The 56,720-nt window shown below is 72.2% G+C and carries 52 protein-coding genes (1 of these 52 running past the window's edge); 26 read left to right on the top strand and 26 right to left on the bottom strand.

Annotated features, from left to right (window positions below; translation table 11 throughout):
- A protein-coding gene (locus AB4Z14_RS18670; protein WP_442276509.1) for a Fur family transcriptional regulator crosses the window boundary here: on the top strand, positions 1–345 show its 3' portion. It extends 156 nt beyond the left edge of the window; 345 of the gene's 501 nt are visible here — the last part of the coding sequence; its start codon lies off the left edge, out of view; its stop codon occupies positions 343–345.
- A 6-nt stretch (positions 346–351) separates the two neighbouring features.
- Here the strand turns inward: AB4Z14_RS18670 and AB4Z14_RS18665 are convergent, their stop codons facing one another.
- From AB4Z14_RS18665 to AB4Z14_RS18650, 4 genes are read right to left on the bottom strand one after another with little or no spacing between them, the layout of a single operon-like run.
- The gene (locus tag AB4Z14_RS18665; protein WP_442276508.1) at positions 352–2,553 is read right to left on the bottom strand and encodes an alpha-galactosidase; all 2,202 of its coding nucleotides are present in this window, start codon (positions 2,551–2,553) and stop codon (positions 352–354) included.
- Position 2,554: 1 nt separating this feature from the next.
- Positions 2,555–3,472 carry a carbohydrate ABC transporter permease gene (locus AB4Z14_RS18660; RefSeq protein ID WP_442276507.1) on the bottom strand — a complete coding sequence of 306 codons (918 nt, stop codon included), beginning with the start codon at positions 3,470–3,472 and terminating at the stop codon, positions 2,555–2,557.
- A 1-nt stretch (position 3,473) separates the two neighbouring features.
- The gene (locus AB4Z14_RS18655; protein ID WP_056775419.1) at positions 3,474–4,367 is read right to left on the bottom strand and encodes a carbohydrate ABC transporter permease; all 894 of its coding nucleotides are present in this window, start codon (positions 4,365–4,367) and stop codon (positions 3,474–3,476) included.
- A gap of 16 nt (positions 4,368–4,383) precedes the next feature.
- Entirely contained in the window at positions 4,384–5,736 is a 1,353-nt protein-coding gene (locus AB4Z14_RS18650; RefSeq protein ID WP_442276506.1) for an ABC transporter substrate-binding protein, read from the bottom strand.
- Positions 5,737–6,097: 361 nt separating this feature from the next.
- On the opposite strand from AB4Z14_RS18650, the gene AB4Z14_RS18645 reads away from it, so the two are divergent.
- From AB4Z14_RS18645 to AB4Z14_RS18620, 6 genes are read left to right on the top strand one after another with little or no spacing between them, the layout of a single operon-like run.
- Entirely contained in the window at positions 6,098–8,098 is a 2,001-nt protein-coding gene (locus tag AB4Z14_RS18645) for a beta-galactosidase (protein WP_442276505.1), read from the top strand.
- Between the two features lie 2 nt (positions 8,099–8,100).
- A complete protein-coding gene (locus AB4Z14_RS18640) occupies positions 8,101–8,877 on the top strand; it encodes a DeoR/GlpR family DNA-binding transcription regulator (protein WP_256795031.1) in 777 nt (258 codons plus the stop codon).
- Positions 8,877–10,004, top strand: a complete 1,128-nt coding sequence (galT, locus tag AB4Z14_RS18635) for a galactose-1-phosphate uridylyltransferase (RefSeq protein ID WP_442276504.1) — start codon at positions 8,877–8,879, stop codon at positions 10,002–10,004. Before AB4Z14_RS18640 ends, galT begins: the two co-directional genes overlap by 1 nt.
- Positions 10,001–11,185: a galactokinase gene (gene galK / locus AB4Z14_RS18630; RefSeq protein ID WP_442276503.1), complete on the top strand. Its 1,185-nt coding sequence runs from the start codon at positions 10,001–10,003 to the stop codon at positions 11,183–11,185. The genes galT and galK overlap by 4 nt, the downstream gene beginning before the upstream one ends.
- A gap of 26 nt (positions 11,186–11,211) precedes the next feature.
- Complete coding sequence (locus AB4Z14_RS18625) at positions 11,212–12,540, top strand: MFS transporter (protein WP_442276502.1); 1,329 nt, start codon at positions 11,212–11,214, stop codon at positions 12,538–12,540.
- Positions 12,537–13,976, top strand: coding sequence for a pyridoxal phosphate-dependent decarboxylase family protein (locus AB4Z14_RS18620; RefSeq protein WP_442276501.1), 1,440 nt, complete (start codon positions 12,537–12,539; stop codon positions 13,974–13,976). The genes AB4Z14_RS18625 and AB4Z14_RS18620 overlap by 4 nt, the downstream gene beginning before the upstream one ends.
- 71 nt (positions 13,977–14,047) lie before the next feature.
- On the opposite strand, the gene AB4Z14_RS18615 is transcribed toward AB4Z14_RS18620, so the two are convergent.
- From AB4Z14_RS18615 to AB4Z14_RS18600, 4 genes are all read right to left on the bottom strand, one after another.
- Positions 14,048–14,692, bottom strand: coding sequence for a superoxide dismutase (locus tag AB4Z14_RS18615; RefSeq protein WP_056775440.1), 645 nt, complete (start codon positions 14,690–14,692; stop codon positions 14,048–14,050).
- A gap of 128 nt (positions 14,693–14,820) precedes the next feature.
- On the bottom strand, positions 14,821–15,291 hold the full coding sequence (locus tag AB4Z14_RS18610; RefSeq protein WP_442276500.1) for a heme-degrading domain-containing protein: 471 nt from the start codon (positions 15,289–15,291) through the stop codon (positions 14,821–14,823).
- Positions 15,288–15,734 carry an aromatic ring-opening dioxygenase LigA gene (locus tag AB4Z14_RS18605; RefSeq protein ID WP_442276499.1) on the bottom strand — a complete coding sequence of 149 codons (447 nt, stop codon included), beginning with the start codon at positions 15,732–15,734 and terminating at the stop codon, positions 15,288–15,290. Before AB4Z14_RS18605 ends, AB4Z14_RS18610 begins: the two co-directional genes overlap by 4 nt.
- A 119-nt stretch (positions 15,735–15,853) precedes the next feature.
- A complete protein-coding gene (locus AB4Z14_RS18600) occupies positions 15,854–19,267 on the bottom strand; it encodes a DEAD/DEAH box helicase (RefSeq protein ID WP_442276498.1) in 3,414 nt (1,137 codons plus the stop codon).
- A 67-nt stretch (positions 19,268–19,334) separates the two neighbouring features.
- On the opposite strand from AB4Z14_RS18600, the gene AB4Z14_RS18595 reads away from it, so the two are divergent.
- From AB4Z14_RS18595 to AB4Z14_RS18585, 3 genes are all read left to right on the top strand, one after another.
- Positions 19,335–19,817, top strand: coding sequence for an acyl-CoA thioesterase (locus AB4Z14_RS18595; protein ID WP_442276497.1), 483 nt, complete (start codon positions 19,335–19,337; stop codon positions 19,815–19,817).
- Positions 19,814–20,284, top strand: coding sequence for a TY-Chap domain-containing protein (locus AB4Z14_RS18590; protein WP_442276496.1), 471 nt, complete (start codon positions 19,814–19,816; stop codon positions 20,282–20,284). Before AB4Z14_RS18595 ends, AB4Z14_RS18590 begins: the two co-directional genes overlap by 4 nt.
- A 94-nt stretch (positions 20,285–20,378) precedes the next feature.
- A complete protein-coding gene (locus tag AB4Z14_RS18585) occupies positions 20,379–20,906 on the top strand; it encodes a hypothetical protein (RefSeq protein ID WP_442276495.1) in 528 nt (175 codons plus the stop codon).
- A gap of 68 nt (positions 20,907–20,974) precedes the next feature.
- Here AB4Z14_RS18585 and AB4Z14_RS18580 read toward each other — a convergent pair whose 3' ends face one another.
- Positions 20,975–21,793 carry an SDR family NAD(P)-dependent oxidoreductase gene (locus AB4Z14_RS18580; protein ID WP_442276494.1) on the bottom strand — a complete coding sequence of 273 codons (819 nt, stop codon included), beginning with the start codon at positions 21,791–21,793 and terminating at the stop codon, positions 20,975–20,977.
- A 10-nt stretch (positions 21,794–21,803) separates the two neighbouring features.
- A complete protein-coding gene (locus AB4Z14_RS18575) occupies positions 21,804–22,775 on the bottom strand; it encodes an NADPH:quinone oxidoreductase family protein (RefSeq protein ID WP_442276493.1) in 972 nt (323 codons plus the stop codon).
- Positions 22,776–22,871: 96 nt separating this feature from the next.
- On the opposite strand from AB4Z14_RS18575, the gene AB4Z14_RS18570 reads away from it, so the two are divergent.
- Positions 22,872–23,321, top strand: coding sequence for a nitroreductase/quinone reductase family protein (locus AB4Z14_RS18570; protein ID WP_442276492.1), 450 nt, complete (start codon positions 22,872–22,874; stop codon positions 23,319–23,321).
- Here the strand turns inward: AB4Z14_RS18570 and AB4Z14_RS18565 are convergent.
- The gene (locus AB4Z14_RS18565; protein WP_442276491.1) at positions 23,269–25,596 is read right to left on the bottom strand and encodes a glycoside hydrolase family 3 N-terminal domain-containing protein; all 2,328 of its coding nucleotides are present in this window, start codon (positions 25,594–25,596) and stop codon (positions 23,269–23,271) included. The two genes, AB4Z14_RS18570 and AB4Z14_RS18565, sit on opposite strands and share 53 nt — an antisense overlap.
- Positions 25,597–25,635: 39 nt before the next feature.
- Here AB4Z14_RS18565 and AB4Z14_RS18560 point away from each other — a divergent pair, with 39 nt between their 5' ends.
- Complete coding sequence (locus tag AB4Z14_RS18560; RefSeq protein WP_442276490.1) at positions 25,636–26,901, top strand: DUF4921 family protein; 1,266 nt, start codon at positions 25,636–25,638, stop codon at positions 26,899–26,901.
- 15 nt (positions 26,902–26,916) lie between these two features.
- On the opposite strand, the gene AB4Z14_RS18555 is transcribed toward AB4Z14_RS18560, so the two are convergent.
- From AB4Z14_RS18555 to AB4Z14_RS18545, 3 genes are all read right to left on the bottom strand, one after another.
- Positions 26,917–27,210 carry a DUF3072 domain-containing protein gene (locus tag AB4Z14_RS18555; RefSeq protein ID WP_442276489.1) on the bottom strand — a complete coding sequence of 98 codons (294 nt, stop codon included), beginning with the start codon at positions 27,208–27,210 and terminating at the stop codon, positions 26,917–26,919.
- 52 nt (positions 27,211–27,262) lie between these two features.
- A complete protein-coding gene (locus tag AB4Z14_RS18550) occupies positions 27,263–27,769 on the bottom strand; it encodes a sigma factor (protein ID WP_442276488.1) in 507 nt (168 codons plus the stop codon).
- Between the two features lie 153 nt (positions 27,770–27,922).
- The gene (locus tag AB4Z14_RS18545) at positions 27,923–29,371 is read right to left on the bottom strand and encodes a flavin-containing monooxygenase (protein WP_442276487.1); all 1,449 of its coding nucleotides are present in this window, start codon (positions 29,369–29,371) and stop codon (positions 27,923–27,925) included.
- Between the two features lie 76 nt (positions 29,372–29,447).
- On the opposite strand from AB4Z14_RS18545, the gene AB4Z14_RS18540 reads away from it, so the two are divergent.
- A complete protein-coding gene (locus AB4Z14_RS18540) occupies positions 29,448–31,469 on the top strand; it encodes an FAD-dependent oxidoreductase (protein WP_442276486.1) in 2,022 nt (673 codons plus the stop codon).
- Between the two features lie 37 nt (positions 31,470–31,506).
- Positions 31,507–32,796, top strand: coding sequence for an adenylate/guanylate cyclase domain-containing protein (locus tag AB4Z14_RS18535; protein ID WP_442276485.1), 1,290 nt, complete (start codon positions 31,507–31,509; stop codon positions 32,794–32,796).
- A gap of 47 nt (positions 32,797–32,843) precedes the next feature.
- Here AB4Z14_RS18535 and AB4Z14_RS18530 read toward each other — a convergent pair whose 3' ends face one another.
- The 5 genes from AB4Z14_RS18530 to AB4Z14_RS18510 all read right to left on the bottom strand — a co-directional run bounded on the left by AB4Z14_RS18530 (position 32,844) and on the right by AB4Z14_RS18510 (position 36,951).
- The gene (locus AB4Z14_RS18530) at positions 32,844–34,130 is read right to left on the bottom strand and encodes a glycosyltransferase (protein ID WP_442276484.1); all 1,287 of its coding nucleotides are present in this window, start codon (positions 34,128–34,130) and stop codon (positions 32,844–32,846) included.
- Between the two features lie 26 nt (positions 34,131–34,156).
- Positions 34,157–35,191, bottom strand: a complete 1,035-nt coding sequence (locus AB4Z14_RS18525) for an LLM class flavin-dependent oxidoreductase (RefSeq protein WP_442276483.1) — start codon at positions 35,189–35,191, stop codon at positions 34,157–34,159.
- Positions 35,188–35,730 (bottom strand): 2'-5' RNA ligase family protein, encoded by a 543-nt coding sequence (locus AB4Z14_RS18520; RefSeq protein WP_442276482.1) that lies wholly within the window; start codon positions 35,728–35,730, stop codon positions 35,188–35,190. The genes AB4Z14_RS18525 and AB4Z14_RS18520 overlap by 4 nt, the downstream gene beginning before the upstream one ends.
- Positions 35,731–35,732: 2 nt before the next feature.
- Positions 35,733–36,443, bottom strand: a complete 711-nt coding sequence (locus tag AB4Z14_RS18515; RefSeq protein WP_442276481.1) for a hypothetical protein — start codon at positions 36,441–36,443, stop codon at positions 35,733–35,735.
- An 85-nt stretch (positions 36,444–36,528) separates the two neighbouring features.
- Positions 36,529–36,951, bottom strand: a complete 423-nt coding sequence (locus tag AB4Z14_RS18510; protein ID WP_235509594.1) for a MarR family winged helix-turn-helix transcriptional regulator — start codon at positions 36,949–36,951, stop codon at positions 36,529–36,531.
- Positions 36,952–37,041: 90 nt separating this feature from the next.
- Here AB4Z14_RS18510 and AB4Z14_RS18505 point away from each other — a divergent pair, with 90 nt between their 5' ends.
- The 4 genes from AB4Z14_RS18505 to AB4Z14_RS18490 all read left to right on the top strand — a co-directional run bounded on the left by AB4Z14_RS18505 (position 37,042) and on the right by AB4Z14_RS18490 (position 42,061).
- Positions 37,042–38,910, top strand: a complete 1,869-nt coding sequence (locus tag AB4Z14_RS18505) for an ABC transporter ATP-binding protein (RefSeq protein ID WP_442276480.1) — start codon at positions 37,042–37,044, stop codon at positions 38,908–38,910.
- Positions 38,911–39,003: 93 nt separating this feature from the next.
- Positions 39,004–39,522: a PH domain-containing protein gene (locus tag AB4Z14_RS18500; RefSeq protein ID WP_442276479.1), complete on the top strand. Its 519-nt coding sequence runs from the start codon at positions 39,004–39,006 to the stop codon at positions 39,520–39,522.
- Positions 39,519–41,009, top strand: a complete 1,491-nt coding sequence (locus AB4Z14_RS18495) for a PH domain-containing protein (RefSeq protein ID WP_442276478.1) — start codon at positions 39,519–39,521, stop codon at positions 41,007–41,009. The genes AB4Z14_RS18500 and AB4Z14_RS18495 overlap by 4 nt, the downstream gene beginning before the upstream one ends.
- A gap of 224 nt (positions 41,010–41,233) precedes the next feature.
- A complete protein-coding gene (locus AB4Z14_RS18490) occupies positions 41,234–42,061 on the top strand; it encodes a hypothetical protein (RefSeq protein WP_442276477.1) in 828 nt (275 codons plus the stop codon).
- A gap of 46 nt (positions 42,062–42,107) precedes the next feature.
- Here the strand turns inward: AB4Z14_RS18490 and AB4Z14_RS18485 are convergent, their stop codons facing one another.
- Together AB4Z14_RS18485 and AB4Z14_RS18480 are read right to left on the bottom strand one after the other, a co-directional pair.
- Complete coding sequence (locus AB4Z14_RS18485) at positions 42,108–42,518, bottom strand: VOC family protein (protein WP_442276476.1); 411 nt, start codon at positions 42,516–42,518, stop codon at positions 42,108–42,110.
- A gap of 50 nt (positions 42,519–42,568) precedes the next feature.
- Positions 42,569–42,937 carry a VOC family protein gene (locus AB4Z14_RS18480; RefSeq protein WP_442276475.1) on the bottom strand — a complete coding sequence of 123 codons (369 nt, stop codon included), beginning with the start codon at positions 42,935–42,937 and terminating at the stop codon, positions 42,569–42,571.
- Positions 42,938–43,000: 63 nt separating this feature from the next.
- Here AB4Z14_RS18480 and AB4Z14_RS18475 point away from each other — a divergent pair, with 63 nt between their 5' ends.
- The gene (locus AB4Z14_RS18475) at positions 43,001–43,468 is read left to right on the top strand and encodes a MarR family winged helix-turn-helix transcriptional regulator (RefSeq protein WP_442276474.1); all 468 of its coding nucleotides are present in this window, start codon (positions 43,001–43,003) and stop codon (positions 43,466–43,468) included.
- On the opposite strand, the gene AB4Z14_RS18470 is transcribed toward AB4Z14_RS18475, so the two are convergent.
- Positions 43,465–44,586: an ankyrin repeat domain-containing protein gene (locus AB4Z14_RS18470; RefSeq protein WP_442276473.1), complete on the bottom strand. Its 1,122-nt coding sequence runs from the start codon at positions 44,584–44,586 to the stop codon at positions 43,465–43,467. The genes AB4Z14_RS18475 and AB4Z14_RS18470 overlap by 4 nt on opposite strands.
- Positions 44,587–44,834: 248 nt before the next feature.
- Complete coding sequence (locus AB4Z14_RS18465; protein ID WP_442276472.1) at positions 44,835–45,794, bottom strand: SMP-30/gluconolactonase/LRE family protein; 960 nt, start codon at positions 45,792–45,794, stop codon at positions 44,835–44,837.
- 160 nt (positions 45,795–45,954) lie between these two features.
- On the opposite strand from AB4Z14_RS18465, the gene AB4Z14_RS18460 reads away from it, so the two are divergent.
- Positions 45,955–47,151: a sensor histidine kinase gene (locus tag AB4Z14_RS18460; RefSeq protein WP_442276471.1), complete on the top strand. Its 1,197-nt coding sequence runs from the start codon at positions 45,955–45,957 to the stop codon at positions 47,149–47,151.
- Positions 47,144–47,791, top strand: a complete 648-nt coding sequence (locus AB4Z14_RS18455; protein ID WP_056775538.1) for a response regulator — start codon at positions 47,144–47,146, stop codon at positions 47,789–47,791. The genes AB4Z14_RS18460 and AB4Z14_RS18455 overlap by 8 nt, the downstream gene beginning before the upstream one ends.
- Before the next feature lie 118 nt (positions 47,792–47,909).
- Here the strand turns inward: AB4Z14_RS18455 and AB4Z14_RS18450 are convergent, their stop codons facing one another.
- A complete protein-coding gene (locus tag AB4Z14_RS18450) occupies positions 47,910–49,730 on the bottom strand; it encodes a BCCT family transporter (protein ID WP_442276470.1) in 1,821 nt (606 codons plus the stop codon).
- Positions 49,731–49,996: 266 nt separating this feature from the next.
- On the bottom strand, positions 49,997–51,397 hold the full coding sequence (locus tag AB4Z14_RS18445; protein ID WP_442276469.1) for a cation:dicarboxylate symporter family transporter: 1,401 nt from the start codon (positions 51,395–51,397) through the stop codon (positions 49,997–49,999).
- 87 nt (positions 51,398–51,484) lie between these two features.
- Between AB4Z14_RS18445 and AB4Z14_RS18440 the strand changes: the two genes are divergently transcribed.
- Positions 51,485–53,146, top strand: a complete 1,662-nt coding sequence (locus AB4Z14_RS18440; RefSeq protein ID WP_442276468.1) for a sensor histidine kinase — start codon at positions 51,485–51,487, stop codon at positions 53,144–53,146.
- Positions 53,139–53,822: a response regulator gene (locus AB4Z14_RS18435; RefSeq protein WP_442276467.1), complete on the top strand. Its 684-nt coding sequence runs from the start codon at positions 53,139–53,141 to the stop codon at positions 53,820–53,822. The genes AB4Z14_RS18440 and AB4Z14_RS18435 overlap by 8 nt, the downstream gene beginning before the upstream one ends.
- Positions 53,823–53,826: 4 nt before the next feature.
- Here AB4Z14_RS18435 and AB4Z14_RS18430 read toward each other — a convergent pair whose 3' ends face one another.
- Positions 53,827–54,396 carry a TIGR03086 family metal-binding protein gene (locus tag AB4Z14_RS18430; RefSeq protein ID WP_442276466.1) on the bottom strand — a complete coding sequence of 190 codons (570 nt, stop codon included), beginning with the start codon at positions 54,394–54,396 and terminating at the stop codon, positions 53,827–53,829.
- Positions 54,397–54,447: 51 nt separating this feature from the next.
- Here AB4Z14_RS18430 and AB4Z14_RS18425 point away from each other — a divergent pair, with 51 nt between their 5' ends.
- The 3 genes from AB4Z14_RS18425 to AB4Z14_RS18415 form a co-directional block, all read left to right on the top strand.
- Positions 54,448–55,290, top strand: a complete 843-nt coding sequence (locus AB4Z14_RS18425) for a helix-turn-helix domain-containing protein (protein WP_442276465.1) — start codon at positions 54,448–54,450, stop codon at positions 55,288–55,290.
- An 84-nt stretch (positions 55,291–55,374) separates the two neighbouring features.
- Entirely contained in the window at positions 55,375–56,208 is an 834-nt protein-coding gene (locus tag AB4Z14_RS18420) for a DUF222 domain-containing protein (protein ID WP_442276464.1), read from the top strand.
- Between the two features lie 77 nt (positions 56,209–56,285).
- On the top strand, positions 56,286–56,720 hold a 435-nt coding region (locus AB4Z14_RS18415; protein ID WP_442276463.1), incomplete at its 3' end, for an HNH endonuclease.

Here is a 56,720-nt window from a genome sequence, read left to right as displayed (position 1 = left end):
CAGATCGGCACCCGCGTGGCCGACGTCGAGCCGAGCGTGCACCGGGCCACCGTCTACCGCACGCTGACCTCGCTCGTCGAGACCGGCGTCCTCTCGCACGTGCACCTCGGCGGCACGGCGACGGTGTACCACCTCACCGAGCCGTCGCCCACCGAGCAGCACGAGCACGCCGCCCACGACCACGGACACGCCCACGTCCAGTGCCACGTCTGCGGGCGTGTGCTCGACGTGGCACCGGACGTGTTCGACGAGGTGGCCGCGCGGCTGCGCGCCGACCTCGGCTTCACCCTCGACACCGGTCACGCGGCCCTGCTCGGCACCTGCGGCGACTGCGCGACGCCCTGACCGCGGTCAGCGGGCGCGGAGGTCGAGGAGGTAGCCCTGGGCCGGGCCCATGATCGGGACCGGCAGGCCGACCGTCGTCAGGATCGACCCCGGGACGACGACGCCGTCCTCGCCGAGGGCCGGCTCCCACCAGGCCGGCGGGGTGTTCTGCACGACGGCGGGCAGGCCGGCCTCGGGACGCACCCGGACGGCATACGACCTGCCCGGGTCGAGGCCCGGCAGCGGCAGCGCGCCGGTCGTGGCGTCGCGGCCGGTCACGAGACGGGCCACGGTGTAGGCCGCCCGGCTGCGGTCGCCCTCGACGGTGCCCGTGACGATGACCGTGCCGTCGGGGCTCTCGGAGCGGACGAGGTCGCCGGTGTGGAGCAACGGCCGCAGCTCGCGCGCGAGCGCGGTCCACCCCGTCAGCGCCTCGAGCTCCTCGTCGGAGCACTCGGTGATGTCCCACTCGAGACCGGCATGTCCTTGGAGCGCCATGAGCGTGCGGAAGCCGAGGTCGACGGCGCGGTGCGTCGTGTGCGCCGTGGCGGGTCCGACGTGCGTGCCCATGAGCTCGGCCGGCACGAGCAGGCTCGTCCAGCGCTGAATGCTGGCCCGCTCGAGCGCGTCGTTGCAGTCGCTCGTCCAGATGCGGTCGGTGCGGTCGAGCACGGCGAGGTCGACGCGCGCGCCACCACTGCTGCACGACTCGATCTCGAGCTGCGGGTGCCGCGCCCGCAGGTCGTCGAGCAGGCGGTAGAAGGCGAGGGTGTGGGCGTGCACGGCCGGGGCGTCGACGAGGCGCCCGGTAGGGCCGTCGACGGTGTGGACGGCCTCGAGCAGGTCGCGGTTGTGGTCCCACTTGATGTAGTCGATGCCGATGTCGGAGACGAGGCCGCTGATCCGCTCGAGCAGCTGCTCGCGCGCGGCGTCGACGGTGAGGTCGAGCAGCTGCTGCCAGCGCCACTCGCGTGGCGACCCGGCGGCCGGGCGCAGCACCCACTCGGGGTGCGCGCGCACGAGGTCGCTGTCCTCGTTGACCATCTCGGGCTCGAACCACAGCCCGAACTCGAGGCCGAGGCCCTTGACGTGGTCGACGAGCGGACCCATCCCCTCGGGCCACACGTCCGTCGAGACGACCCAGTCACCGAGCCCCGCGCGGTCGTGACGGCGCCCGCCGAACCAGCCGTCGTCGAGGACGAAGCGCTCGACGCCGATCCGGGATGCCGTGTCCGCCAGGGCTTTCAGGTGCTCGAGGTCAGTCTCGAAGTAGACGGCCTCCCACGTGTTGAGCACGACGGGACGCGGACGCGACGGGTGGCCCGCGCGGGCACGGAGGCTGCGGTGGAGGCGGCGCGAGAGGCCGTCCAGCCCCTCGGTCGAGTGGACGAAGACGACCGTCGGGGCCGCATACGACTCCCCCGGTGCGAGGCGCACCTCGCCGGGGGCGAGCAGCTCGCCGCCGCCGATGACGGCGTGGTGGCGACCCGCACCCTCGGGCATCGACTCGACGAGGTGCTCGTGGTTGCCGCTCCAGGCCGTGTGCACGGCCCAGACCTCGCCCGAGCGCCAGTCGAAGCCGGCCGTGCCGGCCATCATGAGCAGCGTCGCGTCGTGGCCGGTGCGACCGCGGCGGCTTGCCCGCAGGTGGGTGCCGTGGTCGAGGCGGCTGCGCTGCGGGGAACGCTCACGGCACCACCGACCGGTGAGGTCGAGCACCTCGTCCGCGCGCAGCGGCAGCGGCAGGATCGCGCGCAGCGCCGAGACGTCGAGCGGGGCGGTGTCCTCGCCCGTGTTGGTCACCGACGCGTCGACGCGGAGCACGCCGTGCTCGTCGAGCGCGTGCCGCAGCTCGAGGAGTATGCCGTCCGGCGAGCTCGCGCGGGTCACGAGAGTCGTGCCGTCGGGCTCGCAGGTCACGTCGTGCCAGCGCACGGCGCCCGCGGAGCCGGCGCGGTGGCCGGCCCAGCCGGGCGTGCCCGACCAGCCGTCGGCCTCTCCCGGCAGCACGGTGAGCGGCCAGGGCACGTCGAGCGCGCTGTGGCCGACGGGAGCGAGCGTCAGCGCGGGAAGGACGGCATACGTGCTCACCCCGCCCTCGAGCGCGGCACCCCAGTGGATGACCTCGGGCAAGCCCGAGCCGCCGGGGCGCGGCTCGAGCACGAGCGCGGTCCCGGCGGACTCCAGGTGGACGGTGGACGGGGTGGACTGGTCGGTCAGGTCGGTCACGTCATCCCTTGGTCGCGCCGAGCGTCAGGCCGGCCACGAAGTGTCGTTGGAGCACGAAGAAGATCACGAGGGTCGGGATCGCGACGATCATGGACCCGGCGGCCACGAGGTTGTTGTCCGTGAAGAACTGGCCCCGCAGGTTGTTGAGCGAGCTCGTCACCGGGAACTTGTCGCCCTGCTGGAGCAGCACGGTGGCCCAGAAGAACTCGTTGTAGATCCACGTCGTCTGGAGCACCGCGAGCGCGGCCAGGGCCGGCCGGCACAGCGGCAGCGTGATCTGGAAGAACTGCCGGGTCACGCTCGCACCGTCGATGACGGCGGACTCGTAGAGCTCCTTCGGCAGCGCCTTCATGTAGTTGCTGAGCACGAAGGCGCAGAAGCCGATCTGGAAGGCCATGTTGACGAGGATCAGGCCGACGAAGCTGTTGAGCAGGGTGCCCGAGTCGCTGATCCACAGGGGCACCTCGATGGCGCGGAACATCCGGTAGACCGGGATGAGCAGCGCCTGGGGCGGCAGCAGGTTGGCTGCGAGGAAGAAGCCGAGCAGCGCGAGGTTGAACTTGAACGAGAAGCGCGCGACGACGAAGGCCACGCAGCACGACAGGAACAGCGTGAGGATGACCGCAGGGATCGTGATGATCGCCGAGTTCATGAAGTGCAGGCCGAAGTCGGCCTGCTGCCACGCGTTCGTGTAGTTGTCGAGCGTGAACCCGCCCCACGAGACGTAGCCGTTCTTCGCCGTGAAGGCGTAGTCGCGAAAGGAGTTGACGAGCGCGAGGAGCAGCGGGAAGAGCCAGATGAGCGAGATCAGCGTGAGCATGACCGGCAGCAGCCAGCGACGGCCGGACTGCGGTCCCCCCTCGTGCGGCTTGAGCAGCGCCTCGCTGCGCTCCTTCACCGGGTCGGCGGCGAGTGACATGTCAGTCCTCCTTCATGGCGATGCGCAGGTAGATGAAGACGAGCACGCTCGAGATGAGCAGCATGATCGTCGCTAGCGCCGACCCGAAGCCGATGCGGCTCGCCTCGCCGACGACGTTCTGGGTCACGAGGGTCGAGATCAGCTCGAGGCCGTTGCGGCCCTTGTTGATGACCCACACGAGGTCGAAGGCACGCAGCGACTCGATGAAGGTGACGACGAGGACGATGATGTTGATCGGCCGCATCACCGGGAAGACGACCTTGAAGAACGTCTGCGACTCGCTCGCACCGTCGATCTTGGCCGCCTCGCGCAGCGACGGGTCGACGCCCTTGAGTCCGGCCAGGTAGAGCAGCATGATGTAGCCCGCGTGGCGCCAGCTCGCGGCCACGAGCGCGGCCCACAGGTTGACGTTCGGGTCGCCGTACCAGTCGGTCGTGCCACCCGTGATCGCGTTGATCAGTCCCTGGTCGCGCGAGTAGATGAGCTGCCAGATGAAGCCGATGAGGGCCAGCGACAGCACGACCGGCAGGTAGATGCTCGTCTGGTAGAACCGCGTGCCCGCCACGCCCCGGTCGACGAGCACGGCGAAGAGCATGCCGAGCGGCGTCGCGACGAGGAACATCACGGCGAGCCAGATCAGGTTGTGCTGGATGGCCGGCCAGAACGGCGGGTAGATCGTCGCGATGTCCCGGTAGTTCTGCAGCCCCACCGACTTGATGCCGGAGAGCGGCCCGATCCCGTCCCAGTTGGTGAAGGAGAGCAGGACCGAGCCGATCGCCGGCAGCCAGACGAGCCACAGGACGATGAGGGTCGGCACGATGACCATCAGCGACACGACGACCTTGTCGCGTGTCGACAGCTGGTCGATACCTCTGTACTTGCGCTTGCTCGCCATGGCGGCTCGCCTCCCGTCAGGAACCGAAGATGCTCTTCTTCTGGGCCTCGATGCTCGTGAGGAGACCGTCGATGTCCTTGGGGTTCTTGATGAAGCTCTGGATCGCCGGGATCATCACCGTCGAGGCGAAGTCGGGGCGCGTGTCGCGGTCCATGAACTGCGCGATCGACTTGGCCGACTTGACGTACTCCAGCGACTTCTTCTGCAGGGCCGTGTAGCCGCTCGTGTCAGCCGTCTGGTTGGTGGCGATGACGCTCGGGTCGGCCTTGAGCGCGAGCAGCTGCGCCTCGGGCTGGGAGATGTACTGGAGCAGCTTCTTGGCGCCGCCCTCGTTCTTCGGCTTGGCGCTCATCATGTAGCCGTCGATGGGTGCCTCGATGGCGTCGGTGCCGATCGTCGAGTCGATCTCCGGGAAGGTGAAGAAGTCGAGGTCGTCCTGCTCGGCACCCTTGGTGAACTGCTGGGCGAGGAACGAGCCGAGGACGTACATGCCGGACTTCTTCTGCTGGAGCGACTGTGCCGCCTCCTGCCACGTGCGACCGAGCGAGTCGGCCTGGTGGAGGGGGAGGATGCCGGCCCAGGTGTCGAAGACCTTCTTGACCTTGGGGTCGGTCCAGGCCTCCTTGCCGGCCATCAGGCTGACGTGGAAGTCGTAGCCGTTGACGCGCAGGTTGATCTGGTCGAACGTGCCCATCGCGGGCCAGCCGTCCTTGTCGCCGAAGGCGATCGGCGAAAGGCCGTCCTTCTTCATCTGGGCGCCGAGGGCGTTGAGGTCGTCGAGGGTCTTGGGGACCTCGTAGCCCTTCTCCTGGAAGACGCTCTTGCGGTAGAAGACCGCCCACGGGTAGTTCGTGATCGGCACGAAGTACTGCTTGCCGTCGGCGGCGGTCGAGGCCTTCTTGAGCGCGTCGGACATGCCCGTGATGTTCTTCCACACGTCGGAGATGTCGCCGACGAGGCCCTTCTCCGCGAAGAACTGCATGCGGTAGCCGGCGAACCACGTGAAGACGTCGTCGGGCGAGCCCTGCAGGTAGTTGTTGATGTTCTCCTGGAAGGAGTTGTGGTCGACGGTGTTGATCTTGACCGTCGTGCCGGGGTTGGCCTTGGCGAACGCGTCCATGTAGGACTGGACGGCGGCCTTCGGCACGGCGTCCGACTGGTTGGAGCCGACGGTGACGGTGCCGGTGACGGCCCCCGTCGGGACGCCGGTGCTGCCCGTGCTGCCGGAGCTGCACGCGGCGAGGCCGCCCGCTCCGATCAGGGCGCCGACGCCGAGGGCGCCGCGCAGCAGGGTCCGACGGTCGACGCCGCGGACGGAGGGGGGAACCATGCGGGCCAGGTACTCGGCCTCGCTCGAGGGGCGGGTCATTGCGGTCTCCTTTGACGCTGTGCCGGGTTCGTTGTCGACAGGAGGCGACAGAGTCGAACATCTGCCACCAGAAACCTTCAACAACAAACAGAGGATGTCGGCGCCCGGTGGCGCTGTCAAGGGATTCGTCGAGACCCACAGCCCTCCGCGACCGAACCGAGACCTTCACAGGGCGCTGACCTCCGGCTTTACACCGTTGTAACGCGACTCGCGCCGCACGGGGAGCCGCTCCGGCGACCCGTCCCGACAGCGCCGGCGGCGTCCCACGGGCCGAGACCGTCCGCGAACATCCGTACTTCGCCACGTCCGATGTGTTTGAAAATGTTGACATCGCGGCGAGCGAAGCGACACCCTGTGTCCCATGCGCTCATGGCCGACGAAGACCCTGGCACTCGGTGGCGACTACAACCCCGAGCAGTGGCCCCGCCCCGTCTGGGACGAGGACATCGAGCTGATGCGGCGCGCCAACGTGTCGTTCGTCAGCCTCGGCATCTTCTCGTGGAGCTGGCTCGAGCCGGCCAAGGGCGAGTACGAGTTCGAGTGGCTCGACACGATCCTCGACAAGCTCTACGCCGGCGGCATCGCCGTCGACCTCGCCACGGCCACCGCCACCCCGCCCCCGTGGCTCTCGGCCGCCCACCCCGAGATCCTCCCCGTCGACGTCGACGGCCACACGCTCTGGCCGGGCAGCCGCCAGACGTGGTGCCCGACGTCGCCCGTCTTCCGCGAGTACGCCGTCGCGCTCACCCGGCAGCTGGCGACGCGCTACCACGAGCACCCGGCCGTCGCGATGTGGCACGTCTCCAACGAGTACGCGTGCCACAACCTGCCCTGCTACTGCGACGAGTGCGCGCGGCACTTCCGCACCTGGCTGCAGCGCCGTTACACCGCCCTCGAGACGCTCAACGACGCGTGGGGCACCGCCTTCTGGAGCCAGCGCTACACGGACTGGGACCAGATCCTGCCGCCGCGCCGGTCGACGACGTTCAACAACCCGACCCACGTGCTCGACTACAAGCGGTTCAGCTCCGATGCGCTCCTCGACCACATGCGCGCCGAGCGCGCCGTCCTCGACGAGCTCTCCCCCGGCGTCCCCGTGACGACGAACTTCATGACCCTCGACCACTTCCGCCACCTCGACTACTCGCAGTGGACGCCCACCGTCGACGTCGTCAGCACCGACCACTACATCGTCGACACGCTCGCGCACCCACGCGCCGAGCTCGCCTACAGCGGCGACCTGACCCGCGGCCTCGCGGGCGGCGCGCCGTGGATGCTCATGGAGCACTCGACGAGCGCGGTCAACTGGCAGCCGACCAACCACGCCAAGGACTTCGGCCAGACGATCCGCGACGCCCTGGCCCACGTGGCCCGCGGCGCCGACACCATCGGGTGGTTCCAGTGGCGCCAGTCCCGCGCCGGCTCGGAGAAGTTCCACAGCGCCCTCGTGCCGCACGCCGGGGCGGACAGCGCGCGCTTCCGCGAGGTCGAGGAGCTCGGCCGGATCGCCGACCGCCTCGGCGAGCTCGTCGGCAGCCGCGTCGAGTCCCGGGTCGCGATCCTCCATGACTACCAAGCGATCTGGGCCGCCGAGGGTCCGTGCATGCCGAGCTCCGAGCTCGACGCCCTGACCGCCGCGCAGGCGATCCACCGTGCGCTCCACGGCCGCGGGGTCACCGCGGACGTCGTGCACCCCTCGGCCGACCTCACGGCATACGCCCTCGTCGTCGTGCCGCAGCTCTACCTCGTCACCGACGCGCACGCGGCCGCCGTCGCCGCGGCCGCCGAGGCGGGCGCCGAGGTGCTCGTCACGTACTTCTCCGGCATCAGTGACGAGAACGACCACGTGCGCCTCGGCGGCTACCCGGGTGCGTTCCGCGACCTGCTCGGCGTCCGCGTCGAGGAGTTCTTCCCGCTCGGCCCCGACGACACGGTCGCGCTCGCCGACGGCACCGGGACGTGGTGGAGCGAGGACGTGACCGCCCTGCCCGGCACCGAGGTGCTGTCGACGTATGCCGCCGGGCCGCTCACCGGGCGCCCCGCGGTCACGCGTCGGGCGGGCACCGACAGCGCCGGATCCGCTTGGTACGTCAGCACGCTCCCCGACGACACCACCCTCGGCGCGCTCCTCGACGACGTCCTCTCCGCCGCCGGCGTCGAGCCGACCGTCGCGGGCCTGCCCCGCGGCGTGGAGACGACGCGTCGGCGCAGCGACGGCGACGGCTCGTGGCTCTTCCTGCTCAACCACACCGATGCCGAGCAGACCATCGCCGCAACTGGGTACGACCTCGTCGCGGACGCCCCTGTCGACGGCAGCGTCCGCCTCGCCCCCGGTAGCGTGGCCGTGCTCAGGGAGGACTGACGATGCTCGCCAGCCAGCGGCGCTCCGTCATCCTCGAGCTCGTCGAGGAGTCCGGGGCCGTCAAGGTCTCGGACCTCGTCGAGCGGCTCGGCGTCTCCGACATGACGATCCGCCGCGACATCGAGCGCCTCTCGACCGACGGGCTGCTCGAGCGCGTGCACGGCGGCGCCCTGGCCCTCGGCGGCACCCGGAGCAGCGAGGAGCCCGGCTTCTCCGCCAAGTCGCTGCTCCAGCTCGCCCAGAAGCAGGCCATCGCCCGGGCCGCCGCACAGCGGGTCGAGGCGGGCAGCGCCATCGGCATCTCCGCGGGGACGACGACCTATGAGCTGGCCCGTGCCGTCAAGGACATCCCGCAGCTGACCGTCGTCACCAACTCGGTCCCGGTGGCCCAGCTGCTCCACGAGTCCGGGGCGCCCGGCCAGACGGTCGTGCTGACCGGCGGCGTCCGCACCCCGTCCGACGCCCTCGTCGGCCCGGTCGCCGTGTCGGCCCTGCGCTCGCTGCACGTCGACCTGCTCTTCCTCGGCGCGCACGGCGTCGACGGTCGCACGGGCCTCACGACGCCCAACCTCGTCGAGTCCGAGACGAACCGCGCGCTCGTCGCGTCGGCGCGCCACGTCTGCCTCCTCGCCGACTCGTCCAAGTGGGGCACCGTGGGCCTCAGCACCTTCGCCGACCTCGCCGACGTCGACCTGTTCGTCACCGACGACGCCTTCCCCGAGCGGGCCCGCGAGGCCGCCCGCGAGAGCGTCGGCTCCCTCGAGATCGTGGAGGCCTGATGCCCACCGAGAGCCGGACGGCCGCCCGTTTCACGACGAGGCACCTCGCCGACGGGCGCGAGATCATCTACGTCGACGAGCCGGGCACGCCCGAGCGCACCGCCGAGGACCCGCGGCCCGTCGAGCCGCGCGTGCAGTCGGGCGAGCTGCGCCACGACGCGCTCGTCGACGACTGGGTCGCCGTCGCCGCGCACCGCCAGCACCGCACGTTCATGCCGCCCAAGGACGAGTGCCCGCTCTGCCCCGCCGGCCACGGGTCGGTGCCGTCGGAGATCCCCGAGCGCGACTACCAGGTCGTCGTCTTCGAGAACCGCTTCCCGTCGTATGCCGTCACCTCCGTCGGTGCCGACGTCCCCGACCCGAGGGGGATCTTCGGCACCCGCCCGGCCGTCGGGCGCTGCGAGGTCGTGTGCTTCACGAGCAACCACGAGTCGTCGTTCACGGACCTCCCCGTCGAGCGGGTCCGCACCGTCATCGACACGTGGGCCCAGCGCACCGAGGCCCTCGGCGCCCTGCCCGAGGTCGAGCACGTCTTCGCCTTCGAGAACCGCGGCCGCGAGATCGGCGTGACGCTCCCACACCCGCACGGCCAGATCTACGCCTACCCGTACCTGCCCGACCGCACCAAGGCCCTGCTCGAGGCCGCGCGCCGCCACCACGAGCGCACCGGTCGGCTCCTCGGCGCCGACATCCTCGCCGCCGAGCGGGCCGACGGCTCGCGGGTCGTCGTGTCGGGGACGCACTGGACGGCATACGTCCCCTTCGCGGCACGTTGGCCGGTCGAGGTGCACCTCGCCCCGCACCGCGACGTGCCCGACCTCGCCGCCCTCGACGACGACGAGCGGGACGAGCTGGCCGTCGTCTACCGCGACCTGCTCGGGCGCCTCGACCGCTACTACGTCGACGCGGACGGGTCACCCGTCAAGCTGCCCTACATCGCGGCGTGGCAGCAGGCCCCGGCGAAGACCGGACGTGACGTCTCGCGGCTGCACCTGCAGGTCATGTCGGTCCTGCGCGGCCCGGGGCGCCTGAAGTACCTCGCCGGATCCGAGTCCGGGGTCGGCGGCTGGGTCAACGACGTCGCCCCGGAGAAGGCGGCGGCCCGTCTGCGCGAGGTCGCCCGGTGAGCGACCGCACCCCCGACGAGGTCGTCGAGTCGGTCTCGGACGCCTTCGCGCGCACGTTCGGCAGCGCCCCGGCGGGCGTGTGGTCGGCGCCGGGCCGGGTCAACCTCATCGGCGAGCACACCGACTACAACGGTGGCCTGTGCCTGCCGATCGCGCTGCCGCAGCGGACGTATGCCGCCGTGTCCCGTCGCGACGACGGTGTCCTCCGGATGGCGTCCGTCCAGCAGGACGGCGTCGTCGAGGTGGCCCTCGACGACATCTCGCCGGAGCGGCCGGGCGGCTGGGCCTCCTACGTCGCGGGAGTCCTCTGGGCCCTGCGCCGTGACGGCCTGGCCGTCGACGGCCTGGACGTGCTCGTCGACTCCACCGTGCCGCTCGGCGCCGGACTGTCGAGCTCGGCCGCCCTCGAGTGCGCCGTCGCCGCGGCCGCGAGCGACCTCTTAGACCTCGACCTGCTCGCCTCGCCCGAGGGGCGGACCCGACTGGCCGCGCGCTGCGTCGAGGCCGAGAACGTCATCGCCGGGGCCCCGACGGGCGGCATGGACCAGTCGGCCTCGCTGCTCTGCGACGACGCCGCGGCCCTGCTGCTCGACTGCCGGTCCGGCGAGACGCGGCAGGTGCCCTTCGACCTCGCCGCCGCCGGCTACGTCCTGCTCGTCACCGACACGAGAGCCGAGCACGCCCTCGTCGACGGTCAGTACGCCGCCCGACGGGACGCGTGCGAGGCGGCCGCCCGCGACCTCGGCGTCGAGACGCTCCGCGAGATCGAGCCCGCCGGGCTCGACGCCGCGCTCGGGCAGCTCTGCTCCGACGAGGTGCGGCGCCGGGTGCGCCACGTCGTCACCGAGATCGAGCGCGTGACGCTCGCGGTGACGGCGCTCGAGGCGGGTGACCTCGACGAGGTCGGCCGGCTCTTCGACGCCTCGCACGCCTCGCTGCGCGACGACTACGAGGTCTCCTGCGAGGAGCTCGACGTCGCGACGGCGACGGCTCGCTCGCACGGCGCCCTGGGCGCGCGGATGACCGGAGGCGGCTTCGGCGGCTCGTGCATCGCGATCGTCCGGGGGGCCGACGCGGAGGCGGTGGCCGACGCCATCGCGGCCGCCTTCGAGGCGGAGGGCTTCACGGCCCCGGTGTCGTTCACCGTGATCGCGTCCGGTCCGGCCGACCGCGACCGCTGACGCCCTGCGCTCACTAGGGTGCGTCCATGACCTCGGCGACGCCGCCCGCCCCCGGCACGACCCTTCCCGCTGCCGTGCGCCGGGGCTACGGCCTCGGGTCGGTCGCCACGGGGTCGTTCGGCACGGTGCCCGGCCTGCTCCTGCTGCCCTACCTCACCGACCGGCTCGGCGTGCCGGCCGCGGCTGCCGGCGTCATCGTCTTCGCGCCCAAGGCGTGGGACGTCGTGCTCAACCCGATCGCAGGCCGCATCAGCGACCGGTCGACGCACCCGGACGGCCGGCGGCGACCCTTCCTCATCCGAGCCGGACTGCTCCTCGCGGCAGCCTTCGCGCTCCTCTTCCTCGGCCCGACCGCGCCGCAGTGGCTCGCGGCCGGATGGGTGGCCGTGGCCTACCTCGCCTGCGCGACGGCCTACAGCTTCTTCCAGGTGCCCTACGTCGCGATGCCGGCCGAGATCACCGACGACTACGACGAGCGCACCCGGCTCATGACGTGGCGGGTCGCGATCCTCGCCCTTGCGATCCTCGTCAGCGGCGGCGCGTCACCGGCCATCCGGGACGCGTTCGGGCCCGTCTGGGGCTACCGCGTCGTCGGGTTCTTCGTCGCCGCCCTCATCGCCCTCGGGGCCTACGGTGCGTGGCGGGGCACCCGGTCGGCGCCGGTCCGGACCGGCGTCGCGACGAGCGCCACCTTCGGTGACCAGCTGCGGATCATCCGCTCCGACCGGCCGTTCCGGCTGCTGCTGACCACCTTCGTGCTCCAGGCTCTCGCGACCGGCGCGATGCTCGCGGGGGTCGACTACGTGTCCCGCTGGGTCATCGGGACCCCATTGTCGGCGACGTTGCTCTTCGTCTGCTTCGTCGCCCCGGCCCTCGTCGTCACGCCGCTGTGGCAGCGCTTCGGCACGGCCCGCGACAAGAAGGTCGGCTACCTCGTCGCGTCCCTCCTCCTCGGCGGTGGCGCGCTCGCCCTGGTGCTCGTGCGTTCGCTGCCCGACGGTGTCGTCTACGCCTGCGTCGCCGTCGTCGGCGTCGGCTACGCGGGGGCACAGATGTTCCCGCTCGCGATGCTCGCCGACGTCGCGAGCCGCACGGACGAGGCGCGCACCCGTGTCGGGCTCTACACCGGCGTGTGGACCGCGGGAGAGACGCTGGGCCTCTCGCTCGGGCCGGCCACGTATGCCGCCGTGCTGGCTCTCGGCGGCTACGTGTCCTCGACGGGATCGACCGTGCCACAGTCGGACTCGGCCCTGACAGCGATCGCGCTCGGCTTCTCGCTCGTGCCCGCCGCCCTCGTCGCGCTCTCGTTCTTCTCTCTGCGCGCCTTCCCGTCGACCCGAAATGACGCACCATGACGATGGACCACGACGAGATCCGTGAGGCGCTGACGGCGATGCGCGCCCGGGACCTGCCGACCCATGGTGGGCGCACCCTCGCCTACGTCTACGACTCCGGCCTGGCCTCGGCCGACGCCATCGGTCGGGAGGCCCTCGCGGCATTCGCGTCGACGAACGGGCTCGACCCCACGGCCTTCCCGTCCCTGCTCCAGATGGAGAACGACCTCGTCGGCATCGCGGGTCGGCTCGTCGACGCCCCAGCGGGATTCGCGGGTGCCGTCACGTCGGGTGGCACCGAGTCGATCCTGCTCGCCGTCCTGGCAGCCCGTGACGCGCGGCCCGAGATCGTGGCTCCCAGGATGATCCTCCCGACGACGGCACACGCGGCCTTCCACAAGGCCGCGCACTGGCTGCGCGTCGAGCCGGTCCTCGTCGACGTCGATCCCGTGACGAAGCGGGCCGATCCCGAGGCCATGGCCGCCGCCATCGACGACCGGACCGTCCTCGTCGTCGCCTCTGCCCCGTCCTACGCGCACGGCGTCATCGACCCCGTCGCGCCGATCGCCGCAGCCGCCGCGGCCGCCGGGGTGCGCTGCCACGTCGACGCGTGCATCGGCGGCTGGGTGCTGCCCCACCTGCGCGACTCCGAGCCCGGGCAGCCTCCGTGGACGTTCGCCGCCCCGGGCGTGACGAGCCTGTCGCTCGACCTGCACAAGTACGCCTACACCCCCAAGGGCGTGTCGGTGCTGCTCCACGCCTCGGCCGACCTGCGCCGCACGCACCTCTTCGCGTCGGCCCGCTGGCCGGGCTACACGATGCTCAACACGACGGCGCAGTCGACGAAGTCCGGCGGTCCGGTGGCCGCCGCCTGGGCCGTCGTGCACCACATCGGCGCCGAGCGCTACACGTCGCTCGCCCGGGACGCGCGCACGGCCACTCTCGACCTGGCGGCCGCGGTGGACGGCATACCCGGTCTGTCGGTGGCGCCTCCCCCGGACTCGACGCTGCTCTCCCTCGTCACCGACGACTCGTGCGACGTCTTCACGATCAGCGACGAGATGCTGGACCGCGGGTGGTTCGTCCAGCCGCAGATGCGCTTCCGCGACCTGCCGGCCACCCTGCACCTCACGTTCAGCGCAGCGACGGCTGCGTCGTCGGACCTCATCGCCACCGACCTCGCCGACGCGACGGCGGCGGCCCGCGTCTCCGGGCCTGCCACGGCCCCGGCCGAGCTCGTCGCGATGGCCTCGGCCCTCGACCCGGCCACCCTCGACGAGGCGACGTTCACCGGACTGCTCGCCGCGGCCGGGCTGGCCGGGGGCGACGGCGGGCTCGTGCTGCCCGAGCGGATGGCTCCGGTCAACGCCTTGCTCGACGAGCTGGCGCCGGCCCTGCGCGAGGTGCTGCTCCTCGGTGTCGTCGACCGCCTCGCCCGCCCGACCCCACCGGCCTGACCGACGGCGGCGACCGGGTACGCGAAAGGGCGGGCACCTTGCGGTGCCCGCCCTCGTCGTGTCGATGTCGCTCAGCCGGGGATGATGAGTCCCTTGGTGGCCTTGGCGCGCTCGAGGCGTGCGGCGACGTCCTCCCAGTTGACGAGGTTCCACCAGGCCTTGACGTAGTCGGCCTTGACGTTCTCGTACTGCAGGTAGAAGGCGTGTTCCCACATGTCGAGCTGGAGCAGCGGGATCTGGCCCACCGGGATGTTGCCCTGCTGGTCGAACAGCTGCATGATGTGCGGCCGCTCGGCGATGGTGTCCCACGCGAGGATCGACCAGCCGGAGCCCTGGATCGCGTTGGCGTTGGCGTTGAAGTGCGCCTGGAACTTCTCGAAGCCGCCGAAGTACTCGGTGATCGCGGCGGCGACCTCACCCTCGGGCTGGCCACCCCCGTCGGGGCTCATGTTCTTCCAGAACACGGAGTGGTTGGTGTGACCACCGAGGTGGAAGGCGAGGTTCTTCTCCACACCGTTGACCGAGGCGTAGTCACCCGACTCGCGCAGCTCCTCCAGCTTGGCGACGGCAGCGTTGGCGCCGTCGACGTAGGCCTTGTGGTGCTTGCTGTGGTGCAGCTCCATGATGCGAGCGCTGATGTGGGGCTCGAGGGCGGCGTAGTCGTAGTCGAGCTCGGGAAGCGTGTAAGCCACTTGTCGTTCCTTTCTGGAGACCATCCGGCTCCGACCACTCTATGCCGCACCGGATCGGCGTCGACAGGGTGTCCGTGAGCACGGGCTGTGGGTCACGTACCCACTTGACCACCCTCCGACGTCAACCTGACTTGAGGTCAAACCGTTGGGGCTCAGGGATGGTCGAGGAAGCCCTCGAGGGTCTCGACGACGAGCCGGTGGTCCTCCCGCTGAGGCAGGCCCGAGACGGCGATGGTGCCGACGCAGCCGACGCCACGGACGATGACGGGGAAGGCGCCACCGTGGGCGGCATACGATCCCGGATCGAGGCGTGAGCTGTCCTCGAACGTCTTGCCGGCGGAACGGAACTCCTCGCCGACGTAGAGGGACGAGTGGCCGTAGCGGTCGACGACGGCGCTCTTGCGCTCGAGCCAGCCGTCGTTGTCGGCCGTCGCCCCGGGCAGCGCGGCGTGGAAGAGCCGCTGCCCGTTGCGACGGATCGAGATCGCGACCGGGGCGCGCGCGGCCCTCGCGGCGTCACGCAGCGCGACGCCCAGCGCCCAGGCCGTGTCGTCGTCGAAGCGGTCGAAGACGAGCCGCGCCTCCTGGTCGGCCAGCTGCTCCAGCGTCGGCTGGTCGGTCACGCGCGCGCCACCCGCCGGAACGCGATGCCGACGAGGACGAGGACGATGCCGACGCCGAACGCCATGAAGGCGACGCCGAAGGCCACGACGGAGGTGAAGAGCGAGGCGCGCAGGAACGAGCCCGTCATGACGACCTGACGGTTCGGGTCGTCCTTGGGCAGCTCGGCGTAGGTCTTGCCGCCGCTCGCCGCGAGGGCGTGCTTCTCGATCGTCTGCGCCTCGGAGTAGGCGGTCCAGGGAGAGTTGACCGCCTGCCCGGCGAACATCGACGCGTCCTCCGAGACCGTGATCTTCTCGCTCGCGAGCTGGGACTGCACCTGGTACCAGGTGAATCCGCCGGCCAGGATCATGATGATGCCGAAGACGACGACGATGGTCCCGATGACCGAGACGGAGCGGAGCCGGTCGGACGTCGTGGAGATGCTGGGGGTGACGGTGCTCATGTGAGTCCTCCGAGGGGGTGAGTTGTCAGAGCCGTGCACGCGCCGCCATCCGAAGCGGCTCACCTCCACGCTAGGGCCTCACCTCCAGACGTGGGGCCGGATGCGAATCACGCTTCGAGTCAGGCGAGTCCGAGCAGGTCGCGCACGTCGTCGGCCGTGATCGCGCCGGAGAGCGAGCCGCCCTCGTCGACGACGCGCTGGAAGAGGTCGCGCTTGCGCTCCTGGAGGGCGACGACCTTCTCCTCGATGGTGCCGGCCGACACGAGCCGGTAGACGGTGACGGGACGGCTCTGCCCGATGCGGTGGGCGCGGTCGATCGCCTGCGCCTCGGCCGCGGGGTTCCACCACGGGTCGAGGACGTAGACGTAGTCGGCCTCGGTCAGCGTGAGCCCGAAACCGCCGGCCTTGAGGCTGATGAGGAAGGCGACGGCATCGCCCTCGCGGAAGCCCCGGACGACCGCCTGCCGGTCGGTCGTCGACCCGTCGAGGTATGCCGTCGCGAGCCCCGCACGCGTCAGCGCGTCCTCGACGCGGCGCAGGAAGCCGGTGAACTGGCTGAAGACGAGGGCCCGGTGGCCCTCGGCGGCGAGCTCGCGCAGCTGGTCGACGAGGAACTCGATCTTGGCGGCGGTCGCCTTGCCGGCGTGGACCTCGTCGACGAGGACCGGGTCGAGGGCGAGCTGTCGCAGCCGGGTCAGCGCGGCGAGGATCGCGACGCGGTTGGACTCCGGGTCGCCGAGCAGGCCGAGGACGCGCTGGCGTTCGCGCTGGAGGTGCTGGTCGTAGATGTGCCGGTGGACCGGGTGCGGGTCGAGCGCCATGACCTGGATCTGCTTGGGCGGCAGGTCGATCGCGACCTGCTCCTTGGTGCGACGCAGCATCAGGGGCCGGATGCGGCGGCGCAGCAGGTCGAGCAGCTCCGGGCGCTCACCGGACTCGATGGGCTTGCGATAGCTCTTCGTGAAGACGTCGGGTCGCGGGTAGAGCCCGGGGGCCGTGAGGGAGAGCAGCGACCAGAGGTCCATGAGGGAGTTCTCGAGCGGCGTGCCCGTGACGGCGACGGTGAAGGGCGCCCCCAGCCGGCGGACCGCGACGTGGGTCTTGGCCTGGCGGTTCTTGACGAACTGGGCCTCGTCGAGCACGACCCCACCCCACCGCACGCCGTGGAAGGCGGCGTCGTCGAGGCGCAGGACGGCATATGACGTGATGACGACCTCGGCGCCCGCGACGGTCTCGGCGAGAGTGACCCCGCGCTTGCGCTCGGTGGCCGTGACGGCGACGGCGGCGAGGTGCGGCGCGAAGGTCTCGAGCTCGCCCATCCACGTGCCGACGACGCTCGTCGGCGCGACGACGAGGACCGGCCCACGCGCCTCGGGACCCGTGTCCCCGAGCTCCCCGCGGTCGTGCGCGCGCACGAGGGCCGCGATGACCTGGAGCGTCTTGCCGAGCCCCATGTCGTCGGCGAGGATGCCGCCGATGCGGGCGTCCCAGAGACGCGCGAGCCAGCGGTAGCCGTCGAGCTGGTAGGGACGCAGGGTCGCCCGCAGGTCGGGTGGCACCTCGGCGAGCGGCCCGGACTCGAGGGAGCCGAGCGCCTCGACGTTGGCCGCCCAGCGCGCGCTCTGCTCGTCGACGACGCCGAGGGCGACGAGCTCGTCCCAGAGATCGGCGTGGTGGGCGCTGAGCCGCAGTCCGCCGGTCTCTGGATCGGCGATGTCGCGAGCCTCCTCGATGAGGTCGCGCAACCGGTGCAGCTCGGGCCGGTCGAGCCGGAAGAACGCGCCGGACTCGAGGAGCATGATCTCGTCGCCACGCGCGAGCGCCCCGAAGAGCGGCTCGAAGGGCACGTCCTCGCCGTCGACCTCGACGGAGACCCGAAGGTCGAACCAGTCGCCGGGCTCCGCCTGCTCACGCCGCTCGCCGGTGCCAAGCCGGACGACGGGGGCCGACGTGACCTCCTCGTAGGCCGGGACGTCGCCGTCGACCTCGACGGTGACGTGCTCGTCGGCCTCGAGCAGGGGCAGCGTGTCGACGACGAACCGCGCGGCCGCCATGCCGGTGAGGACGACGCGCGGCACGAGGTAGGCGTGACCGCCGAGGTCGGCACGCAGCGCGCCGGGGACCGAGCGGAGCGACGTCGCGGCCTGCACCGCGGCGGCCTCGGCGTCCCGGTCGCGGCCACCGACGGTGCCGAAGCGCGCCGTCGTGAAGGGCCGCGGCGTGCCGTCGTAGGCGTGGCTCAGGTCGAGGCGCAGCTCGCCGGGGACGTCGCTGACGACGCGGACGTGGACGGTGACGACCTCGGGCTGGACGTCCTCGGGCAGCTCGGGCGCCGGCAGGGGCACCTCGGAGCGGACCCGCAGCCGCTGGCGCAGGCCCGGGACGACGGAGCGCAGGAAGCGGCCCCGCTCGTCGGCCGGCACCCGCAGGCCGGCGAGCGCCGAGGCGAGGGCGTCGGGACCGAGGTCGAGGTCCTGGTCGAGGGGCACGAAGGTCAGCGAGTCGTCGTCACCCTCGACGGCGACGGCGTGCACCGGGTCACCGAGGTAGAGCCGCTCGCCGGTCGCCCCGGCCGGCATCCCCTCGATGTCGACGTCGAGGTCGAGGTCGCCGCTGCCGTCGGGGGCCCGCTTGACGAGGAGCACGAGCGTGGCCGCGTCGTCGGCGACGTGGACCGGACCGGTGACGCCCTCGCCGGGCAGCACCTCGATGCCGGCCGCGCGGGCCTCGCGCAGCAGCGGCCAGACCTCGGGGCTCGCGTCGAGCGAGAGCGGCGGTGTCGCGGAGAAGTACGTCGTGCCGCCCGAGCCGTGCCGGGCGACGTCGTGCAGGCGCCCCATGATGCGCTCGTGCTCGGGCAGGAAGCGGATGCCGGCGCGCCACTGGGGCAGCGCGTCGTGCCACGAGAGGGTGCGGTGCCACGTGCCGGCGCGGGTCCAGCGGGTCGGTCGGAGGCCGTAGCTGAGCTCGGGCACCCCTCTCCGCCCCCGCTGGTCGCGGTAGACGGTGTCGACGAAGAGGCCGGCCGGCATGAGGTCGCCCCGCGGCTCGGGCCGCTCGGCGACCGGGGACGGCTCGACGGCACGCGGCCGGACGTGACCGAACACGTCGGACCAGTGCGGGGGCACGACGAGCGGCGCCGGCTCGGCTGCAGCCGGCTCGACCGCGCCCTCGCCCTCGGCCAGCGGCCGCGGCTCGACGACCTTGCCCTGAGCGACGTCGCGCGCCGTGAGCATGAGCGCCACGACGTGCTTGCAGTCGCTGCGGACCGGGCAGCTGCACGTGCCGCTCCAGAGGTGCGAGCGCCCCTTCGGGTGCGGCCGGGCCTCGATGAAGGTCTGGTAGGTCTCGTGGCCGCTGCCCTCGATCGTGCCGAGCAGCATGAGCCCGTCGGGGCGCGTGGCGAGCGAGCGCACCCGGCGCTCGGCGGCATACGCCTGCCCGCGCTCGAAGGTGCGCGTGCCGACCTGCTGGGCGATGTCGGGGTCGGTGACAGCACCCACCCACGTCGCCCGCCCCACGCTCCACACCACCCGAGCACTGTACGTTCGCCCGCCGACACCGCCGGGCATCGTCCACAGGGTCGGGCAGGATGGGCGCATGCCCAGCACGCCCGACCCCCGCGAGCTGACGCTCGCCGACTTCCCGGTCCACCGTCCCGTCACGACCCGGTGGAGCGACAACGACATGTACGGCCACCTCAACAACGCCGTCTACTACGAGCTGTTCGACTCGGCGATCAACGGGTGGCAGGCCGAACACGTGGCGGTCGACCCGATGACCGACGCGACCCAGGGCGTCGTGGCCGAGTCGTCGTGCGCCTTCTACGCCGAGGTGGCGTTCCCGGCGCCGCTCGTCGTGGGCGTCCGCGTCGTCCGGCTGGGGCGCAGCAGCGTCACCTACGAGCTCGGCCTCTTCGTCGACCCGGAGCGCAGCGCCGTCGCCGACCCCTCGATCAAGGCCCTGGGGGGCTGGGTGCACGTCGAGATCGACGCCGCGACCCGCCGCCCGACCCCCATCCCCGACCACCTCCGCGCCCTGATGGAGACGGCGGTGGTGTCGCACGAGGGCAGCCCCGCATGAGCGACGGCCCACTCGAGGAGACGTGGGAGTCGTGGACCTCCCGCGTCGCCGCCGACCTCGCGGCGCTCACCGACGACGACTGGCTGACCTTCACCGTCCACGTGGCGTCACGGGCGTCGAGCACGTATGCCGCCGAGCGGGCTCCCCGATCGTGGCGCCGGGGCGGCGCGCGGCCGGCTCCGCAGGCCCGGGTGCCTGACGTCTTCGTCCAGGCGCGGCGACTCGAGGGCGTGCTCGCGCTCGAGTGCATCGGCGACACGGAGTTCGAGGGCCTGACCGACCTGACGCGCGAGGCGCAGGAGGCGCTGGTCGGGCTCGGATGGACGCGCGACGGCGACGAGCCGGAGTTCAGCCGGGCGTTCGACAGCGCAGCCGAGGCGGCGGAGCTGCTCCGCGCGAGCCTCGCGCAGGTGCTGGGTGCCGCCACCCCGGCCGACGTCGACATCCGGCGAGCGCCGCGGCCCTGACCCAAGGTAGGTCGAAGGTGTGCCGCGCACACTGGGTCCAGAGGCGCTTCCGGGCGCCCTGCCACCGTCCGCACACGACAGCGGGAGACCAGCCATGCCACAGACAGGTCGAGCCGGACCGCGGTCGGTGGTGCTCGCCATCGCCCTGGGAACGGCACTGAGCGTGACGCTGGCGCTCGGGGTCTGGGCCTCCTCCGGCGCCTCGCCCGGAACAGCGGCGGCCGTTCCACCCGCCTCGTCGACCGGGACCGACGCGGCCGTGCCGGCCCCGACCTCGCCCGGAGCCGCGGCGCAGCTGCACGGCATGGACCCGGCGGCCGTCGACCAGCTCGCCGCGAGGGAGGAGGCCGCCGCTCGCCAGGGAACCACCCCGTCGAAGGTCGCTGGGGGCACCTGGCTCATCGGAGACGCCGGCACCTATCTCGTCGGCCGCCGGGCCACGGCCGGCACGTACGAGTCGGCGGCCCCGACCGGGGGAAGGACCTGCCGGTGGGCTGTGGTCGGAACCGACGGGGACACCCTCAGGTCCGGCTCCAGCACGAGCCGCAGCGTCGTCACGATCCACACGACCGATGGGTTCTTCCAGACCAAGGACTGTTCGAGCTGGCACAAGGTCTCCTGAGCGACGACCAGACCGCCGGGAGAGCGGTGTCGAGGCCTCGCCCACGGGTGACGCGGCGAGACGGCTGGTCAGCTGCCGGTGGCGACCCGCTTCGCCGCGCGCTTCATGACCGCGGTGTAGGCCGGTCGGGCGAAGCGCTTGGCGCGCCAGGCGACGTGCCCGTCACGGTCGGTGAGGATGACGTCACGGCGGGCGTCGATGCCGCGCACGACGATGGAGGCGATCTCGTCGGCGGTGCGCTTCGAGCCGCTGACCATCTTCTTGCCGGCCTCCTCCATCTCGGTGTCGGCACCCTGGAACGACGAGCCGAGGTTCGTCCGGAAGAACGACGGGCAGATGACCGACACGTCGATGCCGTGCGGCGCGAGCTCGTGCGAGAGCGTCTCGCTCAGGGCGACGACGCCGGCCTTGACGGTGTTGTACGCCGACATGCCGGGGGCGTGGACGAGTCCGGCGAGCGAGGCGGTGTTGACGATGTGGCCGCTGCCCTGCTCCTTGAGGAGCGGGGTGAACGTGCGGCAGCCGCGGACGACGCCGAGCAGGTTGATGTCGACGATCCAGCGCCACTCGTCCATCGTCGCGACGTCGATGCGGCCACCCGCGGCGACGCCGGCGTTGTTGACGAGCAGGTCGAGCCCGCCCCACGTCTCGCGCACGTGGGCGAGCGCCGCGGCCCACGCCTCGTCGCTGCGCACGTCGAGCGGGAGGTATGCCGCCGCCTCCGGGAGCGCATCGGGCCGGTCGGTCTGCACGTCGGTCGCGAGCACGTGGTCGCCGCGGGCGACGAGGGCGCGGACGAGTGCGAGGCCGAGACCTGAGGCACCACCGGTGACGAGCACGCGGCGGGGGGACGTGGGAGCGGAGGCGCGGAGCGAGCGGGACGGCATACGCCCCAACCTACTGGCGGACGGTGAGGGTCACCTTGCCGTGGGCGCGGCGCTCGTCGATCTCCGTGAGCGCCGCCGCGACGTCGTCGAGCCGGTGGCGCGTGCCGATGGGCGGAGCGAGCGCCCCGCTCTCGAGGAGCGGGAGGATCGCGTCCCACTGGGTGCGCAGGTAGGTCGGGTCGGGCATCCAGAAGGCACCCCAGCCGACGCCGACGACGCTGATGTTGTTCAGGAGCAGCCGGTTGACCTTGACCTCGGGGATCTGGCCGGCGGTGAAGCCGATGACGAGCAGGCGGCCCTCGGGCGCGAGGCTGCGGAGGCTGTCGGTGAAGCGGTCGCCGCCCACCGGGTCGACGACGACGTCGACGCCGCGTCCGCCGGTGAGCTCCTTCGCGGCCGCGAGGAAGCCGTCGGCGAGGACGACGTGGTGCGCGCCGGCCGAGCGGGCGGTCTCGATCTTGTCGTCGGACGACACGACGGCGATGACGCGGGCGTCCATGGCACGCGCCAGCTGGATGGCGGCGGTGCCGATGCCGCCCGCGGCGCCGTGGACCAGCACGGTCTCGCCGCGCTCGAGCTGGCCGCGACGGGTCAGGGCGAAGTGGACGGTGAGGTAGTTCATCGGCAGCGCGGCGCCGGTCTCGAACGAGACGGCATCGGGCAGCGCGAAGACCATCGCCTCGGGCACGGCGACCGTCTCGGCGAAGCCGCCGAGCACGGGGAAGGCCGCGACGCGGTCGCCGACGCGGAAGGCGCTGCCCTCGCCGACCTCGCGCACGACGCCCGCGCACTCGGCGCCGGGGACGAACGGCAGCTCCGGGCGCATCTGGTAGAGCCCGCGGCTCATGAGGACGTCGGGGAAGCTGACCCCCGCCTCGTGCACGTCGACGAGGACGTGGCCGGGCGTCAGGGCGGGCTCGTCGACCTCGCCGACCGTGACGGACGACGGCCCGTCGAGGCTCGTGACTCGTGCCGCGCGCATGCTGCTCCTCATCGTCGGGGGATCTCGACCCTAGCCGCCCCCAGGGCCACACTGGACGGGTCGGCCGATGCGTGCCGCAGGACCCAGGAGGCGGCCATGGGCGTGGCCAACCGGATGATGCGTGCCGGCAACGCGGCGCACGTGGCGCTCTACCGTCGCTTCGACGTCGGCTTCCTCCGCTCCGTCCGGGGGATGCCGGTCCTCCTGCTCACCGTGGCCGGTCGGTCGTCCGGCACGCTGCGGACCAGCCCGGTCGGGTACTTCCGCGACGACGGCGCCTACGTCGTCTGCGGGAGCGCCGGCGGCGCCGCCGCGGAGCCGCAGTGGTTCCGCAACCTCCGCCATGCCGACACGGCCGTCATCGAGGTCGGCGACGAGCGGATCGAGGTGGACGTCGCGGTCGCGCGCGGCGCCGAGCGCGACCGTTTGTGGCGTCGCCTGCTCGAGGTCGCGCCGTTCTTCGGCGGCTACGAGGCCAAGGCCGCCGGGCGCGTCATGCCGTTGGCTGCGCTGACCCCGCGAGCGCCGTCGTCCGCGGCGTCCTGATCGTGAAGGATGCCCTGAGCAGGTCGGTGTCGCGCGAGCTCGGTCCCATGCGCAGCTCGAACTCGCCCGGCTCGACGACGCGTCGACCGGCCCCGTCGACGATGGAGCAGGCTGCGGCCGGGACCTCGATGCGGGTGGTCACCGACTCACCCGGCGGGACGGTGACGCGGCGGAACGCCTTGAGCTCCTTGGCTGCCCACGTGACGCTCGTGACGACGTCGGTGATGTAGGCCTGCACGACCTCGTAGGCCGTCCGGTCGCCGGTGTTGGTGAGGGTGACCCCCCCGGCCACGACGTCGTCGGGCGAGACGTCGATGGCGTCGAGGGTCAGGTCGGACCACTCGACGGTCGTGTACGTCAGACCCTCCCCGAAGACGAACTGCGGCTCCTGGGTGAGGTCGGCGTAGCGATGGCCGTGCTGCCCGCGCACCTGGTTGTAGTAGGTCGGCTGCTGCCCGACGTGCCGCGGGATCGAGACGGACAGGCGCCCGGCGGGCTCGATGTGGCCCAGGACGAGCTCGGCGACGGCACGGCCGCCGCGCATGCCGGGGCTGAAGGCCTCGATGACCGCGGCCGCCCGGAGCGCGCTGGGCGGCAGTACGTTGGGCTTGGAGTGCAGCAGCACGACGACGACGGGGATGCCGGTGCCGTCGAGCTGGTCGACGAGCGCGTCGAGCAGGGCGACCTGACCGCCCTGCAGGTCGAGCGTCGCCGTCGAGCAGCCTTCTCCCGTCAGGGCGATCGTGTCACCGAGGACGACGACGGCGAGGTCGGCGGCGCGTGCTGCAGCCAGCGCCTCGGAGAGCTGGGCCGGGTCGACGGGCGCGGGTGCTGAGACCGGCGGACGGGGCTGCCCGTCGGGGAAGAGCCGCCCCTCGGGGTCGGGCACGAGGGTCTCGATCTCGGCGCCCCGAGCATGGGTGACGGCCCAGGTCGACGGGACGACGGCGCGGAAGCCGTCGAGCACGGTCTCGACCGTCTCGCGCGGGTGCCCGTCGGGCATCCAGTCGACCTGGCCGGAGGCCCCGGCCCAGTCGCCGAGGTTGGCCTGCGGGTCGTCGGCGTTCGGCCCGAGGACGGCCACGGTGCGCGGGACGTCCGTGACGGCATACGGAAGCGTGCCGTCGTTGGTGAGGAGCACGAGCGAGCGGCGGGCGACGTCGAGGTTGAGGGCGGCATGCTCGGCGGAGCCGATGACGAGGCGCTGGCGCTCGGTGTCCGGCGGCCGCGGGTTCTCGAAGAGTCCCAGCTCGAGCTTGACGCGCAGCACCCGGCGGGCGGCCTCGTCGATGGCGCGCTCGTCGAGCAGGCCGCGCGCGACGGCCTCCTGGGCGGCCTCGAAGAAGGCCGGGGTCGTCATGACGAGGTCGTTGCCGGCGCGCACAGCGACCGTCGCGGCCTCGACGTCGTCGGCGCAGACCTTCTGCTCCCAGACCATTCGACCGACGTTGTCCCAGTCGGTGACGAGAGTGCCGGTGAAGCCCCACTCCCCCTTGAGCACCTCGTCGAGGAGCCAGCCGTTCGCCGTCACGGGCACGCCGTCGATCGCCTGGTAGCCGAGCATGAAGGTGCGACAACCCTCCTGCACGGCTCGCTCGAAGGGCGGCAGGAACCACGACGTCAGCTTGCGACGGCTGAGGTCCGCCTCGCTGGCGTCGCGGCCGCCCTGGGTCTCGGAGTAGCCGGCGAAGTGCTTGGCGCACGCGAGGACGGCCGTCGGGTCGGTGAGGCCGTCGCCCTGGTAGCCCCGGATCATGGCGGCTCCGAGCTCACCGATGAGGTGCGGGTCCTCGCCGAAGGTCTCGCCGACCCGGCCCCAGCGCAGGTCGCGGGTGATGCAGAGGACGGGCGAGAAGGTCCAGTGGATGCCGGTCGCCGACACCTCGACGGCCGTGACGCGTGCCGCCTGCTCGACGAGGTCGGGATCCCACGAGCAGGCCATCCCGAGCTGGGTCGGGAAGATCGTCGCACCCGGCCAGAAGGAGTGGCCGTGGATGCAGTCGTCGGCGGTGAGGAGCGGGATGCCCAGGCGCGTCCGGGCCGCGAGCTCGATGGCGCGCGGCAGGTCGTCCGGGGAGGTGTGCAGGATCGAGCCGGCCAGCTTCGTGTGGACGATCTCGGTCAGGTCGCCGCGCGCGTCGAGCTGGAGCATCTGGCCGACCTTCTCGGGCAGCGTCATCCGCCCGATGAGGTCGTCGAGGCGCTCCTCCACGGAGAGCGACGGATCGCGGTAGGGAGCGTCGGTGGGGGCAGCGGCGGCAGCATCGTCGGGCACGTCCCGACGCTAGCCGACCGGCAGACCTAGGCTGGCAGGGTGATCGAGCCCCTGACGCGACTGCCCGACGGGACCATCAAGCAGGTCAACCCCTTCACCGGCACGAAGGTGTGGACGTTGCCGGGGCGCGCGGCCCGGCCTCTCGGCATCGCCCGGCCCGACCCGAAGCCCCTCGACCCGGCCGAGCACGAGCGCCACTGCGCCTTCTGCTGGGGCCGGATGATCGAGACGACTCCCGAGATCGCCCGGGTCGTCCGGGACGGGTCGTCGTGGCACGAGGTGCGCGGGCTCGTCGCCGAGCAGCTCCACGACACGGTGCCGGAGCTCCGGCTCTTCCCGAACCTCTTCGAGATCCTCAGCTTCGACTACTGGCACCTCGCCCACGGCTACGAGCCGACGCCCGAGTCGCTCGCGCACCGGACGGCATACCTCTCGACGCCCGCAGGGCGTGCACACGTGACCGCACTGGCGCGCATCCGGATGCTCTCGCGCGGGGCGGCGGGCGCCGGGGCCGAGCCACTCGACGAGGACGACCTCGAGCGCGAGGCCGTCGGCCTCTTCGCCGGCAACCACCAGGTCGTCGTCTCGCGTCGACACTTCGTCGACGGGGCGACGGACGACACCCAGAATGCCGGCGCCGGGACACTCACCCCCGAGGAGCACTGGCAGTACACGCGATTCACGATCGCTGGGGTGCGCGACCTCTACCGGAGCAACCCGCACGCCCGCTACGTCTCGGCGTTCCAGAACTGGCTGCGACCGGCCGGAGCCTCGTTCGACCACCTGCACAAGCAGCTCGTCGCCATCGACGAGCCGGGCGTGGACCTCGAGCGGGAGACCGAGCGGGTGCGGGCCGAGCCGGACCTCTTCGCGCGCTGGGGGCCGCAGTACGCCGAGGCGCAGGGGCTCGTCGTGGCGCGCACCCCCACGGCCATGGCCTTCGCCGGGATCGGCCACCAGTACCCGTCGCTCGTCGTCTACACGTCGAACCCGGCGTGCCGGCCGTGGGAGCTCTCGGACGACGAGGTGCGCGACTTCTCCGACCTCGTGCACGCGTGCCACGCCGCGACGGGCGCCGACGTGCCGACCAACGAGGAATGGCACCACGGCCCCCCGTCGCTCGACCTGCCCGTGCCGCTCCGGGTGGTGCTCAAGTGGCGGGTGTCGACACTTGCCGGCTTCGAGGGCGGCACGAAGATCTACGTCAACACCATCGACCCGTGGGCCGTGCGGGAGCGCACCGTCTCGCGGCTGCGGCAGCTCGCCGCGGACGGTCTCGTCTCGGACCGCCTCGAGATCGCCTGAGGCGGCGCGCTCGGGTCAGACCTCGCTGCCGTGACCCTCGGTGCGCCCGTCGGTGACTCCGCGGCCCGTCACGGACTGGAGGCGGTCGATGTGCTCGGACGCCTGGGCCTTGGTGAGGTCGCCGGGCAACGTCTCGCCGGCCTCACGGGCCAGGGTCTCGAGGTAGCTGCGCTGGGCACCGGTCATGGCCTCGTCGCCCGTGACCCAGTCCTCGGGATCCTTGACCGTCGAGTCGCCAGGGGTTCCGGCGGTCGCGGGGGTGGTGGCGCCGATGACGTCGTCGGTCGAAGATGTGTTCGATTCGCTCATGCCGGGTCCGTACCCGGTCGGTCGCTGCCAGACACAACCCTCGACACGCGAATCAGGCGGCGGCCGGTCCAGGCCGCAGGGTCGCCAAGGCCGCACGGAGGCGCTGGTGGGCCACGTCGACGGAGACGCCGAGCGCTCCGGCGACGTCCGCGACGGCATACGCGTCGAAGTAGCTCAGGCCCAGCGCCTCGTCGCGGGACGTGTCCACCGTGACCGCTTCTCGGGACCGGCTCGGCGTGAGCGGGAGCCGCGTGGAGCGGACGTGGGCCACGGCCCGGCGGTGGGCGACGGACAGGATCCAGGCCAGGGCGCCACTCCCCGACCGGTAGCGGGCGGCGGTGCGCCAGACCTCGACGAAGACCTCACCGCTGACGTGCTCGGCCTGCTCGACGTCGCGGACCACTCGGCTGACGAGGCCGAAGACGCGGGCTGCCGCGAGGTCGTAGAGCCTCGAGAAGGCCGCCTCGTCGCCCTGGCTGGCGCGTGACAGGAGAGGGCCGAGAACGCCGTCGAGCGCAGGAGCGGACTGCGCGCTGTGCTCCTGCCCGTGACCATCCATCGATGCCGCCCGTCCACCTTGCGTCGCCCGATCCTGCACGCCCCGACGGCGCAGGTCCCACTGCCCTTCGACGGTAGACGTACCCGAAGCACCCCTCCGGATGACGAGGTCGGAAGGGGACGGGTGTGGAGGGTGCCGACGGTTGTCGCGCCCTCAGCGGGCGAAGGACATCGCCTCGGTGACGTCGCTGCCCAGCATGTCGCGTCGGTCGAGCAGGTAGTTCTGACGCATCAGCCACGGCGCGCCGTCGCCCTGCTGGGGCAGGTCGTCGGCCGCCCGCTGCACGTAGCCCGACGCGAGCGGCAGCAGCGGCTGTCCCTCCATCCCCTCGGGTGCCCGCGGCGTCGCGCTCCGCCAGGCGTGGTGCTCCATGTGGTTGAGCAGCCGGCACACATAACGGCTCGCGAGGTCGGCCCGCAGCGTCCACGACGCATTGACGTACCCGACGCAGACGGCGAGGTTGGGCACGTCGGCGAACATCAGGCCGCGATAGACCGTGAGATCCCCTGTGGGGCGGGCCTGCCCGTCGACGGTGATCGCGATGCCACCGGCGATCTTGATCCGCAGCCCCGTCGCCGTCACGACGACGTCGGCGTCGAGCTCGCGTCCCGAGTGCAGCCGTATGCCGTGTGGCACCAAGGTCTCGATCGTGTCGGTGACGACGTGGGCGCGTCCACGGCGGACGGCCTCGAAGAGGTCACCGTCCGGGACGACGCACAGGCGCTGGTCCCACGGGTCGTAGGTCGGCGTGAAGTGGTCGCTGACGAGGTCGGTCGAACCGAGCGACTTGGCCGCACCCTTGGACAACAACGACCTCATCACGGCAGGGCGCCGACGGCTCAGCTCGTAGACGCCCATGGTCCCGAGGACGTTCTTGTAGCGAGCAGCCGTCCCCGCGGCCTTCGTCGGGAGCACCCGCTGGAGCACGTCGCGGGCCCGGTCGCGGCGGGGCAGGGACGCGATCCACGTCGGCGTCCGTTGGAGCATCGTCACATCGGCACCGGCCTCGGCGAGCGAGGGCACGAGCGTCACCGCCGTGGCGCCTGACCCGATGACGACGACCGTGCGCCCCGAGACGTCGAGGTCGTCCGGCCAGAACTGCGGGTGCACGACGTCGCCCTCGAACGCGGCGAGGCCGGGCAGCTGCGCGTCGTGGGGCCGGTCGTAGTCGTAGTAGCCGCTGCAGAGGTAGAGGAATCCGCACGTCAGCTGCTCGCGCCCGCCGCCCCTGCGCTCGACCGTGACCGTCCAGCGCGCGTCCTCGCTCGACCAGTCGGCCGCGACGACCCGGTGGCCCAGACGGATCCGCTCCGCGATCCCGTGCTTCTCCGCCGTCCGGCGCAGGTAGTCGAGGATCTTCGGGCCGTCGGCGATGGCGTCGGGGTCGGTCCACGGCTCGAAGGGGAAGCCGAGCGTCATCATGTCCGAGTCGGACCGGACGCCCGGGTAGCGGAAGAGGTCCCACGTGCCACCGAGCGAGTCCCGAGCCTCGAGGATCGCCCACGAGCGGGACGGGCTCATCGTCGACAGGCGGTAGCCGGCGCCGATGCCGGACAGGCCGGCTCCGACGACGAGGACGTCCAGGTGCTCGAGATCGCTCACCTGGCCATTCTCACCCACTGTGACGCAGGCCGCGCGATCGGCTACCGGACGGTAACCAGCGGCTACCCTCGGGCGGGTGACGACGGCATACCCCCACCTGCTCGAACCCCTCGACCTCGGCTTCACGACGCTGCGCAACCGCGTGGTCATGGGCTCGATGCACACCGGCCTCGAGGACCGCGCCAAGGACTTCGACCGCCTCGCGGCCTACTACGCCGAGCGCGCCCGCGGCGGCGTCGGCCTCATCGTCACGGGCGGCTTCGCGCCCAACCTCGCCGGCGCGCTCTACCCGGGTGGCTCCGTCCTCGTCACGAGCCGGCAGGCCCGCCGCCACCGGGTCATCACGAACGCCGTGCACCGCGAGGGCGGCACGATCGCCCTCCAGATCCTGCACGCCGGCCGCTACGCCTACCACCCGCTCGCCGTGTCGGCGTCGGCGCTCAAGTCGCCGATCTCGTCCTTCTCGCCCCGCGCGCTGACCTCGCGCGGCATCCGCAGCACCGTCGACGCGTACGCCCGCTGCGCCCGCCTGGCCCGCGAGGCCGGCTACGACGGCGTCGAGATCATGGGCTCGGAGGGCTACCTGCTCAACCAGTTCCTCGCGCCACGCACCAACCAGCGCACCGACGCGTGGGGCGGCTCGCCGGAGAACCGGCGCCGGCTGCCCGTCGAGGTCGTCCGCGCCGTCCGCGAGGCAGCCGGGGCCGACTTCGTCATCGTCTACCGCCTCTCGATGCTCGACCTCGTGCCCGACGGGCAGTCGTGGGACGAGGTGGTCGCACTCGCCCACGAGGTCGAGGCGGCCGGCGCGACGATCATCAACACGGGCATCGGCTGGCACGAGGCCCGCGTCCCCACGATCGTCACGTCGGTGCCGCGCGGCGCCTTCACCCGCGTCACCGCGAAGCTGCGCCCCGAGGTCACCGTCCCCGTCGTCACGTCCAACCGCATCTCGATGCCCGACCTCGCCGAGCGGGTCATCGCCGACGGCAGCGCCGACCTCGTCTCGATGGCGCGCCCCTTCCTCGCCGACCCCGACTGGGTGTCCAAGGCCGCAGGCGACCGGGCCGACGAGATCAACACGTGCATCGCCTGCAACCAGGCCTGTCTCGACCACACCTTCGCCAAGATGACGGCGACCTGCCTCGTCAACCCGCGCGCCGTCCGCGAGACGACCCTCGTGCTCGCCCCGAGCCGACGCAGCAAGCACGTCGCCGTCGTCGGCGCAGGTCCTGCCGGCCTCGCGACCGCGGTCGCGCTGACCGAGCGCGGCCACCGGGTCGAGCTCTTCGAGGCGGCCGACGACCTCGGCGGCCAGTTCGCCATCGCCATGCGGATCCCCGGCAAGGAGGAGTTCGCCGAGACGATCCGCTACTACCGGAGGCGACTCGAGCTGAGCGGCGTCAAGGTCCACCTCGGTCGCCGCGCCGACGTCGAGGACCTCACCGACTTCGACGAGGTCGTCGTCGCCACCGGGGTGGAGCCCCGCGTGCCCGACGTCCCGGGCGTCGACCACCCGACGGTCGTGACGTATGCCGCCGCCGTCCGCGGCGAGGCACCGCTGGGTCAGCGCGTGGCCGTCATGGGCGCGGGCGGGATCGGCGTCGACGTCAGCGAGTTCCTCACCCACGTCGAGTCGCCGATGACGATCGAGCAGTGGATGGCCGAGTGGGGCGTCGGCGAGCCCGACGCCTCCCGTGGCGGCCTCGTCGAGGCGCACCCGTCACCCTCGCCGCGGGAGGTGCACCTGCTCCAGCGCAAGGCCACCCCCATCGGCAGGGGCCTCGGCAAGACGACCGGCTGGGTGCACCGGGCGGCCCTGAAGGCCAAGGGAGTCCATCACCACGTCGACGTCAACTACGAGCGCATCGACGACGAGGGACTCCACATCACCCACGGCGAGGACCACTCCGACCCGCAGCTTCTCGCCGTCGACACGATCGTGCTCTGCACCGGCCAGGAGTCCGTCAACACGCTAGGTCCCGCGCTCGCCGCCGCCGGGGTCAAGGTGCACGTCATCGGCGGCGCCGACGTCGCGGCCGAGCTCGACGCCAAGCGCGCCATCCGCCAGGGCACCGAGCTCGCGGCGACGATCTAGGCCGCGGGAGGCGTGTCCTCGGCCGTACCATCGCGGCATGGGCGCATCCGACGTGCTCACCCTTCCCCGGACCGGCCTCAGCGGGGCCGTCGTCCGCATCGTCGAGCGCCTCGCCGAGATCGGCGCCCGGCCCGACCGGTCCCAGGACGAGCGTCTGCGCCAGGGCATGTTGATCTTCGCGTCGGTGCTCATCGCCCTCATCTCCTTCATCTGGGTCGGCACCTACCTCGCCTACGGCCACCCGCTGTCGGCCGCGATCCCGGCCGCGTACCAGGTGATCACCGTGGTGGGGCTGCTCGTCCTCTCGCGCACCGGCAGGTTCGCCGTGTTCCGCACGACGCAGCTCATGGCCTTCCTCGTCCTCCCGTGCCTGCTCCAGGCGTCGCTCGGCGGCTTCATCGCCTCGAGCGGGATGGTCCTGTGGGCGATCTTCGTGCCGCTCGCCGCGCTGGCGCTGCTCGGGGTGCGGCGCTCGGTCGGCTGGCTCGTGGCCTTCTTCGTCGCGCTCGTGACGCTGGCCCTGCTCGACCCCCGCCTCTCGGCGCACCCGGCGGCCCTGCCGACCGGTTTCGTCGTCACCTTCTTCGTGCTCAACGTCATGGGGGTGACCGTCAGCGCCTACGCGATGCTCGGCTACTTCGTCGAGCAGCGCGAGCGGGCCCGCATCGCCCTCGAGGCCGAGCAGGCGAGGTCCGAGCGCCTGCTGCTCAACGTGTTGCCGGCCCCCATCGCCGAACGTCTCAAGCGCGGCCCCGGCACGATCGCGGAGCACTACGAGGCCGTCACCGTGCTCTTCGCCGACCTCGTCGGCTTCACCGAGCGGACCCAGGTCATGCCCGCCGACGAGCTCGTCGCGCTCCTCGACCGCATCTTCTCGGCCTTCGACCGCGAGGCCGACGCGCAGCAGGTCGAGAAGATCAAGACCATCGGCGACGCCTACATGGTCGCCGGCGGTCTGCCGGAGCGGCGGCCCGACCACGTGCAGGCGGTGGCCCGGGTGGCGCTCGCGATGCGCGAGGAGATCGCGTCGATCGCGCGTGAACCGGGTTGCGAGTGGCTCGCCGTGCGCATCGGCGTCGACACGGGACCCGCCGTCGCAGGGGTCATCGGGCGGCGGAAGTTCATCTACGACCTCTGGGGCGACACCGTCAACACGGCGAGCCGGATGGAGTCCCACGGGCTGCCGGGGCAGATCCACGTGACCGACCGCGTCGCCGCTGCACTCGGACCCGGGTTCACGCTCCGCCCTCGCGGGACGATCCTCGTCAAGAGCAAGGGCCCGATGAGCACCTACCTGCTCGACGCCGCGGGAGGCGTGACCGCGTGACACACGAAGTGTCCGTCCCGTGGGCTCGGAAGCGTGGGCGTTCGGCCTCAGCGGACCTCGATGTGTCCTGACGGCCCGGCGCCCCTGAGGTAGGTGTCGACGAGTCGCGCGGCGTCGCCGGCGCCGTCCTCGGCCCGGACCCGCTCACCGAGGGCGTATGCCGCCGCGCGGGCTCCCGGGGAAAGCGCGACCTCGAGCGCCCGCTCGAGCCGAGCCGCCGTCAGGTCCTTGCGGGCGATCGGCGGTGCGGCGACCCCGAGGTCGGCCATCCGGCGGCCCCAGTAGGGCTGGTCGGCGGCGTGCGGCACCACGACCTGCGGCACCCCGGCCCGGACCGCAGCGGCGGTCGTGCCCGCTCCCCCGTGGTGGACGACGACGGCGCACCGTGGAAAGAGCAGGTCGTGCGGTGCGGCGCCGATCCCGATCGTCGTTGCGGTCGTGCCGACCGACAGTCCGGCAAGACCCTCGCTGACGACACCACGCAGCCCGAGACGGCCGAGCACCCGGCCCGCATCACGCACGACACGCTCCGGGTCGGGCGTCGGCATCGAGCCGAAACCGACGAAGACCGGGCCGGGCCCGTCGTCGAGGAACGCCGCCAGAGCCGGGTCGAGCGGGCCAACGCCGACGTCGTCGCGCACCCAGTAGCCGGTCTGCCGCAGCGCCGGGGGCCAGTCCGCGGCCGGCGGGACGACGTGCGGGCTCGCGGCCAGCAGCGTCGGCGTGCACTCCGCAGCGGCCGTGTAGTGACGGAACCGCTGTCGTGGCAGGCCTCGTCGCGCACGGACGAGGTCACCGGCAGGGCGGAAGAGGTCGAGCGCGACCCGGCCCGCGAGGGTGCTCCATGCGTCGTTGACCCACGACGTCGCGCGGGGGCGCAGGGACAGTGCGACCGAGTCACCGTGCGAGCTCGGCCAGACCGGCGCGAAGACGGCGTAGAGGTGCGGCTTGGTCGGACGGCCACCTCGGCCGTCAGGAGTGAGCAGCGCGTCGACGAGGTCGAAGGTCAGCGCCCCCGACAGCACGGCGTCAGCAGCGTCGACGAGCCGCGCGACGTCCGCGGCCAGCGCCGAGGCGGTGTCGGCCATGACCCGCCGCATGAGCCGGGCCTCACGCACCTGCGTCCGCGCCGACCCGCGCAGCGCGTCACGCCCCAACCCCTCGCGCAGCGGCCCCTCGAGGTCGAACGACAACGGCTCGAACTCGACGCCGCTGCCCGCCACGACGTGAACGAGGTCGGCCGGCGCAGCGAGCGACACGGCATACCCCATCCGCCGGAGGCGCTGCCCGAGCGCGACGAGCGGCTGGACGTCACCACGGGATCCCATGCCCATCAAGAGGATCCGCACGTCAGTCGCCGTCAGTCCTCGTCGAGCTGCGCGCGGACGCGCGGCACGACCTCCTCGGCGTAGAGGCGGATGCACTCCATCCGCTGGTCGTGCGGGAGCGTGCCGAACGAGTACTTCAGCTGGAAGCGGGAGAGGCCGAGCACGCGGACGGTGTCGACGATCTTGGCGGCCACGGTGTCGGGCGACCCGCAGTAGACGGCTCCCTCGGGGCCGAGCTGCTGGAGGGCCTGGTCCTTGCCCATGGGCGCCCAGCGACGCTCGCGGCCCAGCTTGTTCATGTAGGGCAGGAAGTGCGGCATGAAGTCGTCACGCGCCTGCTCGTCGGTGGCGGCCACGTAGCCGGGCGAGTGCACCCCGATCGGCAGCTCGGGCCTGCCCATCTCGGACAGCGCGCGCCGGTAGAGGTCGGCGAGCGGTGCGAACTGGCGCGCGGAGCCGCCGATGATGGCGATGACGACGGGGAAGCCGTAGTGCGCGGCGCGGACGACCGACTGCGGGGTGCCGCCGACGCCGACCCACACGGGCAGGTGGCCGGACTCCGTCGCGGGCATGACCTTCTCGACCTGGACGGGCGGGCGGATCGAACCCTCCCAGCGGATCGGCTGCTCGGCCACGACGGCCGCGAGCAGGTCGAGCTTCTCCTCGAAGAGCGTCTCGTAGTCGCCGAGGTCGAGACCGAAGAGCGGGAACGACTCGATGAACGAGCCTCTGCCGACAGTGATCTCGGCACGGCCACGGCTGATCGCGTCGACGGTGGAGAAGCGCTGGAAGACGCGGATCGGGTCGTCGCTGGACAGGACCGTCACCGACGTGCCGAGGCGGATGTGCTCGGTGCGCCCCGCGAGGCCGGCGAGCAGCACGTCGGGCGCGCTCACGGCGTAGTCGTCGCGGTGGTGCTCGCCCACGCCGAAGAAGTCGAGGCCGAGCCGGTCGGCGAGCTCACCCTCGGCCAGGACCTCCCGGATCACCGTGGCGGGGTGGAGCGGGGCACCGTCGGGGCCGTTAGCGATGTCGCCGAACGTGTCGAGGCCGAGTTCGAGGCTCATGCGCCCATCGTAGGTATGCCGCCCACCTGCCACGTGCGCCCGGCGTCGGGGTCCCAGCGGCGGACCGACTCGATCGTGCCGTCGAGGGGGCGGGCGCGGCCGAGGACGGCGAGCGACTCCCCGACCTGGCGCGAGCCGAGCCCGCGGGCGATGGTGACGTGCGGGGTCCAGCGGCCCGGACGCACCTGGTCGGGCACGTCGGGCGCCCCGACCGTCGCAGCCGCGAGCGACCGCTGGAGGTCGAGCAGCTCGGGTGTCGGGACGACGAGGCGGGCGAGGACGTAGCGACGGGAGCCCATGACGAGGAGCGACCCCAGGCGGATCGGCACGGGCCGCATCGTCTCGAGAACGCGGGCGATCCGGGCCTCGACGTAGTCGGGGACGACCCCGGCGAGCGCCAGGGTGAGGTGCGGCGCGTTCGTCGCACCCTGGTGCTGCGACTGGCTCGGCAGTCCCGCCGCGGCCAGGGCCGCCCACTCACGCCGGACCTCCGTGTCGGAGGTGGCGTCGAGCAGGCCCTCGACCGCGTGCAGGGGCATGGTCAGGCGACCTGCTGCGAGTCACGCCGGCCGGTGAGGCCGAGGTGGTCTGCGACGAAGTCGCGCACGGCCGCCGTGTGATCGTCCCGGCGACCGTCACCGACCGGCACCACGAGCGTCGGCACGTCGAGGCCGGCGACGACGACGAGGTCGAGCTCGCGCCGCTGGCCCTGCCGGCTCGACCCGATCTCACGGTCGTCGTCGAGGTAGACGACGACCGGTTGGTGCGCGCGCACGGCGTCGACGAGACGGCGCACGAGGGCGACGTCGGGCGACCGCAGCAGGGCGGACTCCCAGACGTGGACGCCACCGGGTCCGTTCGCTCCGAAGCGGGCCCACGCCTCGGCGACGAGGGAGGCGGTGAGCTCGGCGGGGACCCGCGCCCGGCCCGCGACCTCGCGGACCCGCGCGCGCAGCGGCTCGGGCAGGGCCGCCTGCGACGCGGGCCGCACGACCCAGGCGTCCCCGTGCTGCTCGGCGGCGCCGAGCAGGGCCCGGGAGGTATCGGTCGACTCGGCCGCGAGTGCGAGGAGCTGCGCGGTGTCGAGCACGACGACGTGGTCGACGTCGACGGGGTGATCGGCCTGCCCCTCGGCCCGGTGCTCGACGGCGACGTGCTCGCCGACCAGCCATTCGACGATGTCCTCGGCGATCGAGGTTCGGCCCGACCCGGGGCGCCCCTCGACCATGACGAGCCCGTTCACGTCAGCCACCCAGCAGCTCCTCGCCGGCGCTCGCCCCGGCATCACGTGCCGTCGGTTGCCGGCAGGGAAGTGTATGTCAGGGGACATTTCGACCTCAGGGCTCCCGGGGGTCGAGCCGCGCGAGGAGGGCCGCGAGCGACGTGCGTTCGCGGTCGCTCAGTGACCCGAAGAAGTCGGCCGCGCCCTCGCGCCGTGCCTCGTCGACCTCGGCGAGGACCGACTCCCCCACCGCGGTGAGGGCCACGGTCATGGCGCGGCGGTCGTCGGGGTCGGGGCTGCGGTGGACGAGGCCCCGCGACTCGAGCCGGTCGACGACGTCGGTGGCCGAGCGCGGCGCGATGCGCAGGTGGTCGGCGACGACGCCGAGACGCGTGGGCCCGTGGTGCCCGATGACGCGCAACGCACGGGCGTCGTGGGGCGACAGGTCGGACCCGAGCCCGGTGGCCCAGCGCCGCCGCAGCGCCCGCGCCGCGCCCATGAGCAGCTCGTCGAGGGAGGGCTCGTCGGCGTCACGCATGGGGAGCAGCATACGGCGTGGTTTGTAGATTGACCTCATAGTGAGGTAACCTCAGCATCATGAACTGGAGTCCACAGATGGAGTGACCGCATGACCGACACCACCACCACCCTCGGGCCGACCCACCGCGGCGGCCGCCAGCCCGGGAAGATCGACCCGCAGGACCGCGCCCAGCTCGCCGAGTCCCCCGTCTCCCTGCGACGGGTCGCCGGTCTCTTCCGCCCCCACACCCGCACCGTCGCCGTCGTCACCGCGATCATCGTGGCGATCTCGGTCGTCTCGATGGCCCAGCCCTTCCTGCTGCGTGCCGTCATCGACGACGCCCTCCCCCACCAGGACGTCCGCCTCCTGCTGTGGGCCGTCGGCGGCATGCTCGCCGTCACCGTCGTGAGCCAGCTGCTCGGCGTCGTCCAGACGTGGCTCACCACCTCCGTCGGCCAGCGCGTCATGCACGGGCTGCGCACCGACGTCTTCCGCCACCTGCAGCGCCAGTCCGTCGCCTTCTTCACCCGCACCCGCAGCGGCGAGGTGCAGTCGCGCCTCACCCACGACATCAGCGGCCTGCAGTCGGTCATCACGTCGACGGCGACGTCGATCGCGAGCAACCTCACGACCGCCGTCGCGACGGCCATCGCCATGGTGGCCCTGAGCCCGCGCCTCTCGCTGCTCTCCCTGCTCGTCATCCCGCCGGCCGTCCTCATGACCCGCAAGGTCGCCCTGCTGCGCCGCGACATCACCGCCCAGCGCCAGCGTCGTCTCGCCGACCTGCACAGCCAGGTCGAGGAGGGCCTCACCGTCAGCGGCGCCACCCTCGTCAAGACGCTCGGCGCCGGGGAGGCCACGGCCGACCGCTTCGCCGAGACGTCCACCGACCTCATCGACCTCGAGCTGCGCTCGCAGCTCGCCGGCCGCTGGCGGATGGCAACGATGCAGATCATCTTCGCCGCGATCCCCGCGCTCATCTACCTCGCCGCCGGACTGCCCGCGACCTCGGGCGGCATGACCATCGGCACGCTCATCGCCTTCACGACCCTGCAGGCCGGCATCTTCCGACCGCTCATGGGACTGCTCGACGTCGGAGCCCAGTGGGTCACCTCGATGGCGCTCTTCAGCCGCATCTTCGGCTACCTCGACCTGCCCGTCGAGGTCGCGCCTCCCGCCGATCCCGTTGCGGTGCAGCACGACCGGCTGCGCGGCGAGGTGCGCTTCGAGGGCGTCACCTTCAGCCACGACGCCACGGCCTCCCCCACCGAGAGGGCGTATGCCGTCTCCGACGTCACGCTCCACGTGCCCGCGGGCACGACGCTGGCCCTCGTCGGTGAGACCGGCTCGGGCAAGTCGAGCCTCGCCGGTCTCCTCGCGCGGCTGCACGACCCGCAGTCCGGGCGCGTGACGATCGACGGCGTCGACCTGCGCGACCTCGACCCTGCAGACCTCGCCCGGATCGTCGGCGTCGTCTCGCAGGACACGTACCTCGTGCACGCCTCGATCCGCGACAACCTCCTGCTCGCCGCCCCCGGCGCCACCGACGACGCGCTGTGGCAGTCCCTCGCCGCGGCCCAGGTCGCACCCCTCGTCGCGAGCCTTCCCGACGGCCTCGACACCGTCGTCGGGGCCCGCGGCCACCGCTTCTCCGGAGGGGAGAAGCAGCGCCTCGCCATCGCCCGCACGCTCCTGCGCAACCCGCGCGTCCTCGTGCTCGACGAGGCGACGAGCGCCCTGGACAACGAGACCGAGCGCGAGCTGCAGGCCGCGATCGACCGGCTCATGGCCGGCCGCACGACCCTGACCATCGCGCACCGCCTGTCGACGATCCGCGACGCCGAGCAGATCGCCGTGCTCGACCACGGTCGGGTCGCCGAGCTCGGCGACCACGACGACCTGATGGCCCGCGGCGGCCGCTACACCCGGCTCGTGCAGGCCCGCGAGGGCTCAGCCCGTGAGGCGCTCGCGGCCTGACCCCGGGCGGAGGGCACGACCCGACGAAGGTCGACAGGGCGGCATACCTCGGTCGGATGCCGCCCTCCGGCACCGGTGTGGCACCGTGGGGCCGTGGAACCCCTCGACGTGCCCGTCGCCCCCGGTGCCGTGCTCCGCGAACCCGCGCACCGGGTCTCGCGCCGTGCCGTCCTCATGTGGACGCTGCAGGCCCTCGTCGTCCTCGCCCTCCTGCTCGCGGGGCAGGTCGTCTGGTGGCTCGTCGACGACGCCCCGTCGCGCACCCCGCACTGGGTCGTCGGAGCCGCGTGGCTCGTCGCCGGCGCCGCGTACGCCGTCGCGATGCCGCAGTGGCGCTACCGCGTGCACCGGTGGGAGGCGACCCCCCGCGCGATCTACACGCAGAGCGGCTGGCTGTGGCAGGAGCGTCGCATCGCGCCGCTAAGCCGCGTGCAGACCGTCGACCTCGAACGCGGTCCCGTCGCCCAGCTGCTCGGCCTGGCCGCCGTGACGATCACGACGGCGTCCGCCGCGGGGCCCGTCACCATCCACGGTCTCGACCTGCCCGTCGCCCACGAGCTCGTCGACGCGCTGACGGCGGCGGCCGTGGCCGAGACGGGCGACGCGACGTGACCGAGGACGCGGAGGGCTGGCGCCGGCTCGACGCCCGGATGCTCCTCGTCCACCCCCTCGAGACGCTGATCCGTTTCCTGCCCGCACTGCTCGCGCTCGTCGTCTTCCGGGCGGGCTCCGAGGACAACGACCGGTGGGAGCTGTATGCCGTCCCGCTTATCGTCGCGTTCGGCGTGCTGCGGTGGGTCACGACCCGCTACCGCATCGCCGACGGCCAGATCGAGCTGCGGCGCGGCCTCTTCACGAAGCAGACGACGACGGCGCGCCTCGACAAGGTGCGCACCATCGACCTGACGGCGCGGGTCTACCACCGCGTCCTCGGTCTGGCCAAGGTCGAGATCTCGACCGCCGGCGGCCAGCACGACCGGCTCGTCCTCGACTCGCTGGGTGTCGACGCGGGTCGTCGCCTGCGGGCCGAGCTGCTGCACCGCGTCGACCCTGCTGTGACCGGTCTGCCCGCGCCGACCGGCGCGCCGGTGGCCGTCGACGAGGTGCCCGACGACGCACCACCGCCCGTCGACGACGAGGTGCTCGTGCGCCTCGACCCGTCATGGATCCGCTATGCGCCGCTCACCGTGACGGGGCTCGCGAGCGCCGCGGCGATCGTCGGCTTCGCATCGCAGGGCTTCTCGCGCTTCTCGCAGGAGCGGTCGGTCTTCCGCGACGGCGCGTCCTTCGTGTCGCGTCTGGCCTGGTGGGTCGACGTGCTGCTCCTGCTCGGTGTCGTGTCGCTCCTCGCGGTCGGCGCCTACGTCCTGACCTTCTGGGGCTTCCGGCTGACCCGCAACCGGCTCGGCACCCTGCACACGCGCCGCGGCCTGCTGACGAACCGGGAGACGAGCATCGACGCCGCCCGGGTCCGCGGCGTCCGGCTCGACGAGCCGCTCGGGCTCCGTCTGGCCGGGGCCAGCCGGCTCAAGGTGGTCACGTCGGGCCTGCTCCGCGAGCAGGGCGGCTCCGACTGGCTGTGCCCGCCCGCGCCGGCCGGCGTCGTGACGCCCCTCGCGCTGCGCATCCGCCCCGACGAGGCCGCGGTGTCAGGGCCGCTCACGCCACACGGCCCCGCCGCCCGGCGCCGTCGCCTGACGCGCGCCGTCGTGCCGGCGCTCCTCGTCGCCGCGCTCCTCGTCGTGGCACGGCTGCTGTGGGACTGGCACGGCTCACTGCTCGTCCTCGTGCCACTCCTGCTCGTCGGCGCCGTCGCCCTGGGCCGCGACCGTTACCGCGCGCTGGGGCACGCCGTGACCCCCGACCACCTCGTGACGCGACACGGCTCGCTCGACCGGCAGCGCGTCGTGCTCGACCGCGCCGGCATCATCGGCTGGAAGGTCGAGCAGTCCTTCTTCCAGCGACGCGTCGGCGTCGCGACACTCGTCGCCACCACTGCTGCCGGAGCCCAGCACTACGACGTCGTCGACCTCCCCGTCGAGATGGCGTATGCCGTCCTGGCCCAGGTCAGCCCCGACCTGGTCGCCGAGTTCGCCTGACACCGAAGGGCCGTCACGTGGCCCCTCGGATGGACTCATGGTCACGGCTCCGGGCCACCGTGGTGGCCCGCTCGGGTCAGGTGGGTTCGCACACTCATCCCGGTGCGCGTCGGCAGCGGGACACTGGGCATCCGGGCGGGCCCTGCCGGACGCCCACGACCCACACGACCGCGGCCGACACGGCGGACGCGGCGCAACGACCTGAACCCAGGGGGATCCGCGAAATGACCTACGCCTGGCTCTTCTTCGCGGCCACGTGCGCGCTCGCGCTCGTCATGACGGCCGCGGTGTGGCGCCCGACCGCGGGGCAGGCTGCGCTGCTGCTCACCGGCCCCGTCGCAACCGTCGCCGCCCTGGTCGGACCTGCCTGGGGTGGCCTCGGCCTCCTGGGCGTCGTGGTCGTCCCGTTCGGGTACCTGCTCGTTCCGTCGGTCCTGCCGTGGTCCAGGCCGTGGGCCAGGTGGGCGGTCCCGGCGACCGTTCTCGCCGCCTGCGCCGTACTCGCGGCACCGTCACGTTTCGCTGGCCCGATGTCGCTGTTCGCGCTGCCCTTCGGCTTCGCTCTCGTCGCGCTGGTCCGCGCGCTCTTCCAGCTCCACCGACCCGCAGGACCCACGGCCTCGGGATCTGGCACGGTCGGTGGCAACCTCGCCGCTGGGCGAGCGGTCGTCGTGGTCGCCGCGCTCCAAGGGGCTGCCGCACTCCTGGCGGGAGCTGTCATCGCCGCCGTCCTGCTCGGCCCGAACGCGAACACCGGCGGCACGAGCGGCTTCGCTGGGCTCGGGACGGCCCTGGCCCTGCTGGTCGCCGGATTCGGCGTCACGGTCGCGGCCCTGTTCTTCGGTGTGGCCGTCGGTCTGCACCGTAGGTACCGCGACTTCCGATATGTCTTCACGGCCGTTCAGATCGCGGCTCTCGCGCTGTGCGTGTGGGCCGTGCACGGCGGCTGGGTCTGGGCTGCCGCCGCGTGGGTGGCAGCCACCGTCGCCCTCACCTACCTCGGCGCCGGCGTGGACTCCGGGGATCGAGTCGAGCCCACCACCGCCCGCTGACGTCCAGCGGCAACGCGCCGCGGTTCGGGAGCAGATCCGGCTCGCGCTACTCGCCCGTCTGCCAGATGGGGCCCTCGTCGGTCCATGTGACGCCCTTGTTGCGGCAGAGGCAGAACGGGTGACCGACGGGGTCGGTGTAGACGCGCCAGCCGAAGCCGTCGGGGCCGATGGAGTCCTGGTGCAGGGTCGCGCCCAGGGCCACGACACGGCGATGCTCGGCCTCGATGTCATCGACCTCGAAGTCGAGATGGAACTGCTTGGGGTGGTCACCGTCCGGCCACTGTGGGGCGCGGTAGTCCTCGACCGGCGTGAAGGCCAGCTCGATCTCACCGAGCTGGATGCCGGCCCAGTTGTCGTGGCTGCCCGCCTTGACGGGGAGACCCGTCACCTCCGAATAGAAGGCCCCCAGCATCATCGCGTCCGGGCAGTCGATGATGACATCGGTCAGTCGTAGCACCCGGAGATCGTGTCACACGGCCCATCGACCGCAGTCCGGGCCGGCCGGCATCAGGCGCGGTCGTGGAGGGTGACGTGGTAGCCGTCGGGGTCCGCGAAGGTGAAGGTCCGACCGAACGGACCGTCGATCGGCGCGGAGACGATGGTGTGACCGTCTGCGGCCAGGGCGTCGTGGATGGCCTGGACGTCCGTGGCGTGGAGCCAGATCGCGGCACCGATGCCCGGCTGGGCGGCTGATGCGAGATCGGTGCCGGTCACCACGTCGCGCAACGCGAAGGCGATCGGCGTCGTCTCGAAGACGATGGCATGCGGAGGCCCGGCCTGGGACCGCACGAGACCGAGGTACTGCTCGTAGAACGCCCGGGAGGCGTCGAGGTCGGTTGCCTGGAGCGAGATGAAGTCGGGACCGGTGACAGGCACGATGGCCTCCTTGGGATTCGTGTCAGTTATCTGACACGAAGGACTGTATGTCAGAATACTGACATGAGTCAAGACGATGTCGGCGTCGACCTCGAGACGTCCCTGGGCTACCTGCTGAAGGAGGCGTCGAGCGCCCTGCGCGCCGCCATGGAGGACGTGCTGCGGCCGCTCGGGATGACGGTGACCCACTACTCGTGCCTCGAGCTGCTGGCACAGCGACCGGGCCTGTCGAACTCCGAGCTGGCGCGTGGGGCCTTCGTGACCCGGCAGTCGATGAACGTGCTGCTCCAGGCCCTCGAACGAGACGGCTTCGTGACGCGCCCCGCAGAGGCACCGGTCGGGAAGGCCCTTCCGACCCGGCTGACACCCCGCGGCCGACGGAGCCTGGCGACGGCGAGCGCGGCGGTCCGGTCCGTCGAGGTCAGGATGCTGGCCGGCCTGACCGAGGCCGAGCAGAATGACGCCTTCCGCATCCTGCGCGGCATGGTTCTCTCGCTGCGCGACAGCCCCGGCCCCACCGACCGCAGCTAGAACTGCTCGAGGATCCGGGCGATGGCGGCATACCCCTTCTCGCGGGCGTGCTCGAGCGCGGTGACGCCGTCCTTGTCGGCGATCGACCGGTCGGCGCCGGCATCGAGGAGGAGGCGCACGATCTGCTGGTGTCGCTCGCCGCCGTCGCCGAGGATCACGGCCTCGAGCAGGGCCGTCCAGCCGAGGTCGTTGACGTGGTTCACGTCGATGCCGGTCTGCACGACGCGACGCACGTAGTCGACGTGCCCGCGCTCGCTCGCCGGGATGACCGAGACCCCGCCGAAGCGGTTGCGGACCGTGAGGTCGGGACCGGCGGGCAGCAGCGTCTCGAGCATCGCGACGCTGCCGGTCACCCCGGTGACGAGCCACGGGGTGTCGTGGCGATCGTCGAGCGCGTCGGGGTCTGCACCCATCGCGACGAGCACCCTTGCGGCGTCGACATGGTCGCCGGTGACGGCGAGGAGCAACGGGGTCCGCCGCTTCGCGTCGCGGGCCTCGATGTCGGCTCCGGCGCGCAGGGCCAGCGACACGGCGTCTGCGTCGCCGCGCTGAGCGGCCGAGAGGAGTGCCGCATCAGGGTCGTCCACACGGTCGGCCGTGGTTGCAGTCACGAGAACTCCTGTCAGTCGGTCGAATCCGCGCTCACGGGCCATCCGGAGCGGGGTGAGCCCCTCGTCGCGCGAGGGTCGGGTCAGCTGGACACCGCCGGCGACGAGCACGCGCACGGTGTCGACGTAGGAGGTCGTGTCGCGTCCGAGCCACACGGCCTCGTGGATCGCCTGGTAGCCGATCCGGTTGACGTGGTCGCGGTCGATCCCGGCGCGGAGCAGCTCGCCGACGACGAGCGCGTGCCCGCGCTCGGCCGCCCGGATGAGGCCGGTGCCGTTCCAGCTGTCCTTGTCGTCGACGCGGGCGCCGTGGGCGAGTGCGAGGCGCAGCAGCCCGAGGTGGCCCTCGCTCGTCGCGACGAGGTATGCCGACTGCTGGGTCTCGTCCTTGGCGTTGACGTCCGCACCCCGGCCGACGAGAGCTCTCGCGCGCGGCAGGTCGTCCTTCCACGCCGCATCCCGCAGCGCAGCGTCGAGCCGCACCTGCTCGGCCGCCGACGGCGTCGCCATCCTGGCTCCTCCCGTGCTGGCCTCTCCCCCCTCGAGTGGCCTCGTCGTCACAGCAGACCCTCCCGTGGGCGTCTCGGCCCCGTCGAGTGGCTCCGTCGCCACACCCGTCGTTGTGGCAGGCGTGGCCGGTGGGGTCACCGTGGTGGCGGCGGGGCGACTCGAGGTGCAGGCGGCGAGGACGGTCGCCACGGCCAGACCGGCGGCCACCGCGACCGTGGCGCTCGTCCTGCTGCCCCGTCGCATGGTCCTCATCGTGCCAGCGGATCGGTGACGACCTCGTACGGCCCGGACGCGACCTGCTCGTCGAACTTGCTGTCGACGAAGAGCGTCCTGCCCCGGAGCACCTTGGCCGTCGTCAGCACCCGCTCGGGGTCGGTGGCGACCTGGGACACGAGCCGGGCGGCCCGGCCGTCGGCCCGCAGCTCGAGCGTGGCGAGCATCCGTGCGAAGTTGCGCACCACGGTGAGCCGCGACCCCTGCCGTACGAGGCCGTCGGCGTCGGTGAGCGACGCCACGCCGGTCGCGACGGGCGACACCGCGGCCGTGCGCAGGTCGAAGCGCCACAGCAGACCGGCGTTGCCCTGGGCGACGACGAGGGCGGAGCGGTCGGCACTGACGACGATGCCGCCGAGGTTGAAGCCGGCCCGCTGCTCGACGGTGCCGGTCGCGTCGGCCCAGCGGGTCACTCCCCAGGCCGTCCCGCCGACCGCCACCCGGAAGACCTGCGGCGCGTTGGAGTTCGTGAAGTAGGCCGCCCCGTCGGGACCGATCGCGACGTCGTTGAGGAACACGTTCTCCCCCGGAGCACGGAGCGCGGCCAGCAGGCGGCCGTCCGGCGCGTACACCCAGAGGTCGGGCCGACCGGTGCCGATGCCGTTCGGGCCGCCGGCCACGTAGACCCGACCAGTCGCGTCGGTCGTGATCCCGCGGGCCGTGAACCGACCGTCGGTGCCGTCGCCGCCCAGCCACTGCTCGGTCTGGGCCGTGCCGGCCGAGCCTCGGTGGATCTCACCGCCCGTCACCTCGCTGACGTAGAAGACGCCGCGCCGCTCGTCCGCGCCGATGCCCTCGAACTTCGAGCCGCCGACGTCGCCGGTCAGCCGATAGGTGCCCGGCCGACCGTGGCCGGGCGGGTCGGCCTGTGCGGGCGCCGCCACCAGCAGGGGTACCGCGGCGAGGACGAGGACGACGGCGAGGCTGCGCTTCATGGTGGGTCTCCCGGTGTGAGGTGATCGTGAGGACGAGGGTCGTCGTGCGGTCCCCACCACCGTCGCCGATCCAGCCCACCCGCCGCGTCGGACAACCGGCCACACCGGACTAGCCGATCGGATGATGCCGGCGGCCCGCGCCGTCCCTAGGCTGCCGGTCATGGAAGAGGGCATCCTCGCGCCGGTGGCGCGACTCGACCGATGGCTCGACGCCGTCCTCGTCGTGCTCCTCGTGACGTGCTCGGCGCGCTACCTGCTGCGCCACGACCTCGACGGCACCGCGCTCCTCGTCCTCGCGGGTGCCACCCTCCTCGGCGCCGCCTACCTCACGCGTCGGCTCGTCGCCGACCGTGCCGCGTGGCCCTACGTGTGGATCGCGGTCGTCGTCGTGCTCTGGGTGGCGCTGACGCTCGTCGCCCCCTCGTTCGCGTGGACCGCCGTGCCCGTGGCCTTCGCCGTGCTCCAGGTGCTCCCCTTCGCGTATGCCGTCACGGTCGTCGTCGCCATGACAGCGGTCGTCAGCGTGGGATGGAGTCGCATCATCGACGAGGTGGACCCGACGGTCGTCGTCGGACCCGTCGGCATCGCGCTCGTCACCGTGCTGTCCTACCGAGCCCTCGAGCGGGAGGCCGGGACCCGGCAGGCCCTCATCGACGAGCTGACCGACGCGCAGGCCGATCTCGCTGCCGCCCAGCACCGCTCCGGTGCCCTCGCCGAGCGGACCCGCCTGTCGCGCGAGATCCACGACTCCGTCGGTCAGGGGCTCTCCAGCATCACCCTGCTCCTCGCCGCGGCCGAGCAGGACTGGGACCGAAGGCCGCTCGTCGCCCGCCAGCACGTCGTGGCTGCAGGGACGGCAGCCCGAGAGGGACTCGACGAGGTGCGCCGCGTCGTGCGCGACCTCGCCCCGGCGGACCTCGAGGACGACACGACAGGTGACGCCCTCCCGGCCGCGCTCGAACGCGCGGGCGCCACGGCTGCCTCCCACGGCCTCGACGTCAGGGTCCGCGTGCACGGCGACCCCGTCGCCGTGCCGGCCGACGTCGCCAGCGCGCTCGTCCGGTCCACCCGAGGAGCCCTGGCCAACGTCGTCGAGCACGCCCACGCCACCCGCGCCGACATCAGCCTGACCTACCTCTCCGACGAGGTGCTGCTCGACGTCCGGGACGACGGCCGCGGCTTCGACCCGACGCGACCCAACCGACCGGACGCGCGGGGGGACCGCGGGCGCGGGCTGGACGGCATACGCCATCGGGCCGATGACCTCGGGGGCAGCGCCGACGTCGAGAGCGCGCCCGGCGAGGGCACGACCGTGTCGGTCCGCTTCCCGATCACCGCAGGGGTCTCCCGTGGCTGACGGCACCGGCGCCGTGCGCGTCGTCCTCGTCGACGACCACCCGGTCGTCCGCGCGGGACTGCGCGCCCTCGTCGACGGCCAGGACGGCATCGAGGTCGTCGGTGAGGCGAGCGACCTGGCGGGCGCCGAGCGCGTCGTCGCCACCGAACGGCCCGACGTCGTGCTGATGGACCTCAACCTCGGGGACGGGCCGGGAGGGGCCGAGGTCACGGCGCGACTGCGCGCCCTGCCCGAGCCGCCGCACGTCCTCGTCCTCACGACCTACGACACGGAGGCCGACATCCTGCGGGCCCTCGACGCGGGCGCGCTCGGCTACCTGCTCAAGGATGCCCCGGCCGACCAACTCTTCGCCGGCATCCGGGCCACGGCCCGCGGCGAGACGGTGCTCGCCCCGTCGGTCGCGGCGCGGCTCGTGCGGCGCGCGGCCTCACCCGGGCCGGTCGTCACCGAGCGCGAGGTGGAGGTGCTCGAGCTGCTCTCGCGCGGGCTCGGAAACCGCGAGATGGCGCGCGAGCTGCTCGTCTCCGAGGCGACCGTGAAGTCCCACCTCAGCCACGTCTACACCAAGCTCGGCGTCGACACCCGCGCCGGGGCGGTGGCGGCAGCGATCGAGCGCCGCATCATCCGACCAGGCGGCTGAGCCGGCCGCAACCGCGCCACGGCGCACGTCCCAGCCTCGAAAGGGGTCCTGACTCGCCCGCAACCGCGCCACGGCGCGCCTTCGGCGCGAGCGGGGAGAGAACGGCGACGCCCCGGGCTCAGAGGCGCATCGAGGCGCCGACCTTGTCGGTCTGCTCGTCGACGCGGCCGCCGAGACCGTCCTCGACCTCGACGTCCTTCGCCTCGACCGGCTCCGCGACGGGGTCGGTCTGGACCATCTCGCCGACACCCTCGCCGGGCGCGGTCTCCTGGACCGTGAGCGAGAAGTCGTCACCGTGCTCGCTGACGCCCGCGACGACGGCGTGCTCGACGGCCGCGACGGCATACTGCCGACGGACGACCTGCGGGTCACGCGACAGGTCCTTCACGAGCGCGACCGCCAGCCCGATCATGATGACGAGGAAGGGCAGGGCCGCGACGATCGTGACGTTCTGGAGACCCGACAAGGCGTCCTCACCACCGATGAGCAGCATGATCGCGGCCACGGCGCCCGTGGCGGCGCCCCAGAAGATCACGGTCTTCTTCGACGGCTCGAGGGTGCCCTTCTCGGAGAGCGTGCCCATGACGATCGACGCGGCGTCGGCGCCCGAGACGAAGAAGATCGCGACGAGGAGCATGACGACGATCGCGGTCACGGTCGGCCAGGGCAGGTTGCCGAGCATCGCGAAGAGCGAGCCCTCGGGGGTCGACTGGCCGGCGATGTCCTGGCCGTGCTGCTGCTGGTCGATGCCGGCACCGCCGAAGATGGCGAACCAGATGAGCGAGACGACCGACGGCACGAGCAGGACGCCCGAGACGAACTGGCGGATCGTGCGGCCGCGCGAGATGCGGGCGATGAACATGCCGACGAACGGCGTCCAGCTGACCCACCAGGCCCAGTAGAAGATCGTCCAGCCGGCGAGCCAGTCCTTCATGCCGTCGCCGCCCGCGGCGTCGGTGCGGGCCGACATCATCGCGAGGTCCTTGAAGTAGGACCCGATGGTCGTCGGGACGAGGTTGAGGATGAAGACCGTCGGGCCGACGACGAAGACGAAGAACGCCAGGGCGAGGGCGAGCACCATGTTGATGTTCGAGAGCCACTGGATGCCCTTCTCGATGCCGGAGACGGCCGAGAGGATGAAGCAGACGGTCAGCACGGCGATGATGCCGATGAGCACGCCGTTGCCGACCTTGCCGATGCCGCCGACGATCTCGAGGCCGGAGCCGATCTGCAGGGCGCCGAGGCCGAGCGAGGTGGCGGAGCCGAAGAGCGTCGCGAAGATCGCGAAGATGTCGATGACCTTGCCGGCCGGCCCGTTGGCGCGCTTCTCGCCGAAGAGCGGGGCGAAGGCCGAGCTGATGAGCAGCGAGCGGCCCTTGCGGAAGACGCCGTACGCGACGGCCAGGCCGACGACCGCGTAGATGGCCCAGGGGTGCAGCGACCAGTGGAACATCGTCGTGGCCATCGCGGTCTGCACGGCCTCGGGGTTGCCTGCCGCGCCGGTGCCGGGCGGCGGCTTCACGAGGTGGGTCAGCGGCTCGGTGACGCCGTAGAACATCAGCCCGATGCCCATGCCGGCGGAGAACATCATCGCCACCCACGACGACGTCCGGAACTCGGGAGCCTCGCCGTCACCGCCGAGCGGGATGTTGCCGTACTTGCTCGCCGCCAGCCAGATGACGAAGACGACGAAGCCGGAGGCGACGAGCGAGAAGAGCCAGCCGGTGTTGTGCACGACGAAGTCGAGGCCGGCGGACGCGCTCGTGCTGAGGCTCTCGGTGCTGAGCGCGCCCCAGAGGACGAAGGCGATCGCCACGGCCGCGGCGACGCCGAAGACGACCTGGTCGACCCGGGAGGGCGCGGCCTCCTCGTGGTTCACCGGTGGTGGCTCGAGCGCCGGGTGCAGCGCGTCGTCGGGACTCTTGGTCAGGTCACTCATACGTCATGGACAGCACCCCGACGAGGTGCCGTCTGTCTCCTCACAGTTACGTGTCGCAGATGTCTCGATGAAGCGACCACCCTCTCGAAGATGGGGGGACGAGCGCAAAGCGAGCTTCCAGCCGGGAGGCGGACGGCGGCATACACGATCATGAATCCTTTTGTATGCCAATGGTTCCCGAGAGTTCCGAGGCTCGGCATGAGATGGGCCACGACGACGACGAGGGGCCGCGAACCGGGTGGTTCGCGGCCCCTCGAAGGGACGGGTCAGCGGCTGGAGCCGACGAGCTCCGGCTCGTGACCGCGGGCGTCCGGGACCAGGTCGTCCTGGACCTCGTCGTCGTGGTCGAGCATGCTCGCCTCGTCGAAGCGGTCCTGGCCGGAGAGGACGCGTGACGCCTTGTCGCGGTCGATCTCGCCGACCCACGTGCCGATGAGGACGGTCGCGATGGCGTTGCCGGCGAAGTTCGTCAGCGCGCGGGCCTCGCTCATGAGGCGGTCGATGCCGACGATGAAGCCGACGCCCGGCACGAGGTCGGGGCGGTGCGACTGGAGGCCACCGGCAAGGGTCGCGAGACCCGCACCGCTGACGCCCGCGGCGCCCTTGCTCGCGATGATCATGAAGACGAGGAGGCTGATCTGCTCGCCGATGCTGAACGGCTTGTCCATCGCCTCGGCGATGAAGAGGCTCGCCATCGTCAGGTAGATCGCGGTGCCGTCGAGGTTGAAGGAGTAGCCGGTCGGCACGGTGATGCCGACGACCGGACGGGAGACGCCGAGGTGCTCCATCTTGGCGATGAGGCGCGGCAGGGCCGACTCCGACGACGACGTCGACAGGATGAGGAGGAACTCGCGGCCGAGGTAGCGGAAGAGCGAGAAGACGTTCATCCCCGTGACGACCTTGAGGATGCTGCCGAGGAAGGCGAAGACGAAGATCGCGCACGTCGCGTAGAAGGCGAGCATGAGCAGGCCCAGGCTCTTGAGCGAGCCGATGCCGGTGGCGCCGACGAGGGCGGCCATGGCGCCGAACGCGCCGATCGGGGCGGCCCACATGATCATCGCCATGAGGCGGAAGACGAGGCGCTCGAGGTACTTGATGGCGTGGAGGATCGGCTCGCCGGTCTTGCCCATCTGCTGGAGCGCGAAGCCGACGAGGAGCGCGATGAGCAGGGCCTGGAGCACCGAGCCCGACGTCAGCGCGGAGACGAGCGTGTCGGGGATGAGCCCGAGGATGAAGTCGACCGTGCCCTCCGACTCGGCGGCGATCTGCGACTGGCCGGACTCGGCGATCGCGGCCGTGAGGTTGAGGCTGTCACCGGGCTTGATGATGTTGCCGACGACGAGACCGATCGCGAGGGCGACCGTCGACATCGTGATGAAGTAGCCGAGGGCGAGGCCACCGACCTTGCCGACCTGGGCGGCCTTCCGGACCGAGCCGATGCCGAGCACGATCGTGCAGAAGATGATCGGCGTGATCATCATCTTGATGAGGTTGACGAAGCCGGTCCCGAGGGGCTTGAGGTTCTTGCCCACCTCGGGGAAGGCCCACCCCACGAGGATGCCCGCCACCATGGCGACGATGACGGCGATGTAGAGGAAATGGGTGCGGTCGCGCTTGGGGGCCGAGCCCGGCTGGGCGTCGACGGCGCTGTCGGCGGTGGAACTCACGGTGACCTCCGTTGGCTGGGTCCCGCGCTGGGCGTGGGACCGGTGAATGTGACGAGGCTCCCGCGGCCAGTGACTAGGGTCACGGTTGTGTTCATTGAGTTCTCGCGACGGGTGCTGACGGCCCCGGGGCGATGGAGCGTCGCGGGGCAGACCTTCGCGCTCCAGGTGCTCATCGCGGTGCTCGTCGTCGTCGCCGGGCTCGCCGGGGCGTACGGCCAGGCCCAGCGCGCAGGTGACCAGGAGGCCATCGCCCGGGCCCTCGCGGTCGCCGAGACGATGGCGGCGACGCCCGACGTCGTCGCCGGCGTCCAGGGTCCCGACCCGTCGGCGGTGCTCCAGCCCTACGCCGAGCGCGTGCGGGTCGAGTCGGGCACCGACTTCGTCGTCGTCATGAGCCGCGACGGGATCCGCTACACCCACCCCGACCCGACGCAGATCGGGAAGAAGTTCCTCGGACACACGGAGGAGGCGCTCGCGGGCGGCGTCGTCGAGGAGGACTACACGGGCACGCTCGGGCCGTCGTCGCGCGTCGTCGTGCCCGTCACCGACCAGGGGAAGGTCGTCGCCCTCGTCTCGGTCGGCATCCGCAAGTCGGCCGTCGGCGAGCGGGTGCGCGCCCAGCTGCCGGGACTGCTTCTCGCGGGTCTCGTGGCCGCCTTGCTGTCGGGCCTCGGGACCGGCCTCGTGTCACGCCGGATCAGGCGCCAGACCCACGGCCTCGGCGAGCAGCAGCTGCGCGAGATGTACGAGTACTACGACGCCGTCCTGCACGCCGTCACCGAGGGCCTCGTCATCACCGACCTCGACGGTCACCTCCGGCTCGCGAACGACGAGGCGACCCGACTGCTCGCCCTGCCCGCCGACGCCGTCGGACGCCCGGTCGCCGAGCTGGGGCTCGCCCCCGCCCTGACGGCCGCGCTCACCGACGACGCAGCGCACGAGGACGAGCTGCACGTGACGTCGGCGCGGGTGCTCGTGCTGAACCGCGGACCGGCCCGCTGGCAGGGACGCCTGCTCGGCCACGTCGCGACGCTGCGCGACCGCACCGACCTCGAAGCACTGACGGGAGAGCTCGACTCGGCCCGAGGCCTGACCGAGGCGCTCCGCTCGCAGGCCCACGAGTCGGCGAACCGGCTCCACACGATCGTCAGCCTCATCGAGCTCGGGCACAGCGACCGGGCGCTGGACTTCGCCACCGACGAGCTGCAGGTCTCCCAGCTGCTCACCGACCGCGTCGTCGGCTCGGTCGACGAGCCGGCGCTCACGGCGCTGCTGCTTGGCAAGGCGGCCGAGGCGCACGAGCGCGGCATCGCCTTCGAGATCGAGCCGGGCGCGCACTGGCCCCGCGACGTCGCACCCACCCGTGACGTCGTGACGATCGTCGGCAACCTCATCGACAACGCCCTCGATGCCGTGGCCGACGAGCCCGGCACGCCGCGCCCCGAGCGGCACGTGCGCTTCGACTCGAGGGTCGAGGAGGCGTATGCCGTCCTCGAGGTCGCCGACGACGGGCCGGGTCTGCCGCCGGGTGCCGTCGAGGACGCCTTCCGGCGTGGGTGGTCGACGAAGGAGCAGGGCAGCGCGGGTCGCCGCGGCATCGGGCTGGCGCTCGTGGGCCAGACGGTCGACCGGCTCGGCGGGACGCTCGCGGTGTCAGGGCCGCCGGGCGCGACCTTCACCGTGCGGCTGCCCGCCGGTGAAGGGCCTGCCGATGAAGGGGTCGACTGCGGCGGGAGCGACGATGACTGAGGTCCTGCGCGTCCTCGTCGTCGAGGACGAGCCGATCGCGGCGGAGGCCCACACGGCCTACGTCGGCCGGGTCGACGGGTTCGAGGTGGTGGCAACGGTGGGCACGTCGCAGGCAGCACTGAAGACGTTGCAGGACAAGGAGATCGACGTCGTCCTGCTCGACATGAACCTCCCCGACCGGCACGGGCTCGACGTCGTGCGCGCCATGCGTGCCGCCGGCCACCGCGCCGACGTCATCGCCGTCACGTCCGCGCGCGACCTCGACGTCGTCCGGGCCGCGGTGTCGCTCGGGATCGTGCAGTACGTCCTCAAGCCCTTCGTCTTCGCGACGCTGCGGGAGCGGCTGCTCGCCTACCGCGCCTACCGCGACCAGGTGACGAGCGGCGCAGAGGTCGGCACCCAGGCCGAGGTCGACGAGGTCTTCGCCGGCGCCCGTGTCGCGGCCGAGGCACGGCTCCCGAAGGGGATGGGTGAGGAGCTGCTCGCCCGCGTCTCACGGCTGCTCCGCGAGGCGGACGGCGGACGCTCCGCGTCCGAGCTCGGCGACGAGCTCGGCGTCAGTCGCGTCACGGCGCGCCGGTATGCCGAGTACCTCTGCGAGACAAGGGTCGTCGTGCGACGGTCGAGGTATGCCGGCGCCGGCCGCCCCGAGGTCGAGTACCTCTGGGCGAGGTGACGGCTCAGGCGTTCGCCGGCGTGGGTCGACCGAGCCGGGCGAGCACGCGCTCCTGACGGTCGGCGCCGTTCCGGACAGGCACGGCCGGCTTGCAGACGCCGTCGTCGTAGAGGTGGTCCCCGAACCCGTCGGCCGACCGGTCGAGCAGCTCGAGCTCCTCGTCCGACAGGTGCTCGTCGAGCCCAGCGGCCACGGCGATGTCCCAGCGGTGGACGACGAGGTCGAACCCGTAGAAGGTGACGATCGACGCGCCCACGGTCGTACGGCCGAAGACGCCGTCATACTCCCGGCCGGCGACGTCCGGGTCGGCGAGCAGCTCACGCATCCGCTCGTCGTGAGCCCGCCAGAGGACTGTGGGGTCCTCATGGTCGGCCGTGGTCGCGGCATCGACACCGCGCTGCTCGAGGAAGTCACGCTGGGTCGTGACGACGTGGGTCAGCACGTCGCGTGCGCTCCAGCCCGCGCAGGGGCTCGAGCCGTCCCAGGCGTGGTTCGGCACCCGGTCGACGACGGAGGCGAACGGGTCGGCGAGACGGAGGTAGGAGGCGAGGACGTCGGTGCTCGGTGAGGTCATGCCGTCACCGTAGGAAGCCGCGCGTCGGTGGGTCTTGATACTTTCCGACACGTGACGACGTCTGCCGGGGCAGGACGGACAGCGGCCCGCGACGACATCGAACGGGCCCATCTCGTCGACCCCACCGACCACACGTGGTCGATCGCCCGCAGCTCCGTCTCGCCGGATCTCGAAGGCCTCGCCCGCCGGTTCTGGATCCCGGTGTGGGACGTGCCCGCGGGACGCGACTCGGTGCAGCGGGTCCTGCAGTACCCCGTCTGCCTCGTCGTCGTGTCCGACAGCTACGCGCGTTTCTACGGCGTCGTGTCCGGGCTCTCGCACCAGATGCTGACGGGACGCGGCTGGGCCGTCGGCGTCATGTTGCAGCCGGCCGCGGGCCATCTCATGACGCGGGAGCCGGTGCGCCGGATGACCGACCGCTACGTCGACCTGTCGACGCTGTCGACCCTCGACGGCATCGGTCTCAGCCGCCGGGTGCGGTCGGCGATGCGACCCGACCCGACCTCGCGGGAGGCGCAGGCCGCGGCGCGGGAGGTGGTCGAGGAGGCACTGCGGCCGCTCCTCCCGGTCGACGACGAGGGACTCCTCGTCAACGCCATCATCGAGGACGTCGAGACCTCTCCCGAGCTCCTGCGGGTCGACGACCTGTGTGCGCGCTTCGACATCAGCGAGCGGACGCTGCAGCGCCTGCTGCACAAGCGGATCGGGCTCGGGCCCAAGTGGCTGATCCGCCGCCGGAGGCTCCAGGAGGCGGCCGACCGGCTGCGCGACTCCGACGCCGAGCTGGCCGGCATAGCGGCCGAGCTCGGCTACGCCGACCAGGCGCACTTCACCCGAGACTTCCGCAAGGCGACCGGCATGACGCCCGGCGAGTTCGCGTCACGCTTCAGGTGAGGCAGCCCCAATTCGCCTGCAGCACAATGTCTTTGGTGTGGACAAGTCTTGTCCGGGCGTTCGAACACCTGTATGATCAAGGGTATGGAGCAGAGCCGGAGCACGCAGCAGATCGAGCAGGACTGGGACCACGTCGCGTCCTTGGCCGCCGACCTGCACGACGCGCACGCCCGGCTCGTCGACTTCGTCGTCGCGGTCCTGGCCGACGGGTCCTGGCAGGCCGCGGGGCTGCGGTCGCCGGAGCACTGGCTGATGCTCCGGGCGGGCCTCTCGCGGGGTCAGGCCGGTGCGATGGTGCTGCTGGCCCGCCGCGCCGGGGAGCTGCCCGCCACCGTCGCCGCGTTGCGGGAGGGGCGGATCAGCTTGGACCAGGCGGCGGTGGTGGCCCGGCACACCCCGGCCGCGTTCGACACGACGGTCGCGGAGTTCGCCCGGCACGCGACGGTGACCCAGCTGCAGCGCACCGTCACCCGCTACGACTTCACCCTCCAACCCGACAGCGTCGACGACCGCGGCCGGGGCCTGCCCGGAGAGATCCTGCCCGGAGAGATCCTGCCCGGCGAGATACCGCCTGGTGACGAGAGCGGTGACGAGAGCGGCGGGGAGGGCGGCGACTGCGGCGACGGTGGGTCGGAGAAGCGGGCGCCGGTGGAGCCGGCCCGCCTGAGCATGGGCCTCGACGCCGACGGGCGGTTCCGGCTGCGCTACGACGCGCCGGCCGAGGTCGGCGCGCTCGTCGAGTCAGCCCTCGCCGAGGCCAAGGACCATCTCTTCCACGCCCTCACCCCCGAGAGCGTCCGCGACGCTGACGGCGGTGTGAGCGACGAGCAGAAGCAGGCCCTCGACGGGGACGTCCTGCACCCCGACCAGTACTGCACCGACGGAGGCCGGCCCCGCGTCACCGGGCCGACGCCCTGATCCTGCTCGCCACCCGCTCCCTCGACGCCGCAGGCAGTGACGGCTCGGGTGGAGCTGCCCGGCGGGCTCGCTACCGGGTGCAGGTCCACCTCGACACCGACGGTGGCTGGCTCACCGGCCGCCCCCGCCTGCCCCAACACATCACCAACCAGCTGACCTGCGACGGACAGCTCACCCCGGTCTGGGAGACCGACGGACACCCCGTCAACGTCGGCCGCGCCCACCGCGTCGTCCCCCACCGCACAAGCGTCCTGGTCCTGGACCGCGACCGCGGCTGCCGCTTCCCCGGCTGCGCCTCCACCCACCACCTCGAGATCCACCACCTGATCCACTGGCGCGACGGCGGCCCCACCGACACCACCAACCTCCTGGCCCTGTGCACCTTCCACCACGACGGACACCACCGCGGCGAGTTCACCCTCACCGGCGACCCCACCCACCCCGACGGACTCACCTTCCACACCGACACCGGCCTGCTCATCGGCCCACCCCAGAAACCACCCCCACCACCC

This window comes from Terrabacter sp. 2TAF16, from assembly GCF_052115065.1.
GTDB lineage: Bacteria > Actinomycetota > Actinomycetes > Actinomycetales > Dermatophilaceae > Terrabacter.
The sequence above is the reverse complement of the archived record's forward strand: the minus strand, read 5'-3'. Positions and strand labels throughout refer to the sequence as shown.

Coding starts and splice junctions, on each gene's coding strand:
- AB4Z14_RS18660 (WP_442276507.1), bottom strand. CDS start 3,472: ATGTCACTCGCCGCCGACCCGGTGAAGGAGCGCAGCGAGGCGCTGCTC.
- AB4Z14_RS18655 (WP_056775419.1), bottom strand. CDS start 4,367: ATGGCGAGCAAGCGCAAGTACAGAGGTATCGACCAGCTGTCGACACGC.
- AB4Z14_RS18650 (WP_442276506.1), bottom strand. CDS start 5,736: ATGACCCGCCCCTCGAGCGAGGCCGAGTACCTGGCCCGCATGGTTCCC.
- AB4Z14_RS18645 (WP_442276505.1), top strand. CDS start 6,098: ATGCGCTCATGGCCGACGAAGACCCTGGCACTCGGTGGCGACTACAAC.
- AB4Z14_RS18640 (WP_256795031.1), top strand. CDS start 8,101: ATGCTCGCCAGCCAGCGGCGCTCCGTCATCCTCGAGCTCGTCGAGGAG.
- galT (WP_442276504.1), top strand. CDS start 8,877: ATGCCCACCGAGAGCCGGACGGCCGCCCGTTTCACGACGAGGCACCTC.
- AB4Z14_RS18625 (WP_442276502.1), top strand. CDS start 11,212: ATGACCTCGGCGACGCCGCCCGCCCCCGGCACGACCCTTCCCGCTGCC.
- AB4Z14_RS18620 (WP_442276501.1), top strand. CDS start 12,537: ATGACGATGGACCACGACGAGATCCGTGAGGCGCTGACGGCGATGCGC.
- AB4Z14_RS18615 (WP_056775440.1), bottom strand. CDS start 14,692: ATGGTCTCCAGAAAGGAACGACAAGTGGCTTACACGCTTCCCGAGCTC.
- AB4Z14_RS18605 (WP_442276499.1), bottom strand. CDS start 15,734: ATGAGCACCGTCACCCCCAGCATCTCCACGACGTCCGACCGGCTCCGC.
- AB4Z14_RS18595 (WP_442276497.1), top strand. CDS start 19,335: ATGCCCAGCACGCCCGACCCCCGCGAGCTGACGCTCGCCGACTTCCCG.
- AB4Z14_RS18590 (WP_442276496.1), top strand. CDS start 19,814: ATGAGCGACGGCCCACTCGAGGAGACGTGGGAGTCGTGGACCTCCCGC.
- AB4Z14_RS18585 (WP_442276495.1), top strand. CDS start 20,379: ATGCCACAGACAGGTCGAGCCGGACCGCGGTCGGTGGTGCTCGCCATC.
- AB4Z14_RS18580 (WP_442276494.1), bottom strand. CDS start 21,793: ATGCCGTCCCGCTCGCTCCGCGCCTCCGCTCCCACGTCCCCCCGCCGC.
- AB4Z14_RS18575 (WP_442276493.1), bottom strand. CDS start 22,775: ATGCGCGCGGCACGAGTCACGAGCCTCGACGGGCCGTCGTCCGTCACG.
- AB4Z14_RS18570 (WP_442276492.1), top strand. CDS start 22,872: ATGGGCGTGGCCAACCGGATGATGCGTGCCGGCAACGCGGCGCACGTG.
- AB4Z14_RS18555 (WP_442276489.1), bottom strand. CDS start 27,210: ATGAGCGAATCGAACACATCTTCGACCGACGACGTCATCGGCGCCACC.
- AB4Z14_RS18550 (WP_442276488.1), bottom strand. CDS start 27,769: ATGGATGGTCACGGGCAGGAGCACAGCGCGCAGTCCGCTCCTGCGCTC.
- AB4Z14_RS18535 (WP_442276485.1), top strand. CDS start 31,507: ATGGGCGCATCCGACGTGCTCACCCTTCCCCGGACCGGCCTCAGCGGG.
- AB4Z14_RS18530 (WP_442276484.1), bottom strand. CDS start 34,130: ATGGGCATGGGATCCCGTGGTGACGTCCAGCCGCTCGTCGCGCTCGGG.
- AB4Z14_RS18525 (WP_442276483.1), bottom strand. CDS start 35,191: ATGAGCCTCGAACTCGGCCTCGACACGTTCGGCGACATCGCTAACGGC.
- AB4Z14_RS18520 (WP_442276482.1), bottom strand. CDS start 35,730: ATGCCCCTGCACGCGGTCGAGGGCCTGCTCGACGCCACCTCCGACACG.
- AB4Z14_RS18510 (WP_235509594.1), bottom strand. CDS start 36,951: ATGCGTGACGCCGACGAGCCCTCCCTCGACGAGCTGCTCATGGGCGCG.
- AB4Z14_RS18505 (WP_442276480.1), top strand. CDS start 37,042: ATGACCGACACCACCACCACCCTCGGGCCGACCCACCGCGGCGGCCGC.
- AB4Z14_RS18490 (WP_442276477.1), top strand. CDS start 41,234: ATGACCTACGCCTGGCTCTTCTTCGCGGCCACGTGCGCGCTCGCGCTC.
- AB4Z14_RS18475 (WP_442276474.1), top strand. CDS start 43,001: ATGAGTCAAGACGATGTCGGCGTCGACCTCGAGACGTCCCTGGGCTAC.
- AB4Z14_RS18470 (WP_442276473.1), bottom strand. CDS start 44,586: ATGGCGACGCCGTCGGCGGCCGAGCAGGTGCGGCTCGACGCTGCGCTG.
- AB4Z14_RS18465 (WP_442276472.1), bottom strand. CDS start 45,794: ATGAAGCGCAGCCTCGCCGTCGTCCTCGTCCTCGCCGCGGTACCCCTG.
- AB4Z14_RS18460 (WP_442276471.1), top strand. CDS start 45,955: ATGGAAGAGGGCATCCTCGCGCCGGTGGCGCGACTCGACCGATGGCTC.
- AB4Z14_RS18450 (WP_442276470.1), bottom strand. CDS start 49,730: ATGAGTGACCTGACCAAGAGTCCCGACGACGCGCTGCACCCGGCGCTC.
- AB4Z14_RS18435 (WP_442276467.1), top strand. CDS start 53,139: ATGACTGAGGTCCTGCGCGTCCTCGTCGTCGAGGACGAGCCGATCGCG.
- AB4Z14_RS18430 (WP_442276466.1), bottom strand. CDS start 54,396: ATGACCTCACCGAGCACCGACGTCCTCGCCTCCTACCTCCGTCTCGCC.
- AB4Z14_RS18420 (WP_442276464.1), top strand. CDS start 55,375: ATGGAGCAGAGCCGGAGCACGCAGCAGATCGAGCAGGACTGGGACCAC.